Raw genomic sequence first — 57,671 nt, forward strand, 5'->3', positions numbered from 1 at the left:
CTGATATAAAATTCAACGGGCAAAGTGACAGGCTCCAGATAATAACAATTAAAGGGGAAGACATAGTGAATAAGTCTCAACTAATCGAAAAAATCGCTGAAGGCGCAGATATTTCTAAAGCAGCAGCTGGTCGTGCACTAGATTCTTTTATCGACGCAGTTTCTGATGAACTAAAAGCTGGTGAGCAAGTAGCTCTAGTTGGCTTTGGTACGTTCTCGGTACGTGACCGTGCAGCTCGCACCGGCCGTAACCCACAAACTGGTGCGACTATCGAAATCGCAGCAGCTAAAATCCCAGCTTTCAAAGCGGGTAAAGCATTAAAAGACGCAGTTAACTAATATTTTAGTTTATTGCTGAAAAAGCTGGCCTTAGCCAGCTTTTTTTGTTTCTAAGCCTGTACATTTAGAGGCTTTAGGCAAACTTGATAAGCTGCTAAAAATTATCTGATATTTTCCAATTTTTGACTTCAAGGCGGCGAATGGGTTTGCTACAATCGAGCATCGAAAATTATGTCGAATGCCAAATGACGCAAATAACGTTTATAAAATTTTGGCTTTATTATTAACGAGAGACACATGTTAGAGAGAATTAGAGAAGGCTCTACGGGTTTTACTGCAAAAGCAATTTTAGGTTTGGTTATTTTGACCTTTGTTTTTGCTGGTGTTGGTACATACACCAATTCAGTAGACACGTCAGTAGCAACGGTAAATGGCGAAAAAATTAGCCAACAAGCGTTTGAGTCGGCATACCGAAATCAACGTGCACGAATGGAACAGCAATACGGTGAAATGTTCGCTCAGTTAGCGAATAACGACGTATATATGCAATCAATGCGCAGCAACGTACTAGAAAACCTTATTAACGAAGAAATTCTAGATCAGCAAGTGGACGCATTGGACATCAAGATCAGTGATGAGCAAATCAAAGATGCTATTCTAAATATGCCGGAGTTTCAGGTTGATGGTCAGTTTAATAATGACCGTTACATCATGATCATTAACCAAGCGGGCTTCTATCAGCCAGCACAGTTTCGCGATTACTTGCGTACTGATATGGCTCGTCGTCAATTACAAATTGGTGTAATGGCGACTGACTTTAGCTTACCTTATCAGCAGCAGTTAGCGTCAAAATTAACCAATCAAACACGTGATATTCGTTACGCAACGATTGCTGCCCAGCCATTTAAAGCGCAAGTGAGTGTTGATGACGCTGAAATCGCAACATACTACGAAGAAAATAAAGCGAACTTTGCAACGCCAGAACAAGCTAAGTTAGAGTACGTAGCGTTGAACATCAAAGACCTTCGCGACCAAGTCGAAGTGAGCGATGAGCAAGTTGAGCAATACTACAATGACAACGTTAACTCGTTTTCAACCGAAGAACGTCGTCGAGCATCACATATTTTAATTGAATTTGGCGATGATGAAGCAGCAGCTAAAGCCAAGGCTGAATCGGTTTTAGCTAAATTGAGTAATGGTGAAGATTTTGCCGAGTTAGCAAAAGCGGAATCAGACGACACGTTTTCTGGTGAAAATGGTGGTGATTTAGATTGGTTTGAACGAGGTGTTATGGACCCTGCGTTTGAAGAAGCAGCTTTTGCGTTAACAATGGATGATAACGTGTCATCAGTAGTTCAGTCTGACTTTGGTTTTCATATTATTAAATTGACTGATATTGAGCCGGTATCGACCAAAGCTTTCGCTGACGTTGCTGACGATATTCGTACTCAGCTAGTTAATGACAAAGCTCTTGAACAATTTTATGCAATTCAAGGTGAAATGGCTGAAGTTGCTTTTGAAGCAGCTGACTCATTAGATGATGTTGCAGCCGTAGCAAATAGCGAAGTAAAAACCAGCAATTGGATAACACGTGGCAACAACCCAGCACCGTTTGACAATGCTGACTTGATCAATGCGGCGTTTTCAGATGAAGTATTGCTTGATAATTTAAACTCTGATGTTATTGAAGTAACCAGTGACGAACTTGTTATGGTGGTTCGCCTAGCTGAGTATAAAGAAGCAAGTACTAAGGCGTTAGAATCTGTTTCAGAGCAAATTAAAACGCAGCTAGTAAACCAAAAAGCATCGACGGCAGCACAAGACGCTGCAACAGCATTAGTTGATGCCGTTCTTGCTGGTGAAGACACGTCGGCGTTATTAGCACAATATAACGCGAGTTTTACCGACGTAGCTAACCTTGAGCGTAACGCAAGCGACATCGACCGTAACATCGTAAGTCACGCATTTACTATGCCACACCCAGCACAAGAGCAGTTATCTGTTGCAGAAACCGTGTTATTAACTGGTGATTATGCGGTAGTACAAGTGACTGCAGTAACCGAAGGTGAGGTAACTGAGGCAGATGAGCAAGCACAGCAAATGCAAGCAAGCCAATTGGCACAATCGGCATTTGAAAGTTTGTTAAACAGCTTAAAAGAGCAAGCGGAGATCACTCGCAACTTAACAAGTGCACCGGTTCAACCGTTCTAAGCCACTTGGCTCTATGAGAGTTAAAAAAGGCCGCTAAGCGGCCTTTTTGTTATTTACTCTTGTGTATCGTAAATCGTTACTGTTTGAAGGTTGGTATAAAGCCGAAATTTGTCCACATGATTGCAGTACCCGCTAAAATACAAACCAACAATACTAAGCCTACCGTGACGATAGAGCTTGAATAAATAAAGCCTTTTTCTTCAGGAATGTGCATCATAATAGGGATACCCGAGTACAACAGGTATACCGAGTAAGCGACGGCAACACAGCCAACTAATGCAACAAACCATAATACAGGATATAGCGCCGCTAATCCGGCCATCATCACCGGTGTTGCTGTATAGGCGGCAAGCTCTAAACATTGCGTGAAAGATGGATTGGAGTCAAAAGTGTTGGCCATCCAGCGAATAAGATAGGCAAGGGCAAAAATACCCACCATAATGGCAACATACATAGATATTGCCAGCATCAAGGCACTTTGTTTCGTAATGGTAATTGGATCGCCAACGCCAATTTGCCATCCGATGTAGGCTGCGGCAAAGTAACCGCAGATAGATGGTATTAACGCCACTAACATAATGTGGCTTAAACCGTAGATCATGCTTTCGTGGCGATTGTCGATATCTGCCCATTCCGTTTTTGGATGAGCATATAGTCCCCATATATGATTTAGTATCATGTTTAACTTCCTCTCTCGCTGTCCCCATGTTCAAAAAATACGCATTATTATGTGGTTTTATTTGAACGATTTTTTGCGCCTACAAGTATGGTTATCATTATTATGTTATACGGCGCTAATTCTAGTTATGTAATACGTTCAAGTATTCGTCAAGCTTTGTTTGAAAAATAACCAGAAATATTGATCCATTCGATATTTAAGACAAAAAATAATGCGAATAAACCGAGAGAGGCAAGTAATTCATATTAGCTTTTGCGTAAGCGAACCACTTTCATATATTCAAATTCAAGACCAGCAACCGCCTCAACATCGCGATAATAACTTAGGTTAACGCGACAGCCAGTTAACGACTGATAGGGCTGTTTGCGCTTGTATTTAAATGGTGTGCTGATGTTTTCTAGCATTAAAGTATTTACAAACCATTCGCCGTCTTCACGCTGTACATGGCTTACGACTTTCATATTATTGCTTTGATTAAGCTGCTGGTGACGATTAAGTAAATTTTTTTGTATTTTATTAAGAGTCATGTCGTGTCACTTTGATTGAAAATTGCTTATCGGTTGATATCAACCGAGTTATGGTTATTCAGGGCGGTCGCTATCGATTTGTTAAGGGGGATGTAACACGCTGCAGCGTCACTCATTTATGTTACCTGCAGCACGTGTTATGTTGGTACGATGAACTTTAGCCATTAACGAATTTTACGTAGCAACGACAATTTAAAGTCGCTATAGGGGGCAAACCTTAGTGGCAAGTCTTTTAAAAATGGCCGCTTTAATACGGCCTTCATATGGCTAAAGTTTGTAAAACCGCTATAGCCACTATATTGGCCCATGCCACTAGACCCAGTACCACCAAATGGTAAATCAGGGACCGCGTTGAACATCATCACATCATTGATGCATTGGCTACCTGCGGCAATAGTGTTTATCCAATCTTGTTGCTGCTCTGAGTCCTTAGTAAATAAATACGCTGCCAATGGTTTATCATTGGATAAAACATAACGCTTGGCTTGCTGATAGTCATCAACAACAATAATAGGTAATAGTGGACCAAAGATTTCTTCAGTCATGATTTTCGAGTCAAGCTTTGATTCGACGATAATGGTTGGTTCAATGTACTTATCATTTAGATCGATTCGACCGCCATGGGCAATGTTTTGTTTCTCTAGGTAACTTGCAATACGCTCAGTATGACGATGATTAACAATGCGGCCATAACTATCACTTTGTTGTGGGTCGTCACCAAACATAGTATGTATTTGCTGTTTTAGTTGCTCAAGCAACGGTTCAAGCAGTTCTTTTTCAACCATTATGTAATCGGGCGCGATACAGGTTTGTCCTGCATTCATCCATTTGCCCCAAGCAATGCGCTCTGCAGTAATCGTTAAATCGGCAGAAGTGTCAATGTATACCGGACTTTTTCCACCAAGCTCTAAGGTAACGGGGGTTAAGTGCTTAGCGGCAGCAGCCATAACGATACGTGCTACCGTTCCGTTACCAGTATACATAATGTGATCCCAAGCTAGCGTTAATAGTTCGGTCGTTTCATTGACAGCCCCCTCAACGACGGCAAAGGCATTATTGTCTAAGTACTTGGGAACTAACTGTGCGATCAGGGCAGAGACATTGGGGGCCAGCTCAGATGGTTTGAGTAAGGCGCAATTGCCGGCCGCAATAACGGCAACAAGTGGCGCAAAAATCAATTGAAAGGGGTAATTCCATGCACCGATGATAAGCACGCTGCCAAGTGGTTCAGGTTGGATAAAAGACCGACCAGGTTGAGCGACGATAGGGGTTGAGACCTTACTAGGCTTCATCCAAGACTTCAGATGCTTTAGTACGTGATCAACATCTTTGCTGACGTATGATATTTCGGTTAACCATGCTTCTTGAACTGGTTTATGTAAGTCGTTTTTTAATGCATGAATAATGGCAGATTCATTATCCGCAATTAATTTTTTAATCTGCAGCAGTTGTTGCTTACGCCATTGGTAGTCGCGAGTAATGTTTTGATTAAAATATTGTGTTTGTTGTTTTTGTATCGATAGGTATGACAAAACAAGCTTCTCCTATGGGCAGATGGTAATCAGCTAATATCACTACGGTAAGCGTACCTGAACTAATAATAAAGAATATCTTGTTTAAGGAGGTAAATGAACCACTTAACGGCATTGCTTGGCGATTAAAGTTGCCAATAACTTTGGTTCCTCATTCACTCAGTGTTAACTGAGTGAAGATCATTCACGTCATAGCGCAACAAGCATTGCCAGGATATTGTTTGATCTAGGTAAATTTGTTGGCGATTTCCACTCGTTTGTTCACTTGCCTATGATAAACTTGCCCCATTAAACTTTATTGCTAGTGATGTTTATCATGTACGATGATTTATTGGCGCCAATTAAGCAATTTTTGCAGTGCGATACGCCAGATGCTTGGATCAAAGAAGCGCAAAAACCTCAGAACTTACAAGTGTTGCTAACCGACCATATGGTTTGCGAGTTAAAAGCAGCACAAACGGCCATGTGGTTAATTCGCAAATATGCGGTCGATAAAGCCAGTGGCGATGCCTTGTTAGCTTGGTTAAAGCCGTTTGAAGAGTTCATTTACAAGAAAAATGGCAGTCTGGAACAATTAGCTAAGGCGAATAAATTAACCAAGTCGATTGTACCAAAAGCTAACTCAGCTTATGGCCAAGATCTTATCGATAAAATGGTGTTGCTTATTAAAGAAGAGTTGCACCATTTTTATCAAGTGCTGGAGATCATGGAACAACGAGGCATTGCATATCAAAATATTACTGCTGGGCGCTACGCGAAAGGTATGATGCGCCATGTAAAAACGCATGAGCCAGAAACATTGATTGATAAACTGATTTGTGGTGCATATATTGAAGCCCGGTCATGTGAACGTTTTGCCAAACTTGCGCCGTTTTTAGATGATGAACTGAATAAATTTTATGTTAGCTTATTGCGCTCCGAAGCAAGGCATTATCAAGATTATTTAACCTTAGCTGAGCAAATAGCCGGTAAAGATATTAGTGACCGTGTGGCTTTATTTGGTCAGGTTGAAGCGGAACTTATTAGCACATCAGATAGTGATTTTAAATTCCATAGTGGTGCCCCGGTATAATTTTGCAACAATTACCTTGTTGCAGTATTTCTCGTTATGTGGTTTTCTGGTTGTTATTTAAACAAAAATAATAAGCAGAGACCACCATGACAAAAACACCTATCGCGCTAATTGTTAGCCTATCCTTTGCCGCTTGTGCAGTACAAGCTTCGCCAGCCCATACATTAACCGCTTCGCAATCCGTGCAGGCTGATGCTGTTGTGACATCGAAACAGCTTTCTGAATCTCAGCGCCTTAACCAATGGTTTGCAGAGAAATATGAACAACAACTGCAGCGTAGCCCGCTGCGCATGACGATGTTGGGGCGCAAAGACAAATACGATGAAATCGATGATGTTAGTGTTCAAGCTGAAGACGCTGAATTTGCTTGGCTTGAGCAGTCGGTTGCAGAGTTAAAAAGTGGTTTCGATTACGATAAGCTCAGTGATGAAGCAAAAATTTCGTACGATATTTGGTTATATCAATATGAGCAACAAAAACAAGGTCGAGCGTTTCGCTACAATGGTTATATTTTTACGCAAATGCAAGGTATGCAAGCACTTGCTGCGCAATTCCTGATTAGCTTTCATCGCGTCGACAGTGTTGAAGACATGCAGGCCTATACTAAACGTATTAGTGGTATGGCGAATGCGATTTCTTTGTTGCTAGAGCGTGCTCAGTTACATGCCAAAAAAGGTGTACGCCCACCTAAATTTGCTTACCAAGGTGTTATTCAACAGGCCCGTAATTTGATTACTGGCGCACCGTTTACTGACGGTGAGCCATCGGCACTATATGGCGATGCCCAACGAAAAGTTAATGGCTTACTCGCAGCGGATAAAGTTGATCAAAATCGCGCCAACGCATTGTTAGCCGAAGCAGAAGGCGCGCTAAAACAAGACTGGTTACCGGCTTACCAAGCATTGGTTGCTTGGTTTGAAGAAGATATGGCTAATGCTCAAGATAACGCTACCGGTGTAGGCCAACAAGCTAACGGAGCAGACTACTACGATTACCGTTTAGCGGTAAGTACCACCACAGATTTAACGGCCGAGCAAATTCACCAAATAGGCTTAGAAGAAGTCGCTCGTATTCAAAAAGAAATGCGGGCGATCAAGGATAAGGTCGGTTTTGAGGGTAGCTTACAAGAATTTTTCGCATTCATTAAAAAAGATGATCAATTCTACTACGAAAATACCGATGACGGGCGTCAAGGCTATATAAGCGATACCGAAACCTACCTTGATTTTATTAATCATCAACTACCTAAATACTTTGGTATTTTACCAAAAGCCGATTTAGTCGTAAAACGGGTTGAGCCGTTTAGAGAGCAAGATGGGGCGGCGCAACACTACAATGCTGGTACGCCAGATGGCTCGCGTCCAGGGGTTTATTATGCGCATTTATCTGATATGCGCTCAATGCCGAAAAATGAGATGGAGGCGATTGCTTATCATGAAGGGAACCCAGGCCATCATATGCAAATATCTATTGCTCAAGAGTTAACCTCTGTTCCACAGTTTCGCACCCAAGCTGGCTTTACTGCCTACATTGAAGGCTGGGGCTTGTATGCAGAGTACTTAGCCAAAGAAATGGGCGCGTATCAGGATCCATATTCAGACTTTGGTCGCTTAATTACTGAAATATGGCGTGCGGTGCGCTTGGTGGTTGATACTGGTTTACACGCCAAAGGTTGGACTGAGCAACAAGCGATTGACTATTTTAAAGCGAACTCGCCGGTTGCTGAAGATGCGGTAGTATCAGAGGTAAGACGTTACCTAGTCTGGCCAGGACAAGCAACAGCCTACAAAATAGGGATGCTGAAAATTCAGCAACTTCGCGCAGATGCCGAACAACAGCTTGGTGACAAGTTTGATATACGAGGCTTTCACGATACTATATTGGGCGGAGGCTCTATGCCACTTGATATTCTCGAGCGCCGGGTAAAGCAATGGGTCGCTGAGCAACAATCGGCTGCGCCAGAGTCCATGTCGCTCAATTGATCACAGAGCATTGCACAATACCTAGCTTGATGAGGGGTATTAAGCAATATAAAAAGGGCATAATAGCGAATGTTATTATGCCCTTATATTTTCTGGTAAGTTTTTTCTGCTACGCCACTGTTGATACTAGGATATGAGGTTACTCACTGGTATAAGAGCGGTTCAACAATTCAAAGCCGTCAGGTGTTACTTTTAGCCAAGCGCCTTGATCGTACCAATCGCCAAGCACGATGCGTGTTGCTTGTTGACCATCGACTTCAAATTGATGCACGTTAGGTCGATGCGTATGACCGTGGATCAGTAACTGACAGTTCGCTTGTCTAAGTTGTTGCTCAACTTCCGATTGAGTAACATCCATAATGTCTTGCGATGTCATTTGCTTAGCACTGGCAGATTTTTTACGGTAGTTTTCTGCCATGTTACGACGGGTAGCTAACGGCAATGATTTGACAATGGCTTGCCACCACCATGAGCGAGATTTGTTACGAAATTTTTGATACGCAATATCACGAGTACATAAGGTATCGCCATGCATAATCAGTGCTTTTTTTCCGTAAAGATCGATAACTTGGGTGTCAGGTAAGAGAGTCATACCCGCTTTCTCAGCGTATTTTTTACCAAGCAAAAAGTCGCGATTGCCGACAATAAAGAATATCTCTGTACCTTGATTGGTTAGCGTTTTTAATTTATTCGCGATATCCAACACAAACGGGTTATTATCGTCATCGCCAATCCAGTACTCAAAAAAGTCACCAAGAATGTAGAGTTTTTCAGCTTTTGGCGCCTCATTATGCAAAAAACTCAGAAAACACTCAGTAATATCTGAGCGCTCCTGAGTTAGATGTAAATCAGCAATAAAGTAGGTGAGCAATTACGCTACCTCAACTGACTCAACAATAATGTCTTCTTTTGGTACATCATCGTGGAAACCGTAACGACCGGTTTCAACTAGGGTCATTTTGTCAACCACTTCCATACCTTCAACAACGTTACCAAATACGCAGTAACCCCAACCTTGTACGGTTTCATTTTTGAAATCTAGGAAAGTGTTATCAACTAGGTTGATAAAAAATTGTGCACTTGCTGAATGTGGATCTTGAGTGCGTGCCATGGCTAGGCTGCCACGAACATTGCTTAAACCATTGTTTGCTTCGTTTTCAATGGCTTCACGAGTTGTTTTTTCACCCATGCCAGATTCAAAGCCACCACCTTGAGCCATGAAGCCCTTGATTACGCGATGAAAAATAGTGCCGTTGTAAAAGCCTTCTTCACAGTATTGTTTGAAGTTAGCAGCAGTTTTTGGTGCGTTATCAAAGTCTAATTCGATTTTAATATCGCCCAAATTGGTTTTAAATGTGATCATTGATTTTCCTAACTTGGTCTAATCGCAATAATATCAGCGCTAGATTGTAACCATTTCCGCGCGTCTGTAAAGCGTTAATGGCGTTAATGGCATCGATTAAAGCTTATTAAAACGCCAATTTGACGCATCAAAATCACCTTAGGGATGCCAAAAACATCCTCAGAATTTACGCAAGCCATTACAAAGAATATGACGATTTTTTGTTTAATACCCAATCAATAGCAAACGGATGCTAAAATCTACGCCTTCTATCTAGTGAATCTAACTAAGTTACGGTAGAATTGCGACAAATTGCTATTCCCATGTTTTTATAATCGAGAGAAACGATGCTACAGATATACAATACTTTAACCCGTAAAAAGGAAGAGTTTAAACCAATCACCCCAGGCAAAGTGGGCATGTATGTTTGTGGTATAACAATTTACGACTTGTGCCATATCGGTCATGCCCGTACCTATGTTGCTTTCGACGTTATTACCCGTTACTTACGTCACATTGGTTATGATGTAACTCACGTACGTAACATTACCGATGTTGATGACAAAATCATTAAACGGGCGGCAGAAAACAATGAAACCTGTGAGTCATTAGTTGACCGTATGACGGCTGAAATGTACGCCGACTTAGATGCGCTGAATGTTGCTCGTCCAGATATAGCTCCAACAGTAACCACACACATGCCAGAGATCATTGATTTGGTTGAGCGCTTAATTGAACGTAAGCATGCTTATGTTGCCAGTAACGGCGATGTTATGTTCGATGTATCGTCATATAAAGATTACGGTCAGCTAAGTATGCAAAACTTAGATATGCTGCAAGCCGGTGCACGTGTTGATGTCGATGATGCGAAAAACAACCCGTTAGATTTCGTGCTTTGGAAAATGGCAAAACCTGGTGAGCCAAGCTGGTCATCACCGTGGGGCGAAGGTCGTCCTGGCTGGCACATTGAATGTTCGGCAATGAACTCAAAGCACCTAGGTAAGCACTTTGATATTCATGGTGGCGGTAGCGATTTGCAGTTTCCGCATCACGAAAATGAAATTGCCCAGTCTTGCTGTGCGTTCGACACACCGTACGTTAACTACTGGATGCACGGTGGTATGGTGCAAGTGGATAAAGTAAAGATGTCAAAATCACTAGGCAACTTCTTTACTTTGCGTGATGTATTAGAAAAATACGATGCTGAATCAGTACGTTACTTCTTAGTATCGAGCCAATATCGTAGTCAATTAAATTACTCGCAAGAGAACTTAGCGCAAGCGCGTGCATCGCTTGAGCGTATTTATACCGCTATTCGTGGTATTGAACCGGTTGCTGTTGACCTTGCCGGTAACGATTATGTTGAGCGCTTTGAAAAAGCGATGAATGATGATTTTAATACGCCAGAAGCATTGCCGGTTATTTTTGAGCTTGCTAAAGAAGTGAATCGCATTAAACAAAGCGAACCACAAAAAGCCGCAGAGCTGACCTATGTTCTAGTGCAGTTAGGGGCGATTATCGGTATTGCGCAAAATGATCCGGAAAGCTTTTTTACCGCGGGTAGCGATGACGATGATGCGGCGTTAATCGAGCAGCTCATCGAGCAACGTAACACAGCGCGTGCCAATAAAGATTGGGCAGAGGCGGATGATGCACGTGATAAATTAAAAGCGATGAACATTATCTTAGAAGACAGTGCCGGTAAAACCACTTGGCGCCGAGGCTAAGATAACAGTCCTTATCGACTTATAGATATCAATAGAAAAGGCGCCTGTATTTACACTAGGCGCCTTTTTTGTCTGTTCAACTTACTAAGCTAATTAACAAAGCGAAGATGAAGCGTTAACTAATCACTTGGTTTGTTTTTGAATTAGTTCATATCACTAAAGTTTGGCATCACTGGGCTGCGGCTGTGCTCAAAGACCAGCGCCGTCTCAACGTTTGTTACCTCATCGCGTGAGGTGATGGCTTCAAAAACAAAGCGACGCAGATGCTCGGTATCTTTTACTGACATGTGAATGTAAAAATCGAAAGCGCCACCCATATGATACATGGAGACAATCTCCGGCAGTTGCAGTAACTCATCGCGTAGGCTATTAACGATTTCTTCGGAATAGGGCTGTAATTGAATGGCGGCAATCGCCTCTATATTACCGCCGATGGTATTGTAATTTACGTCGACAAATGAGCCTTTGATAACGCCTGAAGATTTCATTCGTTTAACTCGCTCAAGGCAAGTTGAAGGGGCGATGCCAATGTGAGCGGCTAAATTTTTATTGGTGATGTCAGCATCGTTATAGAGCAACGTCAGTATTTGTAAGTCGATATCGTCAAGTTTTTTCATATGGTCATCGTTGTTGTTTTTACTATGAAATACATCGATGTCGCTAGTGATGGTAAATGTTAACTCAGTTAATATGCACTACACGTTTGTTCTACGTGTGATAGAGCAGAGAGGCTAGCGACCTTGATGCTACGCTTTCTGTAACTATATCGGAATACGCCGTTGTTTTTGAAATTTTTTATCAATCTTTCGTTAAATACAGAATAAAGCATTAATTTTGAGCGTATAATCCGATAAAATAGCGCTATTCGTTTAACCAGAGTTTTCCTTACATGACCGAGCATCGCTATCAAGATTTGATGGATATATTTGATCGCTGTTTTTATCAATTGCATAACACGCGTTTGATAAAAGGCGGTGATGAACCCATTTACTTGCCTGCGGGGCAAGGCGCAGCGTTTCATCAAGTGGTTTTTGCTCATGGTTTTTATGCCAGTGCTTTTCATGAGATTTCCCATTGGTGTATTGCTGGCAGCGAACGTCGATTATTGGAAGACTATGGCTATTGGTATGCGCCAGATGGGCGCGATGCCGAGCAACAAGCGGCGTTTGAAAATGTCGAAGTAAAACCGCAAGCCATCGAGTGGGCGTTTTGCGTTGCCAGTGGTTTTGCGTTTAACGTGTCGGTTGATAACTTGTCTGGAATTGAGATTGACCGTTACGGTTTTCAGCAACGTGTCCATCAGCAAGTGCTGAGCTATTTGCAACATGGCTTTCCGCCGCGAGCGCAACAGCTGATCGACGCATTGATTGCTTTTTATAACCCTGGCTTAACGTTAACACCGAACTTATTCGAGTTTCGTGATCCGCTGGCTGGGTTTCAGCAACAAGCGTTTGCGCCTGAAACATCGTTTAGCCATAACAGAGAAAGTAGTCGTTATGAAACAGTTTAAACTTGGTTTTTTAGTTAACCCAATTGCGGGTATTGGTGGCAGTGTTGCACTAAAAGGCAGCGATGGTGTAGATACTCCAGCCAAAGCAATTGCATTAGGTGCAGAGCCTAAGGCTAATTTACGCGCTAAGCTTGCCTTAGAAGTGTTATTACCATACAGAGATCAAATCACTATTTATACCGCAGATGGCGATATGGGCGGTGATACAGCGATTGAGTTAGGGTTTCAAACGCAAGTGGTTTATGAATATGACGGCGATCATTCAAGCCCACAAGATAGCGAGAACTTAGTCAATATATTACAAACTATTGGCGTCGATTTACTGTTGTTTGCTGGCGGTGATGGTACCGCACGTAACGTCAGTCATCAAGTTGATGGTTATTTTCCCGTGTTAGGTATTCCCGCCGGTTGTAAGATTCATTCCGGTGTTTATGCGCTAACGCCAAGTGCCGCCGGGCGCGTCGTTGAACAAATGATCAATAACGAACTGGTATCATTTACCGAAGCCGATGTTATGGATATTGACGAAACCGCGTTTCGCCAAGGCGTAGTGAAAGCGAAGCGCTACGGTGAGATGCAAATACCGAGTCAGTTACAATACATTCAAGCGGTAAAGTCTGGCGGTAAAGAGTCAGATGAACTGGTATTGATGGATATTGCCGCTCATGTTATTGAAGAGATGGAAGAGCAATTGTTTGTGATGGGTTCAGGCTCAACGGTTGCTGCGGTAATGGATGAACTCGCACTTGATAATACCTTGTTGGGTGTCGACTTAGTGTGTGAGCAAGCGCTGATCCACGCCGATATTACCGAGCCTGAACTGTTTGAAAAAATTAGCGAATTTGACGGTGAGGTGAAGTTAGTAATCACCGTGATTGGTGGCCAAGGTCATATTTTTGGCCGTGGCAATCAGCAACTCAGTCCGCGGGTTATTCGCGCTATCGGTAAAGATAATATTGTTGTGGTAGCTACCAAACGAAAATTACAAGCCCTTGAGCAACGACCACTCATTGTTGATACCGGTGATCCGGAGCTTGATGCCGAGTTAACGGGTTACCTACCAGTGGTGACCGGATTTCATGATCAGGTGTTATACCCAGTCGCGAGTCCTGGCATTGTTTAAACGATACTTGATAACTTTCCGAATTTAATACATAGATTTTACAGAGCTTTATATGAATTTATCTCAGGTTACTCACCTTGAACATCTAGCGCAGTATTTTGACAGTTTGATTGAACTTGATAATGATGATGTACTGTTTGCTAGCAGTTATTTACGTGGCTTTATTGAAGTTGCCGCGGTGCAGTTTGGTGACGACAGTCAGCCTTTAACGGCGCAACTAGCGCATCTGGTGAGCGAGCAATTAACGGCGGCAAGTCATGAGCTGAATGAGAGCGATCGCCTTATCGTTGATGATTTTTGGTTACAGCTAAAAGGCGCTTTTAGTCATTAAGTTATCAGGAGCATGCTGCTAATAGCATGCTTCGCCTTTATTGTAATGCGCCTCTTTTTTAACATTTAACTACCTAATACGTACTAGATACGCCTGCACGGTTTTTACTACATCTTATATCAACGACATTAAACCACGGCTGGCGCCATAGCAGGTTATGATAATCATAAGGTTAATCAACGCTCTTATCAGCCAAGGGCGTTGTTGATAATTAATTTCTAAACCGCTTGTAGCCACCATTGCGACGCCCATTAAGGTAAACCAAGGCGTTATGACATATATCTGCTGCCCCTTAATGAGGGTAACGGCAATATCATGTAATAAGCCACTAACAGTAAAGGTCATGATATTGGCCAGTGATTTCGGCAGCCAAACCGTTAACGGTTTTTGTACGTAACGAGCTAGCACCCAATGAACGGCTTAGCATGTTTGCTAATGAGCCTTTGGCACCTAATGGCAGACCGCTGCGTTTTTTTACATACGCTCGTAAAGTTAATGCTTTAGTCAATAATTTCCCCTTTGGTTTTACTGATAGCCATACCTGAGCAATGCCTGTGGCTTTTACCTCTGACTTAAGCAGTTGAGCGTATTAAGTCGCGTACAATAAAGCGATTGGCACTCAGGTTAAATAGCATCTCATCATCAACAGGGTAGTCTTGTCCAGTGATTTCACAGGCGATGATTTCTGCCAGTAGCGGCGCGCTGCATAAACCGCGCGCACCTAGCCCGGTTAATACATATAAGCCATGTTTTAATGGTGCTGCTTGTTCAAAGTGCCAGTTTTTGTCGTAACGCAAATGCTCATAGTACTCAATGTGCTTATCAATAATCGGCATACGCGAAGCGATAGGTAAGTGATCGGGTGTACAGCAGCGCAATCGGGCTTTTGCAGTGACGATATCGTCAGCTTGCCATTTGGCAATATCGCCAAGGCAGGTGGTGAGCATATTGAGGTTGAAAATATCATCGTGCGCTGTTGCTTCTATGCTTTGATTGTTTTTATCAAAGGTTGCGCCGATGCAATGTACTCCTTGATGAGCAGGCGTTAAATAACCTTTGTGGCATAACACCGCTTTTAATGGCGCGATATGCTCATTGCTTTGCATTTGCGTGACTTGGCCGCGCACCGCGGATAATGGCAAATCGTTGAGGATATCGATATTCAGTGAGTCGGCGCCGGTACAAAAAATCAGATTTTGTACGGTTTTTGCCTCTTTGTTGGTGGTGAAGCGCCATCTACCATTATCGGTAGCAACGACGCTTTGTAAGTGACGCTGATATTTTACTGTTAATAAGCCGCTATCTTCGGCGGCTTGGCACACCGCTTGTACTAACTCTGGTGGAGATACCCAACCAGCGCGGGGCATAAACAAGCCACCAAAAGGCAGGGATATATTAGCAAGCTCACTCGCTTGTTCGGCATTAACGCCATGAATTAAATCATAAGGCCAATGGTTACTGTTTTCGAACTTTTGCTGGCGCTTAATTAAGGGCGCTTTATAAGCAACTTCTATGAGCCCATCAAAGCCATGACTAAATTGGTAGTCTTGACTGAGCAGTTGCTGGTATAAGGCAATAGCATAGTCAAACGATTGTTGATAAAAACGACTGATGGTGTCGGTTTCAACATGCAACAGCGGGTAGACCGCACCGATGGCGTTAGAAGATGCACCTTGTGCTAAGGTCGCGTCTTTGCAATAAATGGTAGTCTTGATGCCTTTTTTAACAAGCGCAAGTGCCATGCAGGCGCTGGCAATGCCACCACCGATGATCGTAGCATGTTGCGACGCTTCAGTTTTACTGCGCACTTTAAATCCCGTTAATGGTTTTGCCCGCTTGATACCGACATATTCGGCTTGCAACGATTCTCGCTTACCAACCTGAGTATTGCTGGATTCGCTTGGTGACACACTACCTTGCTGAACGCTCGACGAGTGCTTTCTCTTAGTTACGTTAAAGCCTTGATTTTCAAGATCGCGGCGGACAAACCCGGCAACGGTAAAGGTACCTAAAGTGGCTTTTGGGGCAGCTAAACGGGCAAATTCGGCGAACAAAGTTTCTGACCACATATCGGTATTACGCTTTGGCGCAAAACCATCGAGATAGAAGGCATCAACGCTTTGTCTGGCAACATCGGCAAGGGCGCGATAACTTTTTAAGGCATCATCAAGGTATATGGTAAGGCGGATATTATCGCCAAAGTGCATTTCTAATACTGGTTTTTCTAAATGGTATTGGGCAATAAACTGCTCTGTCCAATGGCTAAGTTCAGGCCATAACGCCAATACCTTACTGATATCAGCAAGCGTCATCGGATATTTTTCAACACTGATGAAATGTAAGCTGAGATTAGAGTCATGTTGCTGATAAAACTCGGTAAAAGCTTTTGCCGTTAGAAAAAAGTTAAGACCGCTACCAAAACCTGTTTCGGCAATGGTAAAACATGGCTTATTAAAATTATGCCAACGCGACGGAAGTTGGTTATTTTCGATAAAGACTTGTTCGCTTTGTCGCCACCCTTGCTTGCTATCAAAATAAATATCATCAAATTGCTCTGAATAAGGGGCGCCATGTTGGTCGAATTTGACGTCGGCGGTTTTAATGTTTACCACGAAGAAACCTTGCTACATTGCTTTAATAAACGGGCTACGCCTATTTTATACCAACTGACGTAATTATTTGATCATTAACACGCAATTTGCGGGTTTTATTGTGCTTGCTGTTTTTCCTAGACGAGATTCATGGTATTAATAGCTAAGTATTATTCGCTATGAGCATGGCACATTGTCATATAAGGTGGCACAGTGAGCACAGGGATACTGGATAGACCAGAATTGGCTTGTAAACCATGTATCATAGCCACAGTTTAAACAATCAACATGGTTATTTTCTAATGAAACGTGTCGTAATTACAGGTATTGGTATTGTATCGAGTATTGGTAACAATGCTGAAGAAGTTCTGGATTCATTAAAAGTTGGTCGTTCTGGTATTAGTAAATCAGAAAGCTTTGTAGAAAAAGGGCTTCGTAGCCAAGTTTGGGGTAAGCCAAACATCGAGCCAAAAGATCACATCGACCGCAAAATATTTCGCTTTATGGGCGATGCGGCAGGTTATGCATACATCGCAATGGAAGAAGCGATTAAAGACGCTAAGTTAACTGACGATCAAGTATCAAACTACCGTACTGGTTTAGTTGCCGGCTCTGGTGGTGCGTCATCACTTAACGTTGTTAACTCTGCCGATACCCTTCGCGAAAAAGGCGTTAAACGTGTTGGCCCATATGCGGTACCAAAAACTATGTCATCGACATGTTCAGCATGCTTGGCAACACCGTTTAAGATTTTAGGTAATAACTACTCAATCAGTTCAGCGTGTGCAACGTCTGCACACTGTATTGGTCATGCGGCGGAGTTAATTCAACTAGGTAAGCAAGATATTGTTTTCGCTGGTGGTGGTGAAGAAGTTGATTGGTCATTAGCCATGATGTTTGATGGCATGGGCGCATTATCAACTAAATATAATGACACACCAGAAAAAGCATCGCGTACCTACGATGCAAGCCGTGACGGCTTTGTTATCTCTGGCGGTGGCGGTATGGTTGTTGTTGAAGAGTTAGAGCACGCTCTTGCTCGTGGCGCACACATTTACGCTGAAATCGTTGGTTACGGCGCTACCTCTGATGGTTATGATATGGTCGCACCAAGTGGTGAAGGCGCCGTTCGTTGTATGCAACAAGCAATGGAAGGCGTTGAAGGTAAAATTGATTACTTAAACACCCATGGTACATCAACACCTGTTGGCGATGTTAAAGAGCTTGGCGCTATTCAAGAGGTGTTTGGTCACGATTGCCCAGCGATTTCTGCGACTAAAGCCATGACTGGTCATGCCCTAGGTGCCGCTGGTGTTCATGAAGCCATTTACACCATGCTAATGATGGAGCATAACTTCATCGCGCCATCAATCAACATTGATGAGCTTGACGAAAAAGCAGAAGGTTTGAATATTATCCGTGAACCACAAGAAGCGAATATTGACTTAGCGATGTCGAACAGCTTTGGTTTTGGTGGTACGAACTCAACCTTAGTATTGAAAAAATTCCAAGGCTAAATAGAGCTGCGTAGCAGATCTTAAATGAATATAAAGGGGCGCTAATAACATAGCGCCCTTTTGTTTTATCGGAGCTTATGCTGAGTCAGCTCTAAACGCTAAAAGTGAGTATCTAGGTCTCAGCAAAGCGTTTAAAGTCGTTTTCGATATCTGGATTTTTTAATACGTCATAACAAACAAAGGTAGGCAGCGGACTCATACCAAAAAAGCGAAAATTAGCATGCATATGAAGCATTAAATCATCAACGCTTTTCCCTTGAAATAAATACTCATCGTCATCCTCAAAGGCTTCTTTGGGGCATTGAATGTTAGCGACAACATGTACTTAGCATTTCCTTTCGTACCACCTGTGCCATAGTTCTTTTTTGGTTGTTTAGAAGTTCTACCGTCAAAGTTGCATAACACGCCTTGCATACCAGCACTGAACACCTCATCCATATACTTTTTAAACGACCAAGGGATAGTCATCCAATTGACTGGTGCTTGCAGAATGATGTTTTCGGCCCAAGCGAGGTGCACAAGCTGCTCTTCAACATCAATGGCATCTTGCATGGTGACTATACGTACATCATGGCCTTTACCACGTAAATTGGCATTAGCTTGCTCAACTAAAGAGGCATTTAAACGGCCTTAGGAAAATGGCGATTTTTCGTGGGCATTAATGATTAGCACATTACTCATTCGATACTCCATAACAAATAAAATAACCACTAACAATGGCGCTAGTAGTTAGTTGGTATTGGCTCGGTTTTGGGCATTTTAGGGCAAAGTGTAGTAAAAATATGGCAGATTGTTAGCTGGAAAGCATCTGTAATGATGAGGCTATCTATTGAAGAATTTTGTGGCCTAAGTCCTTACTTTTTATAGAGCATTAAGATCCCATTGAACTCCTAACTTTGTACGTTCGATATTTGAGTGTCCTAGCATGTGTGTGAGGTTAATTTGTACTGCCAAATTTGTCACTTATCATACTTGTCAAAATAACTTGGTGGTTTTGTTGGTTGATTTTAATGGTTTTTTTTGGTTTTATGGTGGTTGGGTGGATATGCTTGTGTATATTATGGTTAAGTATGTGCAACCAATAGTCTAACAAATATCAAATATGTTTAAGGAAAATAATAAGAACAAGGAAATAACTATGACCGATAATAACTCAGCAGTACTAGCTCAAGAACCTCAAGAGATCTCGTTTCAAGAAGAAATGCAACGAGAAATGGTGTTACAAGCTCGAAAGAAAGTGCTTGAAAAGAAGATTTTTTCAGGCATTCAAGAATTTTCCCGAAGTTGTATTCACGAAAAGTTTTATAAAGTAACCAATAAAGGGCGAAAGGAGTACATTCAAATACAATGGCGTCATTTCATTTTACGTGAGCACGAAAAAGACAAAGATGTTATCACCACCGTAAGACAAACCAAAGGTCAGACTATTCGGGGTACTAAGTATGTTAAGGATGTCGATGTTCAGCAAACAACCATTCATTACGATTATATTAGCGCTGAAGATCATGATGGCAATTTGCATAATTTTAGATTGCAAGACATGCAATTAGATAAATTGCCTCGTGATCATATTATTACTCTAGGTTGGGTCTACCACAGTAAAACCAATTCAGATAAAAATGATGTTGTATCTGAAGGAAGTGTGCTTGGTCAAAATTGGGATGGCGAACTGCAGCCAACCATTATTGTAGTTCACCCGCAAGCTGAATCTGATGGTTTATCATCGGCACAATGGATGAAAGCTGAAAAATTTCAAGATGCTATTGCCGATAATGGCATTGGTTTTTGGCATCTTGCTTGGCTATTACCAATTGCCAGTTGCTTTATGATGGGAGCCCGATATTTTGAAAACGTAGGCTTTGCTCTATCGGCTATCGGTATAGGTGTAGCAGGTATTGTTAAAGCTATTCGTTATTTTCAGTTGAAGAAGCAGATGGGAACGTTCTCTGAATGGCTATCTGATGAAATTAAGGGCTTTACGTCAAAATCTGAAGGTTTAATGACGTCTATAATAAGCAAGTTACAGTAACCATTTGACACTGATATATTAAAGCTAGTAGCTATAGTTTCTTTCAAAACTAAACGATCTAAGCTATCAATTATTTTGAAGTAGTTGATAGCTTATGATTTTTGGGCTACGAGATTTAGTTCTTGCTAACTTTCACTCTAACTGTTTTTAGCTGAGCGTCCTGTTCGCCGAATTACCCTTAGATCAAACTCTTATTCTGAGTTTGGTTTAGCTACATAAAAAGTGCCACCATGTTACAAAGTTCGTTGGGATGTCAAAATTAAGTGGTAATTTTACTTTGCCCTATACGCAAGCCTGAACTGGTGGCGAGCACATTGTTGTCAGTCTTTTAGCTATTTCTCCCTTTAGGCCATGCCAATTGCCAAGGTTTATCCAGTTTTTCGGCCTTAATAATCGGTGCTGCAAGGTCGAATAATTCACCAGGCATATCATCGCAAACAAGTTCAATGCGTTGTTCTTGATAATCAAAGGCAATGGCATAGGCATGCAAATAACCACGGTCACATTTGTCTTGGCCGTTGTATGTTGGGTCGCCAGCAATAGGACTGCCTAAACTATTTAATGCGACACGAATTTGATGGGTTCTGCCAGTCAGCGGTTTAAGTAAAAACAAGCGTAAGCCATTACTTATGCTGTAGCTAAAAAAGCGTGTCTTCGCCGGGTTGTCAGTGCTGCGCAGTAATTTATAACTGCCGCGTCGGCTTTTAGCCATGTCCCCTTGGACTAAGCCTTGTTTCTTTTTCGGTTTGTGTTTGCTCACGGCGAGATAATATTTTTCGATACTGTGGCTCGCAAATAACTCGCCAAACAGTCTTGCTGCTTCAATATTTTTAGCAAAGATTAAAATGCCTGAGGTTATTTTATCAAGGCGATGAACAGGATATAGCTCGCTGATATTGAGCTGTTGTTTAAGCGCAGTAAATACGCCCGAGCCAACATCACCTTCATCATGAAAGTTGACGTTGGCATCTTTATTAATGACCAAAAAATCAGCGTGGTCATATACAATTTTTATCGTCATAGTATGTATTGCCTTATTAGGCACGGATACCTTATTTACAGAAACGCACCAACGATGAAAAAGCCGATGATGGTTAGTAGTGCAGCAAAGACAGTATACGGTAATTGTGTTCGCACATGCTCGTAATGATCACAACCTGAGGCAATGGACGCGACAACCGTCGAGTCTGAAATTGGTGAAGCGTGATCGCCAAACACACCACCAGAGAGTACCGCGGCCACTAAAAATGACACAGGAACGTTCACATCCAGAGCAATAGGTACCGCTATCGGGATCAGTAAAGCGAATGTACCCCACGAGGTACCAGTGGCAAAGGCCATAAGCCCAGCGACCAGGAATATTAGCGGTGCGATATAGATAACTGGAAATTCAGGATTGATTAAGTTGGCAACATAGGTGCCCGTGCCTAATGCGCCAATCGCATCACCAAAGGCAAACGATAACACTAATATAAGCACCGCAGGAGCCATATTTTTAATGCCTGCAACGAAGCCTTGAGCGACTTCTTTTACGCTCATTAATTTGTAAGCGAAAATCATTACCATCAATAGTGCGATAGCGGTAACGCTCGATACAAAAACTGAAAACGCCCCCGCGCCACGGCGAATATCACCGTTACCAGTAATGTACATAAGCGCAATGGTTAGCCCTAACAAGGTTAACATCGGCAGCCACATTACCCGTGCCTTTGCCGTTTTATGCTCTGTATCTGCAACTTGTTCTAGCACTTTTGCTTCAGACAGCGCTAATGGCCCATATAGTTTACCTGTATAAGCTGTGTAGTAGGCTAGCAGGACGGCAATGATGGCGTAAAAGTTATAACTAAGTGTGCCAATAAGTACGCCTACCGGGTCGCCAAGATTGTATCCGTCTAACAGCCCCAGTAAATAAGCCCCCCAGCCGTTAATTAAAAATAATACGCTGATAGGCGAACAGGTCGAGTCGATTAAATAGGCAAGTTTGGCTCGACTCATTTTATGGGTATCAAATAGCTTTTGTGAAGCCATACCGGCAGAAAACATCGATAGGTTAGTGTCGGTAAATATGCTGGTGCCGACAACGGTCGGTAGCAAGCTCGCTTGTCGTTTGGTTTTTACTAAATTGAGGTTGGCGAGATTATCGATAAAACCATGCACGGCACCAGAGCGGTTCATTAACTCGACTAAGGCACCTATTAATAAACTAAAGGCAATAATTTGCGTGTTATAGGTCGAACTGAAAATGTTCAGTATCGACATCGCTGTGTCACCAGTTGCGGTAAACGGGTTATAGTTCGCAATCAGGAGAAAACATAAAAAAATACCGCAAAGTAAGGCTATGGTGGCATTTTTTCGCCAAATGGCTATGGCGATTGCGGCAATTGGCGGCAGTAAAGTTAAGGCTGAATCAAGCATGCATCATATAAACCAAAAAAATTCTGTCGTTAACTTTACAAGGCTATGTTGCTAAATACAAAGAATAACTCAACTAAACAGACTTATGGCGGTTATAACGCTTTAATCTTAAACGGATATCGCAACACAATTCGATATAACGATAGGTTAGCAACGGTCGTCGTTATTTGATGCAACGATTTTTACCTTAACCAACGATGAGTTTTGAAAAAAAGTCCATGAATTGATTGAATTTAGGTATACTCGTACGCATATAAGATTATCAGACTATAATTGCTAAACCCTCATAAACACTATGATTGTTTGGCATAACACTGCCTTTAGGAGCAATTTTGGCGTTAACTATTGCAGATATTACCTCGGCTATTGCTGAACAGAACCTTGACTCATTAACCTCGATTAAACGTGGTGTGGAACGAGAAACGCTACGCATCCAACCTGACGGTAAATTATCCTTACAAGGTCATAACAAGGCCCTCGGCAGTGCTTTAACTCATAGCTTGATTACCACAGATTACTCAGAAAGTTTACTGGAGTTTATCACTCCAGCGACCGAGTCGATTGACGATAGTTTAGATCAATTAAAAGATATTCAAAAATTTACCTTAGATAACATCGATGGTGATTGGTTTTGGCCAATGAGCATGCCTTGTGTCGTCGAAAGCGAAGAGCAAATCCAATTAGCTCAATACGGTACATCGAATATAGGTCGAATGAAAACCGTATATCGCCAAGGGCTGAAAAATCGTTATGGTTCTATGATGCAAGTAATCGCCGGTATTCACTTTAACTTTTCCTTTTCAGACGATTTTTTCGCGACCTTACAGTCGATATTAGGCGATAAACAAACGGCACAAGACTTTATCTCGGATCGCTACTTTGCCTTGATCCGAAACTACAAACGCTTTGGCTGGTTAATTCCGTATTTATTCGGTAGCTCACCTGCGCTGTGCCCTAGTTTTTTACAAGGCCGCGAGTACAATTTACCATTTAAAGAAACGCCAAAAGGTTGTTTGTATTTAGAGCACGCAACATCGCTGCGCATGAGTGATTTAGGCTACACCAATTCATCGCAGTCAGCGCTTAAAATCTGTAACAACTCACTGCAAAGCTACGTTGAGTCGGTGCAAAACGCCATTACCTTACCTTCTGCGGAATTTGCTAAAATTGGCGTCAAGGTTGATGGTGAATATCAGCAGTTAAATGACAATGTACTGCAAATTGAAAACGAGCTGTACGCACCAATCCGTCCTAAACGTGTGGCTAAGTCAGGACAAAAACCTTCAGAGGCGTTAAAAGAAGGTGGAGTTGAGTACATTGAAGTTAGAGCGATGGATGTCAACCCGTTTACAAGTACAGGTATCAGTAAGCAACAAATGCAGTTCTTAGATGTGTTCATTACGTATTGTTTATTAAAAGAGAGTCCCGCAGTGACACTTGAACAAAAAAACGTATTTATCGAAAACACCAATAAAGTGATTGTTGAAGGGCGCAAACTTGGATTGCGGCTCAATGACAAAGGCATTGATAAAACGATTCCTGAATGGGGCAACGAGATCTTTACGGAGTTAACTTACATTGCTGAGTTATTTGATAAGGCTTATAACACCAGCGATTACTCTGCTGTTATTGCTGCTGAGCATAGCAAGATAAATGACCCAACATTGACGCCATCTGCGAAAATATTACAAGACTTGATGCGCGGTGAGCAGAGCATTGTCGGTTGGGCACTGGATAAAGCCAAGGCGTTTCGAGCAGAGTTAAAAGATCACCCTTATAGCTACTTCAGCGAACAACAATTTGGTGAGATGGCACAAGCGTCTTTAGACAAACAATTACAGATAGAGCAAAGCGATACGTTGAGCTTTGATGATTTTTTGCAAGATTATTTTAAAAAGTAATATTTTTTGGGAACTAAATGAACCGCAGTAACTCTTAGATAATGTAAGACATTTGATTTCCTTATGAATGACACACGCAGTTTGAGCACCTCCTTAGGTGCTCTTTTTTTTAGTTGCTGTTTTTTGAGGTATTTGTTACGAAATTCAGCGTTGTTTTTGGTCATATAAAAACAACTAGAACCTCCCTTTTGATTTAAAACCACACATAATACCAATTACACTAAGTTTGTGGCCAACTCTGAGTTAGAGCAGAGGTTCAGCTACAACATAGATTTCATTGAAATAGTCATTCTATATTAATGAAATATAGGGCCGTAAATAGGCCTCAGGCAAACTCCCTATGGGTCAGTTTTAAAGGCTTTTATGCTGCGTAACTGATTTTGACAATGGAATAACCATTCTCTGCAATCAAAGCCTTGCTTAAAAGCCTTTAAATTCTCACTGAGTGAGCAATAACTTAATGTGATTGGTATAAGCGCAACACTTACTACGTATTATTTATAACGTGTGATGGGGTTACAACTGGGAATACAGATAGTGACGTTGTCTCTCTATGGTTTTTATCTACTCTATAGCGCTTATCTGTGGAACTGAGCTATGTTGTTTATCTATGTTGCGTTCTGGGATGTCACTTTTAAATATGGCTGGTCTTGCTAACCCTTTGTAACAAACGTTGCCGATATTCTGGCGGCAGGGCACCCTGTTTGTTTAGAACAAGCCAACAAAAGGCTACCGGTAGGCACAATAAAGTAAATAAATCGCAGACAAAAAAAAGCGCGTTACTTGACGCGCTGTTAATGTAAAAGCAGTCCAGGGAAAAATTGCTTTCATGAAGTAAGACGTCGCGTCAGTTTAAAAGTTCAAAATTATTTTGTTTTTTTATACAAGTTTATAACATGCTGATGTAGAGCTATTTGAGGTTAACGCGCAAAGGTAGAGTATTGTAGGCTTATACAGCGATAGGCTTTTTTTCGTTGAGTTTTAGGCAAAAAAAAGCACCTTACTTGAAGGTGCAAAATTAAACCAAGGAGAAATAAATATTTCATAATATATGACCCGGTATATCTAAATTAGTTCAAAATAAATTAAAAAAGTTTGCTAAATCTGGCAAACTTACGGTATTGCCTCTTTAAATCCTATAGCGATGAAAAATAAAACAAAAATATCTGCTTTATTGTTAACCACCCTGTTGTCGGGATGTATTACACCGCCTCCTGAGAATCCTGACAACCTATGTGATATTTTCCGCGAACATCACTCATGGTACGACGACGCACAAGATATGAATGAGCGCTGGGGTGTACCTATCCATGTGCCAATGAGTATGATGTATCAAGAAAGTTCATTTCGTGGCGATGCGCTACCACCGCGCGATTATTTATTAGGTTTTATTCCATGGGGGCGCGTCAGTAGTGCCTACGGTTTTGCTCAAGCGAAAACCTTAACGTGGGATGATTATGTGCGCGAAACCGATAATAGCGGCGCAGATCGCGATGAGTTTGATGACGCAATCGATTTTATGGGCTGGTTTATTTATAAAACCCACAAGGTAAATGGGGTGTCGAAGTGGGATGGTTATAATCAGTATTTAAACTACCACGAAGGTTGGGGTGGCTATAAACGCAAAACCTACCAGAAAAAAGCGTGGCTTACTAAAGTCGCTCGCAAAGTTGATAATCGAGCTAAAACCTACAGTAGCCAACTAAAAAGCTGTAAAGATGAATTAGACAGCAGTTGGTTGTGGCGAGCGTTGTTCTACTAGTTTGGGGGGTACTAATTAGCCTACATTTCATGTAGGTTATCGTTAGTTGCAAAGCCCTAAAAAGTGATTGATTTATAACTCGTTATAGTTAACAACTCGAACTTATAAAAATCATCTTTTCCTACAAAAAACCCCGCTGAGCAGCGGGGTTTTTCACATTAAAGACTTATAAAGTCTAACTTGTAGGCTTACATTAACGTTTCTTTAAAAAGCGTCGAGTAATCGCTAGTGGCATTAAGAAAGCTAAGATCATCGAGCCTAAGCTGCCGCCAGAGTCTTTTTCTTGCTCAGGAGCCATAACTTTTAAGCTTACTTCGGATTTGGTTTCATGCTCACCATCAGTTACTGTAACAGAGAATGATAATACTTCATTTCTAGTAACATTTGGAGCTGTGAAGCTGATAGTTCCATCTTCGTGTTGAGAAATTGAAACAGATGTTCCACCGGTTTGCTCCCACACAATGCCATGATGCTTACTGTCATCTGTGATAGCTATTGTAAATTCAACTTGACTATCTGCATCAACACTGCTCGGTGCAGTCACTTCGACTGATGGTACTTGGTTGTCATTTAATATCGTAACAGGTACATCGAATGTAGATGAGTCAGTACCATCGGATACTTCAACAGTTAGAGTTACAACTGTTTCCTCTGATACATAGCTTGATGTAACATGGACAGTAGAGCTATCTGCGTTATCTAAACCTAAAGGGTTAGAATCAACCGCAATAGTTTTATAGGTCAGGGTATCATTTTCGATATCAGTCGCTACAACATTTACTGTTGCTGTCTCACCTTCTGAGATCGTTATTGGATCAATAGCTGTGATGATTGGAGCATCATTAACTGAAGCTACATTAACTTCTACATTGCCTTCATTACTGATTTCTACGCCATCTGTGACAGTGTAGCTAAAAGTATCTTGACCGAAGTAGTCTTTATTTGGCGTGTAAATAAGTTTGTTTTCATTAACACTCACACTACCAAATTGAGGTTGGGTGATATTATCAATGGTTAATGGATCATTATCCACGTCAGACGCAATAACAACCATTGTACCGTTTGTATCCTCATCCAAATTAAGCGCAGGTATCGTACCGATAACTGGTGCATCATTTACAGCAGTTACGTCTACATACACAATAGCTGTATTACTTACCATTTCACCATCTGTCACGGTGTAGGTAAAGCTATCCAGGCCATAATAGTCCTTATTTGGTGAGTAAGTTAGAGTATTACCGCTGAGTTTGACTGTACCATTGGCAGGTTGAGTGAATGATTCAATATTTAAGTCATCACGGTTAGCATCAGTATCGTTTACCAATGGAGTGATATCTACAGCAACGTCTTCGTTTGTAATTGTAGAATCATCTGTTGCAACAGGAGCGAGGTTTGGAGCATATGGATTACTAGCAACAGCTACATTGTTAGCAAAATTCACTTCTTCCAAAACGGCGTCACTAATAGTTACAAATACTTTACCACCATCAATTGCAAAACTTTTCTGGTTAATCACACACTCAATATCGCTACTCGCTTGAGATGCTATGTTAGCCATTAATTGAGAAGATACTAATGTCTTTTCAGAAATAATCCCGTAGTAACAGTTGACTCGCGAAGAGTATGCATCAAAACGACCTATGTTCTCAATAGTTGCTGATAGCGTGATTGGTTCACCTTTATTACCTGATAAAGATGTTATTTGCAGACCGTTTGCTGAGACTTGAAGGTCTGGAGAACCACTCACAAAGTTACCACTAGGAGTACCATTAATTTCGTAGCTGTATGCACCAACTTCACCATTTTGAGTGATAGCTGCAATGGCAATCGAATAGGTTTCTCCATTAACGAGACCTGTAATCGTGTAAGGGGCACTGCTTTGGTCTACAACAACACTTTTGTATTCTCCTGTAATATCATTACGTAGGCGAATAACATAAGTCGTTATATTCGCTAAACTTGACGTGTCCCAATTTACAGTAGCTGCACTGTTTAACCAATCAACAGACAGTCCCGTTGGAGCTTCTGGCACACTTAGGTTGTCGATGGCAATGCTTGTAGAGCTTGTTGCTCTCATCAGTATGCCGTCAGGGGATCGGACATCCATTGCTACATAGTATGTACCTGGAGCAACATTTGCTGGTACGTCTATTGTCTGGATATGTTGACCGTTAACGAAGTCTGCAACAGACAGTGAAATTACCGACTCTGGAGCACCTTCTAGGAACATCGAAAATTCAATTTCTGCATTTGCAGTTAAATCAGATAGCTCGAATTCCACATCAAAGCTTTGACCAGCAGAAGCTGAGCTTGGCAATGATGAAATCAAGGCTGTCGGAGTTGTTAATGGTTCAATAGACTGAACTTCAATATTATTTAAACTATCCGCATTCAGAATATTTACTTGGTAATCACCTTCTAAAGCGTTATTTAATACAAATGTCGCTTTATTTGAGCCGTTAGTAAAGTAAACGATATCAGATGCGGTTGATGCTAAGTCTTCTATTTGTACTTCAAAATCGCTTCCAGACAACACTGTACCATCAGGAGCAGTCAATTGCATTTCAGGAATGCCACCTTGAGCACTCACGGTAATGAATAGACCTTCAACATCACTAGCAACTGCAATGTCGTAAGTAGAGTTTGCATTACGGGTACTCATTGGAGCAGAAGAAACAGCTGGTTTCGCTAAGCTCTTATTTTTTGCCAGTAAAGAAACATTAATATTGCTTGGATCTGAAAAATCAACTTTGGCACCAAGTGATAATGCAGCTATGTTTATATTTGCAAAGGTGTATGCGGTAAGCGCATCTTGTTTAGCATGGTCAACTTTTATTAAGGTCTCAGTAAGTGCACCGAGTAAAGCTGTACCACCAACAATAGCGACAGAGTCAGGGAATGAAACTGTTACATTAGAGCGACTCAAGAACTGGGTATATGATGCACCAGACTGTGCGTTGAACAACGCTGAGCCAGTTAATATATCAGCAATATTTAAGTTTGCGTCAAGCAGCATTCCCTTTTGACCAGATGAAAGTAAGCCAGCTGTTAACTTCGTAGAGAATAGGTTGAAGTCGTCAAGCAGTGTTAGATCGCCAGAACCTACCCATGTGTTACCGCCATTGATAATAGAAACACCTAACGCACCTGATAAAATATCTTTGCCAATAATGTCTCCAGCTAATGCCATGCCACCTGCAGCATCTGAAAAATAGCCATGCACAGAGCCTGAAATCGCGTGTTCAGGTAGACGCTGCCACTCAAGAGATGTATTTGAATGTGCAACAACAAAACCTGTGGTACCAAGAGGTAGTTTTAGAGCATTATTAAATGAAGATTTCTTTAAATCAGTATAAACAAATGAGAATTTTTCTAATTCAACAGGGGATAAAGCGAAGTCTACGTCTAATCCATATTGTGCTTGATTCCATGAGAGAGAACCTGCCGCGCCAACACCTGGTTGTAATAGATCAAACTTTACAGTATCGATTTGTGTTGATAAACCACTCTTACCAAAGCGGCCGATACGAATCGAGTTATCTGGTAGCGTATTTTGTAGATCTAAAGATATTTCAGCGCTAGAGTCGCCATTCAATTGAGAAAGTTTAATATCACCTAATGACACCGCGTTAATGATTTTACCATGCTCGCCAGAGAAGTCAGTATACAAAGGTAAATCGACAGACGTTGTAATGTATACCGCATCATGGTCTAAAGTGATCTTATCTCCGATGAACTCAACACCATTGAATAAGTAATCAATAGGATTGATAAATGATAACGTTGTGCCAGAACTGTCGGCAGATAAATTGAATGAGGTGTAACCTAATGCTACATCTTTAACGTTCGAGTTATCTAGTAACATGTTAACTGCACGTAATCGCCCCGGTCCTAAAGAAGACACAGTTTCATTAACCGTATCCAACACAAGACTTCCTGAAAAAGCAAGAACCTTCTCACCTGAATCAAGTCCAAACTGAACGTTACCGCTGGCAGTACCTGCAGTTTGGTCACTATTCATAGTAATACGGTCAGCACAAACTTCGACAGTACCTACAGAGCTACATTGCGATGGAGTATCGGTATTATTTACAGATATAACGTAAGGATTATCAATACTTCCAAGGTATGTTTCACTACCAAAATCATCAATAGCAACTAGGAAATATTCGACACCATTGCTTGTTACGGCTTCTTGCGGAATTATTCCTGTATAATTTACCTGGCTTTGATTTACCATTGTTTCTACTTCGGTAAATACAGGCGAGCCGACTTCACGATAATATAATTTGATTACAGTTACTTCATTTGACGCGTCTTCCGCAAAAGCGTCGATCTGAATATCTGAACTAAGTTCAGCTTCTTTTACTGGAGTGTGTGTGAATACCGGAGGCACATTTGGTAAAACGGTAACAACATAAGGAGCTGATTGCGGGTCAATTGAAGGGAGAGTCTTAATCCCGTTATCTGTTATAGCACTTAGATAAAACTCTACAGCACCTTCGTCTACAATATGCGAAGGTATATCAGCTGTCCAGTAACCAGCTTGTTGGTTCGTCATATCAACTAAAGTGAAATAGCTTTGCGAGCTATGTTTGTAGCCCAATCTTACCGAAGAAACAGGTACTTCAGATATAACAGAAACACCAATTGGTAATTCTTTAGATGGCAATTGTCCGCGTGATAATAAATCTGAGGTAGCGCTATCTAGAGTTAACTCTACAGGAATAGTTGGTGTGTAGCGTAGTTCAAATGTCTCAGTAATATTGTTGTTGTTGGCATCGAGTGCATCAACGGTAAAGTCAATAACACGTTCCACACCGTCAAAGTTGGAATTGTCAGATTCATACTGTGTAATGTAACGAGATGAAAGATCTGCGCCAATCTCGGTAAGGATCGATGAAAAATCGCTTCTAATATTAAATACTTTACCTGATACTGCTGCAGCGATACGGTCATATTCGTCATGACCAGCGGTTAGGCCGTAAAATAAAACATTATTATCAACCAATGTATTGGTTAGAGTGCTTTCGTCGACCAATCCAATGTCATTATCTTCATCGGTGACTAAAATGATCACTTTTTGAGTGTTTGGGCGCCAAAGAGTTTCTTTTGCTGCTAGGCTTAAGGCATCGAAAGCCTGTTCGCGATAACCATCGAATTTCATGTTGTCGATGTCGGCTTGTAAATCTGTAGCGTTGTCACTTAATGCGCCATTGTGTAATAAGGTGCCGCCTGGCGAGCTAAATGAGTAATATCCACCGTCACCACCGTACGGTAATAGACCTATTCTGTAATCAAAGTTTTCGTCAGTTAAGCCTTGTACAAAAGCTGTAATGTTTGCGCGAACTTGTGCTGCTTCATCACCCAAGCTCCCCGAGTCATCGTGTACAAAAACAATATCTACAATTTTTTTTGTAGAGCTCGCTGAAGGCTGAACAAAACGAGTAATAGTTTCAAAGCGTCCATCTTCTTCAATTGTAATACCACTTTTGTCAATCAAAGGTAATTGGGTATTTGTACCATCAAAGTTTAAACCATCATAAACCAGATCTGAGGTGATAGTTATTTGTGGAAATTGATTTGAGTCAACATTGAAAGCACTATCCCAAAGCGTGCTATTCATTGGAGTCTGCTTAATTGATAGTGTAGCAGGGGTTTGACGAGAGCCTTTAAATTGAGTTCCAGAGGAAAGAGATGCCTGCTCTTCGGTTAAACTGTGCACAGTGCCAGAGGTTAAATCTTTAGCTTGTAAAGTGATATCGTATTTTTTACTAAGTTCAGCATTGATACGGACAAACTTACTTGATTGCCAGTTTGACGTTATTGATTCACCTGTTGCCAGATCTTTTAAAACAACTCGGTATTGGTATGCGTCGTCGTTAGAAGTTGTTGGAGATACAATAAACTGGTTATTGTCTGAGTTAACCTGGATATCGATAACATTTGCTAATGACGCAGTTGGAACTGATGTTAGAAGAGTAGCTATCAAGCCACTGAGATATTTTTTTTTCATGTGATTCCTATTCACTTATTTTATTGAAGTAAAACTTATGAATAGGTGTTCACTAAAATTTTAGTATTTAACTATCCATAGCCCTACATCAATCAGATGAAGCGGAAAATTCTAATGAAATGAAGAGAAAAGTCAATAAGGTATCTAGGCTTGAACACCGGAAAAATATAGTTTTAAGTAACCTGTTTGGACTATGCTGCACTAGACACTCAGTGAACGAGAATATGTAAGTTACTATGGCCTGCATATTAACAATATGCCAGTCGTTTGATGGACTAGCATATTAGTCTGTTATCCGTATTTATTCCGCTTGAAAATATTCAGGCATAATGCGCACAGTTTTCACCATGTTATCGGTTACATCGATGATTTCCATCGGGTAACCGGCGATACGCATACTGATATTAGGCTCAGGAATTTCTTCTAGGTATTCCAGTATTAAACCGTTCATGGTTTTTGGCCCATCGGTTGGTAAATGCCAGTCCATTTCTTTATTTATATCGCGAACGTTTGCGCTACCTTCTACGAGATAACTACCATCAGGTTGCTTGTGTACTTCGTCACTTGGTGCAGGCTCCATGGTGGTGGTAAAGTCGCCGACGATCTCTTCCAGAATATCTTCAAGAGTAACCAAGCCTTGAATATCGCCATATTCATCAACCACAAGACCTAAACGTTCTTTGGCGTGCTGGAATTTTAGTAATTGCACGTTAAGTTGAGTCGCTTCAGGAATAAAGTAAATTTCGCGAACAGCACGTAATAGGGTGGCTTTGGTGAACTGACTTTTTGATAAAATATTGACCACATCGCGCATATGTACGTAACCGACCACGTCATCAATGCTATCGCGATATAAAATAATGCGCGTGTGGTTAGCTTGTGTTAGCTGCTTTTGGATGAGTTTCCAGTCATCATTTATGTCAATGCCTTGGATTTCGTTACGTGGGATCATGATGTCTTCCACAGTAACTTTCTCTAAATCCAATATACCAACCAACATGGTTTGATCTTTTTCTGGTAACAACGCGGTACTTTCATTTACCACAGTGCGCAGCTCTTCCGAGCTTAAACTGTGTTGTTCGCGGTCGTGTTGGTTAACGCGCAATAAAATTAAAATACCATTGGTGATCCAGTTTAAGGCGACGACGACCGGTAAAAATAATTTTTGTAAGATATTGAGAATAATCGAGCTTGGAAAGGCAACGCGTTCAGGGTGTAACGCCGCTAGGGTTTTAGGGGTTACTTCGGCAAACACCAAAATCACAAAGGTTAAAATTAAACCAGCAGCAAATGGACCAGCTTCACCTTCAATCAGGCGAGCGCCAATAATACCGGCAATAATGGAAGCAAATACATTGACTAAGTTATTGCCAATTAAAATTAAACCAATAAGGCGGTCAGGTCGGTCTAGTAACTTGCTAACGCGTTTCGCACCTTTGTGGCCGTTGTTTTCCATATGACGCAGACGATATCGGTTTAACGACATCATGCCAGTCTCTGAGCCTGAAAAATACGCGGAAATAAGAATAAGGATTGCAAGTATGGTGAGTAGCATACTCGTCGATATGTCGTCCAAGCAGGGGTCCTTTTACAGTCAAACGTTGCTAATGTGTATATATACCTTAATTACTAAGATAAGAGAACTTCTTTTACAAATCGGCTACCAAAGTATGACAGCGTTAAAATGCCTGTGGCAAGCACCGATAGCACCATAACTCGATGTCCACGCCAGCCTAATCGATAATGACCAAATAAAATGGTTAGGTACATAACCAACGCGAGAACCGATAATACGGTTTTATGGATATTCTCTTTAGCAAAGAAATTATCGATAAACATCATGCCAATAAGTTGTGATGTTAGCAAACACACGGTGCCAGACATCATTATGGCAAATAATTGTTGCTCTACCTGCATTAAGGGTGGCAAGTGACTTACTGCGGTCAAGTTCTTCGATTTTAATTTGTAGTTAATGTAGTTCACTTGAAATGAGTACAGTGTGGCAATCACTAGGATACCGTAGGCAAGCAATGCAAAGGTAATGTGAGATACTAACGCAAAGCTTGAATTATCAATCATCACATGTTGGTTTTTAGGGATAAACCAAAACAGCGCGATTAACGCAGCAGTGAAGCTATATACAACCGGTAGAATAAAGTGACTACGATATTTTAAGGCAATGGTCGTAACCGCAGCAGAGATCATTGATGCAACCAAAAGCACCACGTTGGGAAGGCTGAAATCAACCCGTTCAAAAAAGTATAGACTGTTGGTTAGCAAAAGAATGTGGCAGATAACCGCCAATGTACCCAAGCTAAGGTAGACTTTAGGGTTTGGTCCGTGTGGGTCTAACAACTTCATTGATATTGCTAATGTTGCAGCAATATATAACACCACAGAAAGTAACGAAAAAACGTCTACCATGTCCAATTATCAACTCCTTTAGTGCTTGGTTTTATTGTAATTTCTCGATAGTAACAAACTTTCATAGGGTACCGCTATGGTTTTATTAGGAGGTTGCGTAACGGCTTAATCGTACAGGTGATTAATATGGCCGAGCATAAATAGGCAAACCAGCCAGGTAATATTTCATGTGAATGACTCATTTGCTCAATAATATCAATGTTGTAGAACGCCAATAAATAGTCTAGCAAGTAACCAAAGGCAATTGCAGAGACAATCAAGCCAATAAGATAGCGCACGAGTACACTTGTACCCATTTCGGTTTTAATTACGCCAAGGGTCGAAATATTGGTGGCAGGGCCTGCCATCATAAATACCAGTGCGGTACCAGGCGATATGCCAGATAAGATAAAACCAGCGGCTATCGGGGTTGATGCGGTAGCACAAATATACATAGGAATGGCGATAGCAATCATCACCAACATAGCGGTTAAACCACTACCGTATTGCAATAGAAACTCGTTAGGTACAAAAGTACGAATACAGGTCGCGAACACAAGCCCTAGAGCCAGCCACTTAACTAAGTCATCGATAAGTTGTGTAAACGCGTAACGAACCCCGGTTATAAACTTACGCCATGAGCTATTTTTTGCAGGCAGCTTGCTGCTACAACATGACGCTTTAGGGGGCGTTTGCTCTACGGCTTTTTTCGATGCACAGCACGACGTTATCTCATCTTTTTCGCTAGCGTCGAATTGCTTGTCAGTACTTACTAATAGGCCGGTCATTATCGCCGAAGTGATTGCCGCTATTGGTCGGTAGATGGCCATCACCGGGCCTAATAACGCATAAGAAACCGATATAGAATCAACGCCTGTTTCCGGTGTGGCAACTAAAAATGAAGAGGTTGCCGGTGATGATGCGCCAGAGCGTTTTAATTGGGTTGCCACCGGAATGACACCGCATGAACACAGTGGCAGTGGGGCACCAATAAATGCCGCTTTCACTATGGCCAATTTACCTTGCCCTAAATGTTTACTTAAGATTTGACTGGGAACAACGGCTTTCATGCTCCCCGCTATTAGCAAACCAAATAATAACCAAGGGCTGGCTTCGTTAAGTAAATCGACCAAGTTATTGAAAAACAGACTTATGGTATCCATATAAAGCACACAACGACTATGCATAAACTGTAGCCATTGTATCCTACCTATGTGAGGGGATAAAGCGGTGACATGGTCGCAATAATAACTTAATTGAATAAATAATCCGGTTGCTGATGATTTAAGCCTTTCGCTTATAGCTTATGGCGGTATAATGGGGTCAGCTTAGAAATGATATAATCGTCACAAGACGGCTTTATAGCAGAATATACTTATGTTTGAGAATTTATCCGATCGTTTATCGAAAACGCTAAAAAATATTAGCGGCCGTGGTCGCCTGACCGAAGATAACATTAAAGAAACCTTGCGCGAAGTGCGTATGGCACTTCTTGAGGCTGACGTTGCGTTACCTGTTATTCGCGAGTTTGTTGCGAAAGTTAAAGAGCGCGCTGTAGGTCAAGAAGTAAGTAAGAGCCTTACGCCAGGCCAAGTATTTGTAAAAATTGTTCGTACCGAACTCGAAGCTGCAATGGGGCAAGCGAATGAAGCGCTTGATCTTAAGGCTACACCGCCAGCAGTTTTACTTATGGCAGGTTTACAAGGTGCAGGTAAAACCACCTCGGTAGCCAAGCTTGGTAAGTTCTTAAAAGAACGCGAAAAGAAAAAAGTACTTGTGGTAAGTGCCGATGTATACCGTCCTGCGGCGATTAAGCAGCTAGAAACGCTAGCCGGCGAAATCGGTGTGGAGTTCTTCCCGAGTGATATCAGCCAAAAGCCAAAAGACATTGCCAACGCGGCTATTGAGCATGCTAAAAAGCAATTTTTTGACGTAGTCATTGTCGATACCGCCGGTCGTTTGCATGTCGATAGCGATATGATGGATGAAATCAAAGAGCTGCATGCCAATATCAATCCGGTTGAAACACTATTTGTTGTTGATGCGATGACCGGTCAAGATGCGGCGAATACGGCAAAAGCGTTTGATGATGCATTGCCGTTAACGGGTGTTATCTTAACCAAAACCGACGGTGATGCGCGTGGTGGTGCGGCGCTTTCGATTCGTCACATTACCGGTAAGCCTATTAAATTCTTAGGTGTTGGTGAGAAAACGGATGCACTTGAACCGTTCCACCCAGACCGTGTTGCTGGTCGTATTCTTGGTATGGGTGATGTTTTATCGCTTATCGAAGAAGTCGAACAAAAAGTTGACAAGAAAAAAGCTGAACAGTTAGCGAAAAAAGTAAAATCGGGCAAAGGCTTTGATTTAGAAGATTTTCGTGAGCAGTTAGTGCAAATGAAAAGCATGGGCGGCATGATGGGCTTAATGGATAAATTACCGGGTATGGGTAACTTATCGGATCAAGTCAAAGGTCAGTTAGATGACAAACTTACCGTACGTATGGAAGCCATCATTAATTCTATGACCCCTGCAGAGCGTGCTCGTCCAGAAATCATTAAAGGTTCTCGAAAACGTCGTATTGCCGCGGGTTCTGGTACACAAATCCAAGATGTAAACAAGCTCCTTAAGCAGTTTACGCAAATGCAGAAAATGATGAAAAAAATGTCTGGCAAGGGCGGCATGCAAAAAATGATGCGCTCAATGAAAGGCATGATGCCACCAGGTGGTATGGGCGGCATGGGCGGTATGTTCCGCCGCTAAGTTATTAGGGGCAACAGACCCAATAAAAGCCAGATTTTTCTGGCTTTTTTACACCCTAAATATAGAGTACAGTGAGTACAGACTGAAATGTCGGATGTGTATTTATACCAATTACATTAAGTTTGTGCCCAACTCTGAGTAAGCAATAACTTCATGTGATTGGTATTAGTTTAACGAACATGGCTAAGGATGTAGTTCGTGCAGTTTATAAAATCTCTGTTTTGTTTTCATGGTCATGATAATGACCATCGCTTTTTGTCGTTATCTATTTTGTCGGCGATAACCTGCGTTATTGCCAATTCATGGTTAATTGATAGCAGTTGGGCAAAGGTGCTCGTTATCATTGCCACCTTTGCTATTTATGTGTGTAGTGCTTTGCGTCGATGCCGAGATGCTGCCTGTAAACAAGGTGCTGCACTCGTGGCCAGTGCTACCCTGTTTTTGGCATTTGTTAGTATTAGTTTTGCTGAAAGCCCGGTTGCATACTTTTCGTTATTATTGCCATTGCTTGGTACCCTATATTTGTTTTCACAGCCTTCCAAACAGGCGCGTCCATACCTAAGCGGTTATCACGGTCCGGTTGATTTAAGTCAGTTTGTGCAAACTATCGAAGTACAGCAGACAGTCGCTCGAGAGCGGGTTGAACCAAGTTTGTTTGGCGAAAATGTTGTTCATGATGAGTTAACTGTTGATGCAACGCCATCGACAAGCTCGGCATCGAAACCACCGTCTAGTTCGGTACAGCCGGTGCTAAGTCAAAATGATATCGGTCAAAGAATACATCGCTTTATTGGTGACAATCGCCTGTCGGTATTGGCGGTTACTGTTGTGTTATCGATTGTTTCGGTTATTTCCATGCTGTCTCCGTTGTTAACGCCACCCGATACTGACGTTGTCCAAGCGAGTGATAATCTTGAGAAAACGTCGCTTATCACGGCCCCTCAACCCGTTATTCGCCGTCATTTATTAGCAATGCCAGACAATTACTATCTGTTGCTTAATGAGCATCAAGGCTTGGTTATTCATTGGAAAGCGGATCGCATTGACGATAGCGAGGTTTGGTCACAATTGACAGGACAAGGTGATGACACCTGTGCCAACATTGAATTTAATAAAGGTGATAAGCTACGCACCATAAATGTGGTAAGCGAAGATGGTGGTAGTTATTACGCAACATTCTCGCCACTTGATAGTAATCAGTTAATTGATTTGATAGCCCGACGTGGTAGTTTTAGTTTGTGCGCCTATGAGTTCTCGCTAAAAGGCTCGCAAAAGGCATTGAGCTCCCATCCAGAGTATTACAACTTGCTAAATTGATCGGCATGTTCAAAGCATTTCAAAAAGTTTGACACGAATAAAAAGGCTGGTGCTTATGGCAACCAGCCTTTTTACTTGGGATAACGAAATGAAACGACTGTTTATAAACGTACCAAACGCTTTAACGCCCGAAACTTTTCTCGGCTTAAAATTTTATTACCTAGTGCGGTAAGCATGGAGCCCGTCACAACAAGGCAAGCACCAATATAGGCTACAACATTTAATGATTGCGAGCTAAAGCGTTCTGGCCATGTTGCAGCCGCGATGCTGGCGAATAGTACGGTCAAAAGTGGCGTGATCGCTAATACGGCGCTGACTTTGGTTGCTGGCCAATGCTCCATGGCTTTGGCAAATGTCCCATATGCAATAAGTGTGTTAGCACAGCAAAATAACAGCAGCAATAAGGCTATCGTATCGAGTGGCATTATGTCGCTTGGAGTTGCCGAGGGTAAAAAGAATAAGCTGGCAAAGACATAAATAAACCACATAATTTGGTTCGAACTAAAATGGATAAGCATTTTCTTTTGCATAATGGCGTATATTGCCCAAGTCAAAGACGCACCAAGCATAAATAAAAAGCCAGTGACAAAGTTTTGATTATCAATGTCGCTCGTTTGTATCAGTTGTTGATTGAAAAACAATAACAAGCCGCTGATTAATACGACCGAACCAACCATTTGCCCGCGACTAAAGCTTTCTTTTAAAAAGACAACTGAACCTATCAGCATCATAAAAGGTGCCATTTGGATAAGCATTTGTGCAGTTTCTGCCGGAACATAGTAAAGCGCGGTTAAATATAGAATATAATTTAATGATAAAAATACCGTAGCGATGAATAAACGCTTAAACAGTCCTTTACTCTTAAATATTGCTGTTGGGATTTTCTTTCTACGATACAACAGTAAGCTGACAAAGAACGCCGCAAATATAAAGCGATACCAAGTGATAGTATACGCGTCAACGAGTTGCAGCACACTGGTTAAGGCGAGGGGTAATAAGCCCCACATGATGGCGGTAATAAGGGCTAAAACCAAACCTGTAATGTTATTGTTAACGGCACTGCTCATAGTGAATGTTCCTGAGACAAATAAATATCTGCTAAACTAGGTGTCTATATCAACTAGCTGTTTAAAAATGTATAAACCTGTAAAAAGAGCGCGATTTTAGCGCAGAAATTGTAGCTTATCTCGTGTTTTTTTTGATTAATTTTATGTCTGTGGACTATTTAAGTTGCATTTTTTCGACAAAAGCGTAAAATCTGCGAGCTTTTCCAACCCTGGTGGTTAGGAAAGTGTCTGGAAAATTCGTTTTATAACTTAAATATAGAGGACGGTATGGTAACCATTCGTTTAGCTCGTGGTGGCGCTAAGAAGCGTCCATTTTATCAAGTAGTTGTTGCAGATAGCCGCAACTCTCGCGATGGTCGTTTCATCGAGAAAGTAGGTTTCTTCAACCCAACTGCACAAGGTAACGCTGAAAAGCTTCGTTTAGACCTAGATCGTATCAACCACTGGGTTGGTCAAGGCGCTGAACTTTCTGATCGTGTTGCTAAGCTAGTTAAAGACGCGCAAGCGTAATGACTGCTTTTTTGTTGAAAGAGATTTAGATAAAGATGGAAAACGTCATCCTAGGTAAAATCGGTGCTGTTTACGGCATCAAAGGCTGGCTGAAGGTACATTCTTATACTGAAGATCCGGAAGCAATTTTTGAATACAGCCCTTGGGTGTTAAACCTCAATGGCAAACAACAAAATGTTGAAATCAGCGAATGGCGACGTCATAACAATGGCTTGATCGTTAAACTTGCTGGTATCAGTGACCGTAATGAAGCACAGCTTAAAACCGGTGCAGAAATTATGGTGTCGAGTGAGAAACTGCCAGATTTACCTGATGGTGAATTTTATTGGCGTGATCTTATCGGTATGACAGTCATTAATGAATCAGGTTATAACCTTGGTACAGTAAGCGACATCATGGAAACCGGCTCGAATGATGTTTTAGTTGTTAAAGCCAATCGCACTGACGCGTTTGGCAAGAAGGAACGTTTGATTCCTTATTTAGAAGACCAAGTGATTAAAGAAATATCGCTTGAGTCGAAACAAATTAACGTGGACTGGGACCCAGGTTTCTAACTCGATGAGTGAGAGTAAATTACGGATAGAGGTGATAAGCCTTTTTCCAGAAATGTTTACTGCCATTACCGAGTCTGGGGTGACAGCAAGAGCGATTCGTAAAGGCCTGATTGACTTTAATTGTATCAATCCTAGGGACTTTACCCATGATAAACATCGCACAGTGGATGACCGACCTTACGGTGGTGGCCCTGGGATGTTGATGATGGTGCAACCGCTACGTGATGCCATTACCGAAGCAAAAAATGCACTAGGTGATGACGCGCACGTGATTTATATGTCACCACAGGGGCGAAAGCTTGACCAGGCGGGTGTACGTGAATTATCTGCTCATAAAAAGCTGGTATTAATTGCTGGCCGATATGAGGGTATAGATGAGCGACTGATCGAGTCAGATATTGACGAAGAATGGTCAGTTGGCGATTTTGTGTTAACCGGTGGCGAGTTGCCAGCGATGACCTTAATCGATGCGGTAGCGCGATTTGTTCCGGGTGTACTAGGGCATAATCAATCGGCCGAGCAGGATTCATTTTCTGACGGTTTATTAGATTGTCCTCATTACACAAGACCAGAAGTTCTGGACGGTAAATCGGTACCGAGTGTCTTACTTAGTGGTAATCACGAACATATTCGTCAATGGCGCATGCAGCAGTCATTAGAAAGAACTTGGACTCGACGTCCTGAACTTTTAGATAACCTAGCTCTGACCAAGGAGCAGGAGAAAATGTTAGCCGATATAAAGGCAAAACAAAACTCTTGATCGGTTTGGTGTAATCTAGGGTATAAGGTGAAAATCATGAGTAATATCATTAAAGCTCTTGAAGAAGAGCAAATGAAACAAGACGTACCAGCGTTTGCGCCTGGTGATACTTTAGTAGTTAAAGTTAAAGTTAAAGAAGGTGAAAAAGAGCGTCTTCAAGCATTTGAAGGTGTTGTTATCGCTAAGAAAAACCGCGGTTTGCATTCTTCTTTCACTGTTCGTAAGATCTCAAACGGTGAAGGTGTAGAACGTGTATTCCAGACACACAGCCCGTTAGTAGCGGAAATTACTGTTAAGCGTCGCGGTGATGTACGTCAAGCTAAACTTTACTACCTACGTGCTCTTTCTGGTAAGAAAGCGCGTATCAAAGAAAAGTTGGCTAAGTAATTACATTACTTACTCACTGAAAAAGGCTGCCTTCGGGTGGCCTTTTTTGTTGCCTGTAGATTTTACTTAGCTTTGACTTAAATGATAACGCTGTCATTTTGTGTTTTATTAGCTATATATGTCATGGCTATGCGCTATAGTACGGTTTTTTATTGGTAAGGTGTTTTGGTTGTTAATACTTGCAAACCTTGGCAAAGTTAGCGATAAATAAGCAGTAGCAGTTAAAAGTTTAATTAAAATAACGACATAGAAAGACTTAATAACAACAAGTAAATTCGTTCAGGCAATATTATGACCCCACTAGAAAAATTTTATCCGGTAAAAGAGCAGGCTGCTCGTCGCAGTCATTTAACCCCCGAAACCTATCAAGCTATGTATCAGCAATCCATAGATGATCCTGACACCTTTTGGGGCGAGCAAGCTGAAAAACATATTGATTGGTTTAAACCGTTTGAAAAAGTCAGTCATGTCGACTTCCATAGCGCCAATATTAAATGGTTTGAAGGTGGGACTCTGAATGTCAGTTACAACTGTATTGATCGCCATCTAGCGACACGTGGTGAGCAAACGGCGATCATTTTTGAAGGAGATGAACCGGGAGATACACGCCACATCAGCTATAACGAGCTTCATCAAGAGGTGTGTAAGTTTGCTAACGTGTTAAAAGCGCGAGGTGTGAAAAAGGGCGATAGGGTGTGTATTTACATGCCGATGATCCCCGAAACGGGTTACGCCATGCTCGCTTGTGCGCGCATTGGTGCGGTGCATTCAGTGGTGTTTGGTGGCTTTTCCAGTGAGTCGATTAAATCACGTATCCTTGACGCTGATTGCCAAGTAGTGATCACCGCCGATCAAGGTATTCGAGGTGGTAAAGAGATCCCGCTAAAAGAAAGTGTCGATGCCGCTGTTGCGGAATGCCCAAATGTTCATACGGTACTAGTGTTTAATCACCGTAACGCCGATGTTGCGTGGAATGATGAGATTGATGTGTGTTATCAAGACATCGTAAAAACAGTTGACGCTGACTGTCCGCCAGAGCCTATGGATGCCGAAGACCCTCTGTTTATTCTTTATACGTCCGGTTCAACGGGCACGCCTAAAGGTGTGCAACATACCTGTGGTGGTTATATTTTATATGCGGCGATGACCTTTAAATACGTCTTTGATTATCAAGATGGTGATATTTATTGGTGTACTGCCGATGCAGGGTGGATCACTGGGCATAGCTATGTATTTTATGGGCCATTAGCAAACGGCGCGACAACACTGGTGTTTGAAGGAGTGCCAAACTACCCAGATGAATCACGTTGCTGGGATGTGGTTGAGCGCCATAGGGTAAATATATTTTATACCGCGCCTACAGCAATACGCGCTTTAATGGGCGCAGGCGATGACTATGTCAACTGTAAAGACTTATCTTCGCTGCGTTTGTTGGGAACCGTTGGTGAGCCTATTAACCCAGAAGCATGGTGGTGGTATTACAATATTGTAGGCAAAGAGCGTTGTCCAATCGTAGATACGTGGTGGCAAACAGAAACGGGTGGGGTGTTGATTACTTCTATGCCTGGCAGCACACCAACCAAACCAGGGGCAGCCGGCTTACCGTTTTTTGGCGTAAAGCCTCAAATCATCAATAAAGATGGTGAAATTCTTGAAGGTGAAGCGCGTGGTGCTTTGGTGATGTCAGGCAGCTGGCCTGGGCAAATGCGTACCGTATTTGGTGATCATGATCGTTTCTACCAAACTTACTTTAGTCAGTATCATGGCTATTACTTTACTGGTGATGGCGCGCAACGGGATAAAGATGGTTATTATTGGATTTTAGGCCGTTTAGATGATGTACTTAATGTGTCCGGGCATCGTTTAGGCACCGCTGAAATTGAAAGTGCATTAGTTTTGCATCCATTGGTATCGGAAGCGGCTGTCGTTGGTTACCCTCATGAAATAAAGGGCCAAGGGGTATACGCTTACGTGACGCTTATGAAAGGTGCCGAGCAAACAGCAGAGTTAACCGAGCAACTAACGGATTTGGTTTCGCAAGAGCTGGGCAGTTTTTCAAAACCTGAGCTGATTCAATACACGCCGGGTTTACCGAAAACGCGTTCTGGTAAAATTATGCGTCGAATTTTACGTAAGATTGCAGAGAACGAGCTAAGCAGTTTGGGCGATACGACAACCTTGGCCGATCCAAGTGTGGTTGAAAGCCTAATTGAACATCGATTAGTGCGCTAACCTAGCTGTTCTTCGCTAGTCGGTTAACGTTAAATTTATCACAGACGAAGCTGACAATGTGATAAAAGGGAGTCTAGCTATAATGCCGATCAGTTAGGCATTATTAAAAGGATCAGTTGAACGATCCGCACAGTATGTAAAAATCCGATAAACATCGTTTATCGGATTTTTTTATGCACGTATCTCAGGCTCTAGACATCATCAACAACTTCAAGCCCAATCAAGTTGAAACATTGGCAGACATGCTGCCGTTAAAACTCATCGAAGAGGCCTATCAGCTTTCGGATACTGTGACGCTGAGAAAGCGAAAGTTAACTTTAGAATCTATGGCATGGTTACTTGTCGGTATGGCTATTTATAACGACAAGTCTATGGCAGATGTAGTAAACATGCTTGATATTGTTGATAGAGAAGGTAAGCCTTTTGTTGCTCCAAGCGCGCTCACTCAACGTCGAAAGGATTTAGGAGAGGCGGCTGCCAAAGCTTTGTTTGAATGTACGGGACGTCATTGGTATGAACATGCAAAATTACCGACGTGGAATGGGCTAACGTTGTTAGGCGTAGACGGGGTAGTTTGGCGGACAGAAGATACGCCACAGAATAATGAATCCTTCCTTAAGCCAACTAACCGTGATGGTCTTGAAACCCAGTATCCACAAGTACGTATGGTCTGCCAAATGGAATTAAGCAGTCATTTAATTACCGGCAGCGCATTTGATTGTTATAGCGTGAATGAAATGGTACTGGCCCAGCAATTAATTGAAACGACACCAGATAATAGTCTGACCCTATTTGACCGTGGTTTTTACTCGCTTGGCTTGCTGCACAAATGGCAAACAACGGGGACTGAACGCCATTGGCTTATACCGTTAAAAAAGAATACTCAATATGAAGTTATACGTAAGTTAGGTCGTCAGGATAAGCTTATCAAACTGACAAGCAATCCCCGAGCGAGAAAACTATTTCCTGAGTTACCAAAAGAGCTTATTGTCCGACTGATATCCAGAACGGTAAAGGGAAAGCAATATGATGTGCTTACATCCATGGTTGACCCTATGCGCTATCCTAGTGCGGACATAGCCGATTTATATAGTCATCGATGGGAAATTGAACTTGGCTACAGGGAGCAGAAGCAATATATGTTTGGCAACAGATTGACATTGAGAAGTCGTCTACCCGAACTCGTCAAACAGGAGCTCTGGGGCGTACTGTTAACCTATAACCTCATTCGGTATCAAATGGTCCAGATGTGCTACAGTCTCAAAGGCGACTATTTACCGTATCAGCTCAGCTTTAATGGCGCGCTTGCTCATATTATGAGATTGCTAGTCGGTCTTCCTTACTCATCGCCAGGCGCAGTTCCACAGCACCTTAAAAGCTTCTATAGTATGGCTGGAAGCCTCATATTAGAACCGAGAAGACAAAGAACATTCCCAAGGAGTGTAAAAAAACGACCTAGTCGTTATCCTAGAAAAAACAATGCCGCTCACCTTAAGTGAACGGCATTAGAGTCTAGCTACTCCCTTTTTGTTTGGTTTTGTCATTGTTGATGATAACGAACCTTTATATGGAGAGCGTAATGTACCGAACAGAAATGACGTTTTTCGAACGTTTTGAAGCCGATATTCTATCCGGCCAAAAGACCATTACCATACGAGATGAATCGGAAAACAATTACCAAGCCAATTCGATAGTGCAAGTATCGACATATGAAGACAATCGCTGGTTTTGCGCTTTAAAGATTGACTCGGTAACCCCTATTCAATTCTCCGAGCTAAATGATTTCCATGCAACGCAAGAAAACATGACATTAGCTCAGCTAAAGTCGGTGATTCGCGATATTTATCCCGATACTGAAGAGCTTTACGTGATCGCCTACAGTTTAGTAAATGAAAGTTGATTGATTTTTAGCTTTGTAAAACAAACTGATACATTTGTGTAATTAATACTTGCCAAATATGCCAAAACCTTGGTAAAACTATTTTCATAGGGTTCGGGTTAGCTTTGTAAGTACCCGATTTGTTATTTGTAGCCATTTGGCTCATTATTAATTATCTAAGCGATAACCAGATATATGATCGTCCAATCTTCTGCTTTTCGATATTATCGCTATACCTACCTGTATTACTAGTCTGAGCTAGTAACCTTTGCCGCACCCGGCAATTTATTTACCCTAATAAATACTGTTTTATATCTAACGCGACAACCTGGAAACCATTATGCAACGCATCAAATTAAGTGATATTCACGTTAATTCCGAAGAAGTTTTGATCAGCCCAAATGAGCTTAAGGCTAAGCTACCACTAACGGATGCAGATCGTCAGTTTATTCTCAATGCTAGGCAAACCATTAGCAATATCGTCCACAAGCGCGACCCACGCTTACTCGTGATCAGTGGTCCATGCTCGGTACATGATGTTGAGGCGGCCAAAGAGTATGGTCGCAAATTAAAATCATTACACGATAAGTATCAAGACAGTATGTATATTGTTATGCGCGTATACTTTGAAAAACCGCGCACCACGGTGGGTTGGAAAGGGCTGATTAACGATCCACATATGGATGGCAGTTTTGACGTAGCAACTGGCTTAGAAACAGCACGTGAATTATTGTTGTATTTAACCGAGTTGGGTTTGCCTCTGGCAACCGAAGCGTTAGATCCTATTTCACCTCAATATTTAGCTGAGTTATTTAGTTGGTCAGCAATTGGTGCACGTACGACCGAGTCACAAACGCATCGAGAAATGGCGAGCGGCTTATCGATGCCTATAGGCTTTAAAAATGGTACCAACGGATCTCTTGATGTCGCCATTAATGCCATGCAATCGGCCGCCTCATCACACCGCTTTATGGGCATAAACCGAGATGGTCAAGTGGCGTTAATTAAAACGTCAGGCAACCCCGATGGCCATGTGATTCTGCGTGGTGGTAAGCAACCGAATTATGACTCGGTGAATGTCGCTATTTGTGAGCAACAGTTAACAAAGGCTGGGTTAGCCAATGCCTTGATTGTCGATTGCTCGCATGCCAATTCGAGTAAAGATCATAACCGTCAACCTTTGGTTGCAGATAATGTGGTGAATCAAATCTGTGAAGGCAACCAATCGATCATCGGTTTGATGTTAGAGAGTCATTTACATGATGGTAAGCAAAGTGCCGATCTTGATAAGTCGCAATTAACCTATGGCGTCTCGGTCACTGATGCTTGTATCGGTTGGCAAACTACCGAGCAATTGATGGCGAGCATGTACAATAAACTGAAACCGGTCTTAATGTCTCGACACCAATCGTTATAAGAACGTTAGAGAAATAAGAAGCATAGCCGATGAAAGATTTCCAGCAAAAACTCGACGCTTGTCGCAAGGATATTGATGACATTGATAGTCAATTACTGGCTCTACTAGCAAAACGTCGGCAAGTGACGCAAAAAGTAGGCGAACTTAAAAGCCAAGTTGGTATGCCTATTTTTGCGCCGGAGCGTGAGCGTCAATTGTTAGATAAACTTAAGGCGCAAGGCCACCAGCTAGGTGTTAACGAGCAGCTAATTGATGATATTTATCGTCGGATTATGAATGATTCATATCAATCCCAAGACGAGCAAGGATACCAGTGTGTTCAGCCTAGTATCAACAAGGTGGTAGTGGTTGGTGGCCAGGGGCAATTAGGTGCTGTGTTTGTTGATTTATTTGAGCGCACGGGTTATCGGGTAGAAGTTTTAGACAAAAACGATTGGCAGCATGCTAGAGCAATATTAGCTGGAGCACAGTTAGTGATTGTTGCAGTGCCGATAAATCAAACCGATAAAATTATTGCTCAGTTAAATTCTCTGGGCGATGACTGTATTTTGGCAGACATTACCAGTATTAAACAGCAACCATTAGCAGCAATGTTAACGGCTCACCAAGGTCCTGTTGTTGGTTTGCACCCAATGTTTGGCCCCGATGTCACCGGATTTATCAAGCAAACGATTATTGTTTGTCATGGTCGCTTAGCGAGCCAATATCAGTGGTTACTGCAACAGTTTCAAGTTTGGGGCGCCAATTTATATGAAGTCAGCCCAAGCGATCATGATCAAGCTATGGCGATGGTTCAGGTTATGCGTCACTTCTCTACGGCTTGTTATGGTTACCATTTAATGCAAGAGCAGGTTGACTTGCAACCGTTATTGGCCATGAGCTCGCCTATTTATCGTTTAGAGCTTGCTATGGTCGGGCGTTTATTTGCCCAAGATCCACAGTTATACGCAGATATTATTTTTGCGAATAAAGATAATGTTGCCATGATGAAACGCTTTGCCGATCGGTTTCTCGCGATGTTGGCAGATGTTGAGCAAGGTGATAAGCTGGCCTTCATCGACAAATTTAATCAAGTGGCTGAATGGTTTGGAGATGATGCTCAACTGTTTTTACAAGAGTCGAGTAAAATGCTAGCAAAAACTAAAGACAAATAGCCATTGCCATAATCTCTGATAGAGATTAACAGACAAGGTACTCAAACAAGGATAGACTATGATGTTTCGCGCCATTTTCTCTAAAAAAATTAATAAAGGCTATCAACAAGCGGTTGTGCTGATGCTATTCACGTGCAGTTTGCTCGGTATGTCAGTAACCCGTGCTGATGAAGGCATGACAGACCACATCGGTGCATTAGAGCAAGGCCAATTACTCGAGGATTTTCCTAAATTTGCCGATAACTACACAGAATATCAACCAAGCTCGAGTGAGCTCGCCGCAGTAGAGAAGCTGAACCGTGCCATTGCCGCAGGTACCAAGTTGAGCATGGATGTGTACTTGGGCACTTGGTGTCATGATAGTCAGCGTGAAGTACCAAAATTATTGAAACTTTATGCAAATAGCAATGTGGTGATTAATATGGTTGGTCTGGACCGACAAAAGACTGACCCACAAAACCTCGCTAAACAGGCAGGGGTTGAATTCACGCCAACGATCATTGTTAAGGTGAATGAGCATGTGCTAGGGCGCATTATTGAACGCCCGCAACAAAGCTTAGCTGAAGATATTTGGGCGATTTACCAAGCTAGCTTGTAACCTTGAGAATGTCTGTGCCGGTGAGTTTGTGACTGGCAGTCTCATCGCTATCTAACAACGGTTGTACTTACAGCCGTTTTTTAGTTTATGAGCCACTGATATAAGTTTAATCATGCAGGATCAACAACCATTTATCGATAAAATCATTGCCCTTGTGCGAGCCGATGAAACGCGGCTACGGGCTTTGCAGTGCGTACGGGAATTAAATTTGCTCGATGCTTATATTGGCGCCGGTTTTGTACGTAATTTAGTTTGGGATCACCTACACGATAAGGCGACACCAACACCGTTAAATGATGTTGATGTGGTTTATTTTGATAGCGCAGAAACTGATAAGCAACAAGCCCTTGTTTATCAGCAACAACTTAACCGGCAAATGCCAGAGCTAAACTGGCAGGTGAAAAATCAAGCGTTAATGCATGTTCGTAACCACCATGCGCCTTATAAAAACACCTTAGATGCGTTATCGTATTGGATCGAAAAAGAAACGGCGGTTGCCATTCGCAAGCTGAGCGATGATAAATTTCAATGTATTGCGGCTTATGGCTTTGACTCGTTATTTGCTTTGCAGCTGACTTACAATGACAAGCGACCTAGACACTTTTTTGAAAAACGTATAGCGACTAAAAACTGGCTACAAATTTGGCCCAAGCTTAATGTTGTTGACAAGTCTTAATGTTTTTACGAGGAATAGTACGAGCTTAGCGCCGATCCGCTTTAGTTTAAGCGATTGAGGGTGTCGAGTACATGTTGCCGAGTTTTTTCGATAGCATTATTAACGCTCTTGTTACTGTCTTCAGCGAGGGTAAGCTGTTGCCAATTTTCGCTCCATACTTTGTGCAGAGTATTGGCTGCTTGCTCGACGTCATGATTGACGGTATGGGATAAGTCTTGAATGTATAGCACGTTGCGCCAGCCTTTAATGTTATCGAACTGGCCATCGCTGTAGTAGGCGTGATCAACTTGCAGTTGCAGATCGGCCAGTGCCATTAATATTTGGAAAGATGAGGTGCGGACATTACGATTATGTTCGCTCATCTCATTACGCCAAGTATTGTACGATAGCGAGGTGATAGCGATAATCATTGATATAATGGCTATCGCATTACTTTTAATCTGATATTTTAATGTTGGCTTTTTATCGCTCAAAGGATTTCCATCAGTTTACTTTTCAACTTGTTCAACAGCTGCTTTTTGGTCTCATTAAACTTTTCTTTTAATTGTAAACCATATTGTTTATCGGTCTCTGTAATAATGGCTTGAAGTAGCTCTTTAGCGATAACCGCGCCTAATTGACTGCTTGGAATTCCTTGCTCACCACCAATGTTTCCTAACGTGACCGATGGGATTTCAATGTTATGGGTTTTCCCACTCACTTGGGTAAAATCTAAAGTCAGTACCAGGCCCGAAAGTTCAAGGTTATTAATAACAATACGCGTTTCAGGCTTATCGCTTTTGCGCTTTGATTCCGGCTCGGTTGATTTGGGCTCGCCATGTTCATCAAACTGACTGTTGATGGTTGCCAGCAACTGTTCAATGTTATTGTTTCCTTTTGAATCAAGCTCAACAAACACTTGCGGGTTTATTAATTTAACGGCATCAAGCACAACCGGTTGTTTACCTAAAGTGGTTGAATCGATATCAAGCGAAATTTCGCTCACATACATGGCATTAACGTTTTGATATTGCTGAGGGTTGCTGATTGCAAGTCCGTAAATACCACCAAAACCTTCGTTTACATGAATCTTTACGTCGGTAACCGTTACCGGGGTTTGTGTTAGCTTACTGCCCTGGATTTCGATTTGGCTACGAACAAAGCCGTTCCAATCTGCCGAGGCTAAATACCATAAAGCGGCGCCAAAAATTAACAGTAAGCTGGCAGCGACAATCGCAAGTTTATTCATAAAAGTTCCGTATGCTGAGATAAGTGGTTATTTACAAACATCGATTATAAACGTTATCAAGGTCGAGTTAAATAATCGATGGCAGTGATCTTTAACAAACTAACACGCGTTTGTAACGAGCGTTAGCAAATATATGGAGATGATTTTTAACCTAAAAAATCGGTTGTTCAGCGAATAAGAATCGTTTGTTGTTACAAATTGCGATATAGTGCCGGCACTTTTTATCATTGTTATTGTTGGATACCCTTGATCATGGAAAATAACAAAACCTCTCATTGGCCGATTTTCATCCTCGCCGCTATTTTATTAGCGCTTCTTATCTATATTAATCTGCCTGAAGAACAGCAATCACGCTCTCGCGGTGCACGAGTGGTTAGTGTTGTCACAAGCCCTGCAGTTATTGCTGATTTTAGTGATGAATTTGAAGCCTTAGGTACAGCTAAGGCAAATGAACAGGTAATGATCACTGCGCAATACTCCGATATTGTTGAGTCTGTCCATTTTGAAGATGGTGAGTCGGTGACCAAAGGCCAAGTACTTGTTGAACTTGCCAAAGACGAAGAGCAAGCAAAGATTGCTGAATTACAAGCCAACCTTGATATTGCCACTGCGCAATTAAAGCGTTTTCGTGAATTGTTAAAGTCCAATGTGGCCTCGGTTGCTCAAGTAGATGAGCAAAAAGCCAAAGTCACAGCGCTACAAGCGCAACTGCAAAGCGCTAAAGCGGTATTGAGTAATTTAACCATTCGCGCGCCGTTTGACGGCCAGTTAGGTTTTCGCCAGGTTAGTAACGGTGCATTAGTTAGCAACGGCGATGAAATCACCTCATTGGATGATATCTCTGTTATAAAAGTCGATTTCACTATACCTGAGCGCTTTATCAATACCATCGCCATCGGCCAAATTATCAACGCCAGCAATATTGCGTTCAAAGGACAAGCTTTTAGCGGTAAAGTGACCAGTATTTCGCCACGCGTCGATGCGACAACGCGCACGGTTAAGGTTCGTGCTGAACTTGCCAATACCGAAAGAAAACTGCGTCCGGGTATGCTGATGAGCATCATCTTACAACGAGATATTGAGCGAGTATTGCAAATTCCAGAAAGTGGCATCATTCCATTTGAGGACAAGCACTTTGTATTTATCAACCAAGATGGTGTGGCAAAGCGTATCAATGTTGAAATTGGCCGCCGCAAGCCAGGCACGGTTGAAATCACCGCGGGTCTAGTTGAAGGTCAGCAAGTGGTAACTGAAGGGGCATTGAAGTTACGTGAAGGTGCCCAAGTTAGCACCGCAGACGCGAAGGAGTAAATCGGATGATTTTATCGGATTTATCGGTAAAGCGTCCTGTCTTTGCCACCGTATTAAACTTATTAATTGTCACATTTGGTATTGTTGCTTTTTTAACATTGCCGTTGCGGGAATACCCTGATACTGACAAGCCGATTGTCACCGTTTCAACCAGTTACCCTGGTGCATCTGCGGCGATAGTCGAAACCAAAATCACGCAAATCCTTGAAGACAAAATTAATGGTATCGAAGGCGTTAAAAGTATCACTTCACGTTCTCGTGATGGACGCTCGAGTATTACCATTGAGTTTGAAATTGATCGTGACATCGATGGTGCCGCCAACGATGTACGAGATAAAATATCCTCTTCGGTAAGGCGCTTACCTGAGCAAGCGGATCCGCCAGAGGTTCAAAAAGCCAATGATGACGGTGACGTCATCGCTTGGTTTACCTTGCAAAGTGACGTGTTTAATACACTTGAGTTAACGGATTACGCCAATCGTTATATAACCGACCGATTTGCCACGGTTAATGGTGTTGCTGAAGTTCGGGTTGGCGGTGGCCGCACCTATGCCATGAAAATTTTGCTAAACCGACAAGCGATGGCAGCGCGCAACATTACCGTTAGCGATATCGAGTCTACGCTTCGCAAAGAAAACGTCGAGTTACCCGCCGGTGAAATTGAGTCTGTTGAACGCGACTTCAGTGTTCGTGTCGCCCGTAGCTATATAACGGAGCAGGACTTTGCTAATATGGTTGTTGCGCGCGGCGACAATAACTCTCTGGTGCGTCTAGCAGATGTGGCCAGTGTGCAAGTTATGGCTGAAGATGAAGACACCATGTTTAAAGGTAATGGCCGTAACATGGTGGGACTAGGCATCATTAAACAGTCTACAGCCAATACCATTTCTGTCGTCGAAGCAGCTCGCAAAGAAATGGAGCTTATAAAGAATAACTTACCGCAAGGCACGACCATTGTACCGAGTTACGACTCGTCTATTTTTATTAAAGAATCTATTGATGAAGTATATCAAACCTTAGGTATAGCCATGCTTATGGTGGTTTTGGTCATTTTCGTCTTCCTTGGTAATATTCGTGCTACTTTGATCCCAGCGGTAACTGTGCCAGTTGCATTAGTTGGTTCTATGCTGGCATTAAGTGCGTTTGGTTTTTCTATTAACTTATTGACGCTACTTGCCTTAGTTTTAGCCATTGGTCTAGTTGTCGATGACGCTATCGTTGTACTTGAAAACATTTACCGTCGAATCGAAAATGGTGAGGCGCCATTGATGGCGGCTTATAACGGCGGACGTGAAGTTGCCTTTGCTGTTATTGCGACCACCCTTGTGTTGGTAGCGGTATTTGTGCCATTAGTATTTATGTCGGGTGACATCGGGCGCTTATTTACAGAATTTGCCTTGGCTATCGCTGCCGCGGTTGTTTTTTCGAGTTTAACCGCATTGTCACTAACACCTATGATGTGCTCTAAGTTGCTCAAACATCGCCAACGTAGCTCGTCATTTGGACAACTACTTGATCGTGGCTTTGCTAAGTTTGAGCAACGTTATGAAAATGTGCTGCGTTCGGCAATTCAGCAACCGATTATGCTAACGGTTGTTATGATGCTAGCTTTTGCGTTGCTGTATAGCCTATTTAACCAACTGCCGAATGAATACGCGCCTAAAGAAGATCGCGGCGGTGCATTTTTGATTATGAGTGGTGCCGAGGGCGCCAGTTATGAAAGTAATGTCAGCAACATGCAGCAGATTGAGAAAAAGCTGTTGCATCACCATCAACAGGGGACCTTAGAACGGGTTATTGTTCGTGTTCCTGGCTTTGGTGGTACCGGCGGTATTGCCATTATTGGTATGCCACCATGGCAAGAACGTGAAATCTCAACAACAGAGTTTATTTCTAAGTTTAACCGTGAGCTTGCAGAAGTTACCGATGTACGCGCCTTTATTATGAGCCGCGGTGGTTTAGGTGGGCGCAGTGGCGGCGGCCGTCCGATTGGCTTTGTATTACAAGGTAATAGTTATGACGAGTTAGCTCGCTGGCGCGATATCATTTTAGCTAAAGCTGCTGAAAACCCAGGTATTATTGGCCTAGAAAGTGACTACAAAGAAACGTCTCCACAGGTTTTAGTTAATATTGACCGCGCGCGTGCGTCAGATTTAGGTGTATCGGTAGGCGATATTGGCGCAACCCTAGAAACCATGCTGGGTAGCCGCCGCGTGACCACCTATATTGAACGTGGTGAAGAATACGATGTAGTGCTAGAAGGTGACGAAAGCGATTTTCGTAGTCCAAGTGCGATTGATAATATTTACGTGCGCTCGCAAGCAACCGGCGAACTGATCCCTTTGTCTAACTTAGTTAGCTTCAGTGAAAACGCTCGTGCCAAACAACTTAATCGATACAATCGTTTGCGCTCAATTACCCTGTCAGGCAACTTGGCTGAGGGCTACACCTTAGGGGAAGCACTTGAGTTTTTAAATGACGTGGTTAAACAAGAATTACCGGTTGAAGCATCAGTTGATTACACAGGTCAGTCATTGAAGCTTAAAGAGGGCGGTAGCTCTATGGTGTTTATCTTTGGCTTAGCCATTCTTATTACCTTTTTGGTCTTGGCTGCTCAATTTGAAAGCTTTATTCACCCATTGGTGATCATGCTAACCGTACCATTGGCATTAGTCGGTGGTTTGCTTGGTTTACACCTTATGGGGATGAGTTTAAATATTTACAGCCAAATCGGCATTGTTATGTTGATTGGTCTTGCTGCGAAAAACGGTATCTTAATCGTTGAATTTGCGAATCAATTACGAGACCGTCAAGTTGAGTTTGGCGAGGCAGTTATTCAAGCATCAAAGCGTCGTTTGCGTCCTATTGTCATGACAACGTTTACCACGGTGATGAGTGCAATTCCACTCGTGATTGCCATTGGTCCAGGTGCTGAAAGTCGTATGGTATTGGGAGTGGTTATTTTCGCTGGGGTAAGTATTGCTACCATATTTACTTTGTTTATTGTGCCAGGCGCTTATTATTGGTTATGTCGTAATACTCAGTCACCAGAGACGATTAGCCAGCAGTTAGAGCAACAAATTGAGCACAGTAAATAGGTATCAGCTATAACTTAGGCTCCAAAATGCAAAAAGCGCGGATAAGATTTATCTTACCGCGCTTTTTTACGTTATAAGCTAGCTAACATTAGTCGATGATGGTAGCTGGAACTTGGGTCGGTTTAATTTGCTCACTTGCGTAACAACCCAGCACCTTAATAAAGCGGGTTAATTGCGTCAGCTTAGACAACGTTTCTTGCATTTCAGGGGTCTTTAAATTGGCTTCTACATCGATGTAAAACATCTCTTCCCATGGACGCCCTTGGATTGGTCTCGATTCTAATTTCGTCATATTAATGCCGTAGTCTTTTAATACGATAAGACAGTCAACCAATGCACCAGGATTTTGCCCTGTTGCCATAATGAACGTGGTTTTTGCCGGGATTTGCTCGGCTACATCAACAGGTTTGCGAGCGACCAATATAAAGCGACTGTGATTTTCTTGCTGATTCGCAATGGATTTAATCAGTGGCATTAAACCGTAAAGTTTGCCACCTTCTTGTGCGCCAATAACAGCGACATGCTTACTTTGACTTTCGGCAGCTTTTTGCATGGCTTGTGCGCTTGAGTCGCAATATTCAATGCGAATACCTTCTTGCTTATGCAAAAAGTTGCTGCACTGCACCGCCGGTTGAGCGTGTGCATAAATCAATTCGATATCTTCCAGTTTGCTGTTTACTGGGGTCAGTAAGCAGTGGTCGATAGGTTGAGAAAGCTCACCAACGATATTGAGGTTAGTGTGTTGCAACAAATCGTATACTTCATTGATAGAGCCAGAGCTGGTGTTTTCGATAGGTAGCATGCCGTAATCAACGTTACCTGACTCAACTTGATGCAGAATATCGGCAAAGCTGTCACAGCCGTATTCAATAATTTCTTCCGCGCGGCGAGAGAAATAGCGATGTGAGGCTAAATAGCTATATGAGCCTTTATCACCTAAAAAGGCAACACTAACTGTCGGGGTTTTTATGTTAGGGTTTTTCAGCTGTTGTAAAAACGCTTGTTGATTGAGCACCGAGTCTTCAATAATGGTTTGAAAAATGCTGGTTACATAATGAGCGTCCAAACCTTGCGCTTTGCCAAGTTGAATAAGGCGTATCAGTAGCTCTTGTTCACGTTGCTGATCTCTAACCGGACGAACCTGATGGGCCTTGCTTTTAGCAACATTTAATGTAAGCGAGCGACGTTTAGCAAATAAGCTGAGCAACTCTTGATCTAATTCGGTGATTTGCTCTCTGATCAAATTTAAATCTAATGTGTCCGTCATGTTGATTACCTTGTTGCATTTATTCGCTGCTCGATAAAAATGAAAAAACCTCCGCTATAGGAGGTTTGCAGCGTATTGTTAGATGTATTGATAGAACAGTGTATCCCGGCGCGTCGACATAAACATACAGACACAATAAAGGCATTAGGATTCATCTGCTTATGCAATTACTCTATTGACGATGGTGAAAACTGTCAACGAAAAACTTTTAATCTGTTATTATGTCGCCGTATTTAACATTTGTTCGGTAACTATTATTCGGTAAGCAAGTTATGTCGTCATTACAGGATCAATTATTAAAAGCGGGTCTAACCACCAAGCAAAAGACCCGTCAAGCCAATAGCGATAGACGCAAAAAGAAAAAACAGCAACGCAGCGGAGTGCAAGTTGAAGCAACATTGCAAGAGCAAGTAAAGCTAGACTTAGCTCAAGCGAAAGCAGAAAAAGCGGCAAAAGATAAAGCTTTGAACGAGCAGCGTAAGCAGCAGCTGGCTGACAAAGAGCA

47 protein-coding genes and 1 pseudogene (1 of these 48 running past the window's edge) are annotated in these 57,671 nt (G+C 42.1%); 28 read left to right on the plus strand and 20 right to left on the minus strand.

Annotation, left to right across the window (positions count from 1 at the left end; genetic code table 11):
• Positions 1–47: 47 nt before the first annotated feature.
• Complete coding sequence (locus ACAX20_RS04065; protein WP_371189573.1) at positions 48–338, plus strand: HU family DNA-binding protein; 291 nt, start codon at positions 48–50, stop codon at positions 336–338.
• 237 nt (positions 339–575) lie between these two features.
• Positions 576–2,489, plus strand: a complete 1,914-nt coding sequence (locus ACAX20_RS04070; protein ID WP_371188800.1) for a SurA N-terminal domain-containing protein — start codon at positions 576–578, stop codon at positions 2,487–2,489.
• Between the two features lie 76 nt (positions 2,490–2,565).
• On the opposite strand, the gene ACAX20_RS04075 is transcribed toward ACAX20_RS04070, so the two are convergent.
• From ACAX20_RS04075 to ACAX20_RS04085, 3 genes are all read right to left on the minus strand, one after another.
• A complete protein-coding gene (locus ACAX20_RS04075) occupies positions 2,566–3,168 on the minus strand; it encodes a Yip1 family protein (protein ID WP_371188801.1) in 603 nt (200 codons plus the stop codon).
• 245 nt (positions 3,169–3,413) lie between these two features.
• Positions 3,414–3,695 (minus strand): hypothetical protein, encoded by a 282-nt coding sequence (locus tag ACAX20_RS04080; protein ID WP_371188802.1) that lies wholly within the window; start codon positions 3,693–3,695, stop codon positions 3,414–3,416.
• A gap of 164 nt (positions 3,696–3,859) precedes the next feature.
• The gene (locus ACAX20_RS04085) at positions 3,860–5,227 is read right to left on the minus strand and encodes an aldehyde dehydrogenase family protein (protein WP_371188803.1); all 1,368 of its coding nucleotides are present in this window, start codon (positions 5,225–5,227) and stop codon (positions 3,860–3,862) included.
• 316 nt (positions 5,228–5,543) lie between these two features.
• Here ACAX20_RS04085 and miaE point away from each other — a divergent pair, with 316 nt between their 5' ends.
• Positions 5,544–6,299 carry a tRNA isopentenyl-2-thiomethyl-A-37 hydroxylase MiaE gene (gene miaE, locus ACAX20_RS04090; RefSeq protein ID WP_371188804.1) on the plus strand — a complete coding sequence of 252 codons (756 nt, stop codon included), beginning with the start codon at positions 5,544–5,546 and terminating at the stop codon, positions 6,297–6,299.
• Between the two features lie 86 nt (positions 6,300–6,385).
• A complete protein-coding gene (locus ACAX20_RS04095) occupies positions 6,386–8,281 on the plus strand; it encodes a DUF885 family protein (RefSeq protein ID WP_371188805.1) in 1,896 nt (631 codons plus the stop codon).
• A 139-nt stretch (positions 8,282–8,420) separates the two neighbouring features.
• Here the strand turns inward: ACAX20_RS04095 and ACAX20_RS04100 are convergent, their stop codons facing one another.
• Together ACAX20_RS04100 and ACAX20_RS04105 are read right to left on the minus strand one after the other, a co-directional pair.
• Complete coding sequence (locus ACAX20_RS04100) at positions 8,421–9,152, minus strand: UDP-2,3-diacylglucosamine diphosphatase (RefSeq protein ID WP_371188806.1); 732 nt, start codon at positions 9,150–9,152, stop codon at positions 8,421–8,423.
• Positions 9,153–9,644, minus strand: coding sequence for a peptidylprolyl isomerase (locus ACAX20_RS04105; RefSeq protein WP_371188807.1), 492 nt, complete (start codon positions 9,642–9,644; stop codon positions 9,153–9,155).
• A gap of 326 nt (positions 9,645–9,970) precedes the next feature.
• On the opposite strand from ACAX20_RS04105, the gene cysS reads away from it, so the two are divergent.
• Positions 9,971–11,350 carry a cysteine--tRNA ligase gene (gene cysS / locus ACAX20_RS04110; RefSeq protein WP_371188808.1) on the plus strand — a complete coding sequence of 460 codons (1,380 nt, stop codon included), beginning with the start codon at positions 9,971–9,973 and terminating at the stop codon, positions 11,348–11,350.
• Between the two features lie 143 nt (positions 11,351–11,493).
• Here cysS and ACAX20_RS04115 read toward each other — a convergent pair whose 3' ends face one another.
• Complete coding sequence (locus tag ACAX20_RS04115) at positions 11,494–11,967, minus strand: Lrp/AsnC family transcriptional regulator (protein WP_371188809.1); 474 nt, start codon at positions 11,965–11,967, stop codon at positions 11,494–11,496.
• A gap of 272 nt (positions 11,968–12,239) precedes the next feature.
• On the opposite strand from ACAX20_RS04115, the gene ACAX20_RS04120 reads away from it, so the two are divergent.
• From ACAX20_RS04120 to ACAX20_RS04130, 3 genes are read left to right on the plus strand one after another with little or no spacing between them, the layout of a single operon-like run.
• Positions 12,240–12,860, plus strand: a complete 621-nt coding sequence (locus ACAX20_RS04120) for an elongation factor P hydroxylase (RefSeq protein ID WP_371188810.1) — start codon at positions 12,240–12,242, stop codon at positions 12,858–12,860.
• Positions 12,847–13,983, plus strand: a complete 1,137-nt coding sequence (locus ACAX20_RS04125; protein ID WP_371188811.1) for an ATP-NAD kinase family protein — start codon at positions 12,847–12,849, stop codon at positions 13,981–13,983. Before ACAX20_RS04120 ends, ACAX20_RS04125 begins: the two co-directional genes overlap by 14 nt.
• 52 nt (positions 13,984–14,035) lie before the next feature.
• Entirely contained in the window at positions 14,036–14,314 is a 279-nt protein-coding gene (locus tag ACAX20_RS04130; RefSeq protein WP_371188812.1) for a YfcL family protein, read from the plus strand.
• A gap of 114 nt (positions 14,315–14,428) precedes the next feature.
• On the opposite strand, the gene ACAX20_RS04135 is transcribed toward ACAX20_RS04130, so the two are convergent.
• From ACAX20_RS04135 to mnmC, 3 genes are all read right to left on the minus strand, one after another.
• On the minus strand, positions 14,429–14,659 hold the full coding sequence (locus ACAX20_RS04135) for a hypothetical protein (RefSeq protein ID WP_371188813.1): 231 nt from the start codon (positions 14,657–14,659) through the stop codon (positions 14,429–14,431).
• Positions 14,643–14,822: a hypothetical protein gene (locus tag ACAX20_RS04140; protein WP_371188814.1), complete on the minus strand. Its 180-nt coding sequence runs from the start codon at positions 14,820–14,822 to the stop codon at positions 14,643–14,645. Before ACAX20_RS04140 ends, ACAX20_RS04135 begins: the two co-directional genes overlap by 17 nt.
• Positions 14,823–14,886: 64 nt before the next feature.
• A complete protein-coding gene (mnmC, locus tag ACAX20_RS04145; RefSeq protein ID WP_371188815.1) occupies positions 14,887–16,926 on the minus strand; it encodes a bifunctional tRNA (5-methylaminomethyl-2-thiouridine)(34)-methyltransferase MnmD/FAD-dependent 5-carboxymethylaminomethyl-2-thiouridine(34) oxidoreductase MnmC in 2,040 nt (679 codons plus the stop codon).
• Between the two features lie 281 nt (positions 16,927–17,207).
• On the opposite strand from mnmC, the gene fabB reads away from it, so the two are divergent.
• Positions 17,208–18,422 carry a beta-ketoacyl-ACP synthase I gene (gene fabB / locus ACAX20_RS04150; protein WP_371188816.1) on the plus strand — a complete coding sequence of 405 codons (1,215 nt, stop codon included), beginning with the start codon at positions 17,208–17,210 and terminating at the stop codon, positions 18,420–18,422.
• A gap of 112 nt (positions 18,423–18,534) precedes the next feature.
• On the opposite strand, the pseudogene ACAX20_RS04155 reads toward fabB, so the two are convergent.
• A pseudogene (locus tag ACAX20_RS04155) lies at positions 18,535–19,103 on the minus strand (NAD(P)H-dependent oxidoreductase).
• 457 nt (positions 19,104–19,560) lie between these two features.
• Here ACAX20_RS04155 and ACAX20_RS04160 point away from each other — a divergent pair.
• Entirely contained in the window at positions 19,561–20,451 is an 891-nt protein-coding gene (locus tag ACAX20_RS04160; RefSeq protein ID WP_371188817.1) for a hypothetical protein, read from the plus strand.
• Between the two features lie 328 nt (positions 20,452–20,779).
• On the opposite strand, the gene ACAX20_RS04165 is transcribed toward ACAX20_RS04160, so the two are convergent.
• Together ACAX20_RS04165 and ACAX20_RS04170 are read right to left on the minus strand one after the other, a co-directional pair.
• Positions 20,780–21,472, minus strand: coding sequence for a TIGR01621 family pseudouridine synthase (locus ACAX20_RS04165; RefSeq protein WP_371188818.1), 693 nt, complete (start codon positions 21,470–21,472; stop codon positions 20,780–20,782).
• 35 nt (positions 21,473–21,507) lie between these two features.
• Positions 21,508–22,866 (minus strand): Na+/H+ antiporter NhaC family protein, encoded by a 1,359-nt coding sequence (locus ACAX20_RS04170; protein WP_371188819.1) that lies wholly within the window; start codon positions 22,864–22,866, stop codon positions 21,508–21,510.
• A 332-nt stretch (positions 22,867–23,198) separates the two neighbouring features.
• Here ACAX20_RS04170 and gshA point away from each other — a divergent pair, with 332 nt between their 5' ends.
• Positions 23,199–24,767: a glutamate--cysteine ligase gene (gshA, locus tag ACAX20_RS04175; protein WP_371188821.1), complete on the plus strand. Its 1,569-nt coding sequence runs from the start codon at positions 23,199–23,201 to the stop codon at positions 24,765–24,767.
• A gap of 1,144 nt (positions 24,768–25,911) precedes the next feature.
• Entirely contained in the window at positions 25,912–26,529 is a 618-nt protein-coding gene (locus ACAX20_RS04180; protein ID WP_371188822.1) for a hypothetical protein, read from the plus strand.
• A gap of 193 nt (positions 26,530–26,722) precedes the next feature.
• Here the strand turns inward: ACAX20_RS04180 and ACAX20_RS04185 are convergent, their stop codons facing one another.
• The 4 genes from ACAX20_RS04185 to ACAX20_RS04200 all read right to left on the minus strand — a co-directional run bounded on the left by ACAX20_RS04185 (position 26,723) and on the right by ACAX20_RS04200 (position 36,111).
• Positions 26,723–32,545: an Ig-like domain-containing protein gene (locus tag ACAX20_RS04185; RefSeq protein ID WP_371188823.1), complete on the minus strand. Its 5,823-nt coding sequence runs from the start codon at positions 32,543–32,545 to the stop codon at positions 26,723–26,725.
• A 301-nt stretch (positions 32,546–32,846) separates the two neighbouring features.
• Positions 32,847–34,121, minus strand: a complete 1,275-nt coding sequence (locus tag ACAX20_RS04190) for an HlyC/CorC family transporter (RefSeq protein WP_371188824.1) — start codon at positions 34,119–34,121, stop codon at positions 32,847–32,849.
• A 53-nt stretch (positions 34,122–34,174) separates the two neighbouring features.
• Complete coding sequence (locus ACAX20_RS04195; RefSeq protein WP_371188825.1) at positions 34,175–34,969, minus strand: inner membrane protein YpjD; 795 nt, start codon at positions 34,967–34,969, stop codon at positions 34,175–34,177.
• 74 nt (positions 34,970–35,043) lie between these two features.
• Positions 35,044–36,111 (minus strand): SO_0444 family Cu/Zn efflux transporter, encoded by a 1,068-nt coding sequence (locus ACAX20_RS04200; RefSeq protein ID WP_371188826.1) that lies wholly within the window; start codon positions 36,109–36,111, stop codon positions 35,044–35,046.
• Between the two features lie 214 nt (positions 36,112–36,325).
• On the opposite strand from ACAX20_RS04200, the gene ffh reads away from it, so the two are divergent.
• Both ffh and ACAX20_RS04210 read left to right on the plus strand, forming a co-directional pair.
• Positions 36,326–37,711, plus strand: coding sequence for a signal recognition particle protein (ffh, locus tag ACAX20_RS04205; protein ID WP_371188827.1), 1,386 nt, complete (start codon positions 36,326–36,328; stop codon positions 37,709–37,711).
• Between the two features lie 198 nt (positions 37,712–37,909).
• Positions 37,910–39,028, plus strand: a complete 1,119-nt coding sequence (locus ACAX20_RS04210; protein WP_371188828.1) for a hypothetical protein — start codon at positions 37,910–37,912, stop codon at positions 39,026–39,028.
• A 101-nt stretch (positions 39,029–39,129) separates the two neighbouring features.
• Here the strand turns inward: ACAX20_RS04210 and ACAX20_RS04215 are convergent, their stop codons facing one another.
• Positions 39,130–40,095 carry a DMT family transporter gene (locus ACAX20_RS04215; RefSeq protein ID WP_371188829.1) on the minus strand — a complete coding sequence of 322 codons (966 nt, stop codon included), beginning with the start codon at positions 40,093–40,095 and terminating at the stop codon, positions 39,130–39,132.
• Between the two features lie 267 nt (positions 40,096–40,362).
• Here ACAX20_RS04215 and rpsP point away from each other — a divergent pair, with 267 nt between their 5' ends.
• The 11 genes from rpsP to ACAX20_RS04270 all read left to right on the plus strand — a co-directional run bounded on the left by rpsP (position 40,363) and on the right by ACAX20_RS04270 (position 50,262).
• Positions 40,363–40,605: a 30S ribosomal protein S16 gene (gene rpsP, locus ACAX20_RS04220; protein ID WP_371188830.1), complete on the plus strand. Its 243-nt coding sequence runs from the start codon at positions 40,363–40,365 to the stop codon at positions 40,603–40,605.
• Positions 40,606–40,634: 29 nt separating this feature from the next.
• Positions 40,635–41,159 carry a ribosome maturation factor RimM gene (rimM, locus tag ACAX20_RS04225; protein ID WP_371189575.1) on the plus strand — a complete coding sequence of 175 codons (525 nt, stop codon included), beginning with the start codon at positions 40,635–40,637 and terminating at the stop codon, positions 41,157–41,159.
• A 4-nt stretch (positions 41,160–41,163) separates the two neighbouring features.
• A complete protein-coding gene (trmD, locus tag ACAX20_RS04230; protein ID WP_371188831.1) occupies positions 41,164–41,919 on the plus strand; it encodes a tRNA (guanosine(37)-N1)-methyltransferase TrmD in 756 nt (251 codons plus the stop codon).
• A gap of 36 nt (positions 41,920–41,955) precedes the next feature.
• Positions 41,956–42,306: a 50S ribosomal protein L19 gene (rplS, locus tag ACAX20_RS04235; protein ID WP_371188832.1), complete on the plus strand. Its 351-nt coding sequence runs from the start codon at positions 41,956–41,958 to the stop codon at positions 42,304–42,306.
• Positions 42,307–42,597: 291 nt separating this feature from the next.
• A complete protein-coding gene (gene acs / locus ACAX20_RS04240; RefSeq protein WP_371188833.1) occupies positions 42,598–44,538 on the plus strand; it encodes an acetate--CoA ligase in 1,941 nt (646 codons plus the stop codon).
• Positions 44,539–44,711: 173 nt separating this feature from the next.
• Positions 44,712–46,037 (plus strand): IS4 family transposase, encoded by a 1,326-nt coding sequence (locus ACAX20_RS04245; RefSeq protein ID WP_371188834.1) that lies wholly within the window; start codon positions 44,712–44,714, stop codon positions 46,035–46,037.
• 80 nt (positions 46,038–46,117) lie between these two features.
• Positions 46,118–46,438, plus strand: coding sequence for a N(4)-acetylcytidine aminohydrolase (yqfB, locus tag ACAX20_RS04250; RefSeq protein WP_371188835.1), 321 nt, complete (start codon positions 46,118–46,120; stop codon positions 46,436–46,438).
• Between the two features lie 319 nt (positions 46,439–46,757).
• The gene (locus tag ACAX20_RS04255; protein WP_371188836.1) at positions 46,758–47,834 is read left to right on the plus strand and encodes a 3-deoxy-7-phosphoheptulonate synthase; all 1,077 of its coding nucleotides are present in this window, start codon (positions 46,758–46,760) and stop codon (positions 47,832–47,834) included.
• Between the two features lie 29 nt (positions 47,835–47,863).
• Complete coding sequence (gene tyrA / locus ACAX20_RS04260; RefSeq protein ID WP_371188837.1) at positions 47,864–48,988, plus strand: bifunctional chorismate mutase/prephenate dehydrogenase; 1,125 nt, start codon at positions 47,864–47,866, stop codon at positions 48,986–48,988.
• A 58-nt stretch (positions 48,989–49,046) separates the two neighbouring features.
• A complete protein-coding gene (locus ACAX20_RS04265; protein ID WP_371188838.1) occupies positions 49,047–49,586 on the plus strand; it encodes a thioredoxin in 540 nt (179 codons plus the stop codon).
• A 112-nt stretch (positions 49,587–49,698) separates the two neighbouring features.
• On the plus strand, positions 49,699–50,262 hold the full coding sequence (locus tag ACAX20_RS04270; RefSeq protein WP_371188839.1) for a nucleotidyltransferase family protein: 564 nt from the start codon (positions 49,699–49,701) through the stop codon (positions 50,260–50,262).
• Between the two features lie 41 nt (positions 50,263–50,303).
• Here ACAX20_RS04270 and ACAX20_RS04275 read toward each other — a convergent pair whose 3' ends face one another.
• Positions 50,304–50,735 (minus strand): hypothetical protein, encoded by a 432-nt coding sequence (locus ACAX20_RS04275; RefSeq protein WP_371188840.1) that lies wholly within the window; start codon positions 50,733–50,735, stop codon positions 50,304–50,306.
• Positions 50,732–51,490 carry a hypothetical protein gene (locus ACAX20_RS04280; RefSeq protein ID WP_371188842.1) on the minus strand — a complete coding sequence of 253 codons (759 nt, stop codon included), beginning with the start codon at positions 51,488–51,490 and terminating at the stop codon, positions 50,732–50,734. Before ACAX20_RS04280 ends, ACAX20_RS04275 begins: the two co-directional genes overlap by 4 nt.
• Before the next feature lie 252 nt (positions 51,491–51,742).
• Between ACAX20_RS04280 and ACAX20_RS04285 the strand changes: the two genes are divergently transcribed.
• Positions 51,743–52,801, plus strand: coding sequence for an efflux RND transporter periplasmic adaptor subunit (locus ACAX20_RS04285; RefSeq protein WP_371188844.1), 1,059 nt, complete (start codon positions 51,743–51,745; stop codon positions 52,799–52,801).
• A 5-nt stretch (positions 52,802–52,806) separates the two neighbouring features.
• Complete coding sequence (locus ACAX20_RS04290; RefSeq protein ID WP_371188846.1) at positions 52,807–55,899, plus strand: efflux RND transporter permease subunit; 3,093 nt, start codon at positions 52,807–52,809, stop codon at positions 55,897–55,899.
• Between the two features lie 88 nt (positions 55,900–55,987).
• Here ACAX20_RS04290 and ACAX20_RS04295 read toward each other — a convergent pair whose 3' ends face one another.
• Positions 55,988–57,166, minus strand: coding sequence for a chorismate mutase (locus ACAX20_RS04295; protein WP_371188848.1), 1,179 nt, complete (start codon positions 57,164–57,166; stop codon positions 55,988–55,990).
• 272 nt (positions 57,167–57,438) lie between these two features.
• Between ACAX20_RS04295 and ACAX20_RS04300 the strand changes: the two genes are divergently transcribed.
• A protein-coding gene (locus tag ACAX20_RS04300; protein ID WP_371188849.1) for a DUF2058 domain-containing protein crosses the window boundary here: on the plus strand, positions 57,439–57,671 show its start. It continues 316 nt past the right edge of the window; 233 of the gene's 549 nt are visible here — the first part of the coding sequence; its start codon is at positions 57,439–57,441; the stop codon falls past the right edge of the window.

Origin of the sequence: Thalassotalea sp. Sam97, assembly GCF_041379765.1 — a bacterium.
GTDB classification, from domain to species: Bacteria; Pseudomonadota; Gammaproteobacteria; order Enterobacterales; family Alteromonadaceae; genus Thalassotalea_A; species Thalassotalea_A maritima.

Bases quoted from the DNA above. Each gene is read 5' to 3' on its own strand.
- ACAX20_RS04070 (WP_371188800.1), top strand. From the start codon at position 576: ATGTTAGAGAGAATTAGAGAAGGCTCTACGGGTTTTACTGCAAAAGCA.
- ACAX20_RS04075 (WP_371188801.1), bottom strand. From the start codon at position 3,168: ATGATACTAAATCATATATGGGGACTATATGCTCATCCAAAAACGGAA.
- ACAX20_RS04080 (WP_371188802.1), bottom strand. From the start codon at position 3,695: ATGACTCTTAATAAAATACAAAAAAATTTACTTAATCGTCACCAGCAG.
- miaE (WP_371188804.1), top strand. From the start codon at position 5,544: ATGTACGATGATTTATTGGCGCCAATTAAGCAATTTTTGCAGTGCGAT.
- ACAX20_RS04095 (WP_371188805.1), top strand. From the start codon at position 6,386: ATGACAAAAACACCTATCGCGCTAATTGTTAGCCTATCCTTTGCCGCT.
- ACAX20_RS04105 (WP_371188807.1), bottom strand. From the start codon at position 9,644: ATGATCACATTTAAAACCAATTTGGGCGATATTAAAATCGAATTAGAC.
- cysS (WP_371188808.1), top strand. From the start codon at position 9,971: ATGCTACAGATATACAATACTTTAACCCGTAAAAAGGAAGAGTTTAAA.
- ACAX20_RS04115 (WP_371188809.1), bottom strand. From the start codon at position 11,967: ATGAAAAAACTTGACGATATCGACTTACAAATACTGACGTTGCTCTAT.
- ACAX20_RS04120 (WP_371188810.1), top strand. From the start codon at position 12,240: ATGACCGAGCATCGCTATCAAGATTTGATGGATATATTTGATCGCTGT.
- ACAX20_RS04125 (WP_371188811.1), top strand. From the start codon at position 12,847: ATGAAACAGTTTAAACTTGGTTTTTTAGTTAACCCAATTGCGGGTATT.
- ACAX20_RS04130 (WP_371188812.1), top strand. From the start codon at position 14,036: ATGAATTTATCTCAGGTTACTCACCTTGAACATCTAGCGCAGTATTTT.
- ACAX20_RS04135 (WP_371188813.1), bottom strand. From the start codon at position 14,659: ATGACCTTTACTGTTAGTGGCTTATTACATGATATTGCCGTTACCCTC.
- fabB (WP_371188816.1), top strand. From the start codon at position 17,208: ATGAAACGTGTCGTAATTACAGGTATTGGTATTGTATCGAGTATTGGT.
- ACAX20_RS04160 (WP_371188817.1), top strand. From the start codon at position 19,561: ATGACCGATAATAACTCAGCAGTACTAGCTCAAGAACCTCAAGAGATC.
- ACAX20_RS04165 (WP_371188818.1), bottom strand. From the start codon at position 21,472: ATGACGATAAAAATTGTATATGACCACGCTGATTTTTTGGTCATTAAT.
- ACAX20_RS04170 (WP_371188819.1), bottom strand. From the start codon at position 22,866: ATGCTTGATTCAGCCTTAACTTTACTGCCGCCAATTGCCGCAATCGCC.
- ACAX20_RS04180 (WP_371188822.1), top strand. From the start codon at position 25,912: ATGAAAAATAAAACAAAAATATCTGCTTTATTGTTAACCACCCTGTTG.
- ACAX20_RS04185 (WP_371188823.1), bottom strand. From the start codon at position 32,545: ATGAAAAAAAAATATCTCAGTGGCTTGATAGCTACTCTTCTAACATCA.
- ACAX20_RS04195 (WP_371188825.1), bottom strand. From the start codon at position 34,969: ATGGTAGACGTTTTTTCGTTACTTTCTGTGGTGTTATATATTGCTGCA.
- ACAX20_RS04200 (WP_371188826.1), bottom strand. From the start codon at position 36,111: ATGGATACCATAAGTCTGTTTTTCAATAACTTGGTCGATTTACTTAAC.
- ffh (WP_371188827.1), top strand. From the start codon at position 36,326: ATGTTTGAGAATTTATCCGATCGTTTATCGAAAACGCTAAAAAATATT.
- ACAX20_RS04215 (WP_371188829.1), bottom strand. From the start codon at position 40,095: ATGAGCAGTGCCGTTAACAATAACATTACAGGTTTGGTTTTAGCCCTT.
- rpsP (WP_371188830.1), top strand. From the start codon at position 40,363: ATGGTAACCATTCGTTTAGCTCGTGGTGGCGCTAAGAAGCGTCCATTT.
- trmD (WP_371188831.1), top strand. From the start codon at position 41,164: ATGAGTGAGAGTAAATTACGGATAGAGGTGATAAGCCTTTTTCCAGAA.
- rplS (WP_371188832.1), top strand. From the start codon at position 41,956: ATGAGTAATATCATTAAAGCTCTTGAAGAAGAGCAAATGAAACAAGAC.
- acs (WP_371188833.1), top strand. From the start codon at position 42,598: ATGACCCCACTAGAAAAATTTTATCCGGTAAAAGAGCAGGCTGCTCGT.
- ACAX20_RS04245 (WP_371188834.1), top strand. From the start codon at position 44,712: ATGCACGTATCTCAGGCTCTAGACATCATCAACAACTTCAAGCCCAAT.
- yqfB (WP_371188835.1), top strand. From the start codon at position 46,118: ATGTACCGAACAGAAATGACGTTTTTCGAACGTTTTGAAGCCGATATT.
- ACAX20_RS04255 (WP_371188836.1), top strand. From the start codon at position 46,758: ATGCAACGCATCAAATTAAGTGATATTCACGTTAATTCCGAAGAAGTT.
- tyrA (WP_371188837.1), top strand. From the start codon at position 47,864: ATGAAAGATTTCCAGCAAAAACTCGACGCTTGTCGCAAGGATATTGAT.
- ACAX20_RS04265 (WP_371188838.1), top strand. From the start codon at position 49,047: ATGATGTTTCGCGCCATTTTCTCTAAAAAAATTAATAAAGGCTATCAA.
- ACAX20_RS04270 (WP_371188839.1), top strand. From the start codon at position 49,699: ATGCAGGATCAACAACCATTTATCGATAAAATCATTGCCCTTGTGCGA.
- ACAX20_RS04280 (WP_371188842.1), bottom strand. From the start codon at position 51,490: ATGAATAAACTTGCGATTGTCGCTGCCAGCTTACTGTTAATTTTTGGC.
- ACAX20_RS04285 (WP_371188844.1), top strand. From the start codon at position 51,743: ATGGAAAATAACAAAACCTCTCATTGGCCGATTTTCATCCTCGCCGCT.
- ACAX20_RS04290 (WP_371188846.1), top strand. From the start codon at position 52,807: ATGATTTTATCGGATTTATCGGTAAAGCGTCCTGTCTTTGCCACCGTA.
- ACAX20_RS04295 (WP_371188848.1), bottom strand. From the start codon at position 57,166: ATGACGGACACATTAGATTTAAATTTGATCAGAGAGCAAATCACCGAA.